Source organism: Ruegeria sp. D7, assembly GCF_056534355.1.
In genome coordinates, this window is the sequence record NZ_JBQFPG010000001.1 from 280,650 (window position 1) to 337,183 (window position 56,534).

Consider the following 56,534-nt stretch of genomic DNA (forward strand, 5'->3'; position numbering starts at 1 on the left):
TGGTATGAAGTGCCGTAGGTGAAGACAAAGCTGGCCGCATCTTCAAACGGCATCACGTCGGGTATCTTGACGGCAGTCGCTGGTTTGAGCTTCAGATGCGTAGCGAACCCTCCGTGCCCTGTGAGCGCCAGAACCCGATCACCAGGCGCGAAGTCTGTGACGCCTTCTCCGACCGAGACAACTTCTCCGGCGATTTCACCACCTGGCGCAAAGGGGCGGGGTGGTTTTATCTGATAGAGGTCCCGGATCATCAGCGTATCAGGGAAGTTCACCCCGGCGGCGCGGATACGCAATACAATTTCATCTGACTCAGGGGTTGGATCGGGCAGGGTGGTCAGTTCCAAACTCTCGGGGCCGCCTGATGTGACGCTGAGTAATGCCTGCATGTTTTTCATTTGCCTCTTGCTTCACCTGTTTTGAAATCGTTGGATTGTCAGCACGTATTGTCAAGAAGACCTCACGCCAGAATCCCAGATCGCCTGAATGGAGTGCACATGACGCCCGAGACTTTGTTTTCGCTCAGTGGAAAGACGGCACTGGTAACGGGGGGTGCCACCGGTATCGGTCGAATGGCGGCCGAGGCGTTGGTACGTGCCGGGGCGCATGTACTGATCGCTTCTCGCAAAGGCGAGGCATGCGAGGAGGTTGCAACAGAGTTGAACGCTCTGGACGCGCCAGGCTCGGCCGAAGGGTTTGCTGGCGACATCAGCAGTGAGGCGGGTATAGATGCGCTGGTAGATGAAGTCAAAAGTCGCACTCAAGCGATTGATATACTGATGAATAATGCAGGTGTGTCTTGGGGCGCGCCGATGGGGCAGTTCCCTCATTTCGCTTGGGACAAAGTCATGTCGGTTAATGTCGCAGGCGTATTTGATCTGACCCAAAAATTGCTGCCACTTCTGATGAAATCCGCAACCGACGAGGATCCTGCGCGGGTCATCAATGTAGGTTCGGTCATGGGTGAGGTCCCGATGGGTGACGGGGCCTACAGCTATTCCGCGTCCAAAGCGGCGGTTATTCACCTGTCCAAAATCATGGCTAAAGAATTGGCACCCTACAGAGTAACGGTGAATGCGCTGGCCCCGGGACCATTCGTATCGCGCATGACGGCCTTTGCCACCGAAGACGAAACCAAGCGCGCGCGCGTCGGCAAAGGTGTTCCACTGGGCCGGGTTGGCCAGGCCGAGGATATCGCTGGTTGCATGTTGTTTCTATGCGGTCGCGGAGGCAGCTATGTCACTGGCGCGGTCATCCCTGTCTCCGGCGGGATAAATGTGCAGACCGGTGGCAATATCTTTGCCGATGCCCTTTAGCCGTGGGTTCATACGCAGGCTGAATATATGACACACACTGAAAACACTTTGGATATCAAGTCCGTCGACGCTTATCTAAACACGCATCTTGTTGGGTATCATGGCCCTCTTGAGGCTACAAAATTCACCGTGGGTCAGTCGAACCCAACCTATCTGCTGCGTACGCCGGCCAAATCCTATGTTCTGAGACGCAAGCCGCCGGGCATATTGCTGAAATCCGCACATGCAGTGGATCGGGAATTTCGCGTACAAGCGGCGCTGGCTGGAAGCAAAGTGCCCGTCCCGCAAGTACATCTGCTTTGTGAAGATGACAGCGTCATAGGCTCGGCCTTTTACGTGATGGGGCATCTGAAAGGACGCACATTTGTCGACCCTGTCATGAAAGGCGAAAACAATGCGACGCGCACGGGTGTGCTGAAAGAGATGAACCGCGTACTGGCCGAACTGCACATGGTCGATATCGATGCGGTGGGTCTTTCGGATTTCGGACCTCCAGGCAACTATTTCGAGCGGCAAATTGCTCGCTGGACCAAACAATATCGCGCCTCTGAGACCGAAAAAATCGCAGAGATGGATCAGCTGATCGCCGATCTTGAGCGCCAGATCCCCGAGGATGACAATCAAAGAACACTGGTTCATGGGGACTACCGAATCGACAATCTGATGTTCGAGGCGCATGGCACCGCCTGCATCGGAGTGCTGGATTGGGAGTTATCGACCATCGGTCACCCATATGCGGACCTGGCAGCCGTCATCATGCAATGGCAGCTGCCCCCGGGCAAGGAGGGTCGGGGGTTGGCTGGCGTAGATCGGTTAAGCCTTGGGCTACCGTCAGATCAGGACTTCATCGCCGAGTATTGCGCGCGCCGCGGCCTAACGGGGATTGAGAATTTTGGCTTCTACCTTGCTTTCAACTTCTTTCGGATGGCCGGCATTCTGCAAGGTGTCTACAAGCGTGCCTTGGATGGAAACGCGTCAGACCCGGCACGCGCTAAGGCTTTCGGTGCCTATGTGCCGGTCTTCGCCCAACACGGATTATCTGCGCTGCAAAAAACGTAGGCAGTATTCTCGGCGCCCTTCAACAAATCCAGCAAAAATCAGCAGAATTCGCTGTTGCCTCGGATCTCACGAAGGCAAGATCGGCCTGATTAAGATGGAGTTGCCTCATGGGATTTGATCCGACCGCGCAGACCGACATCCACAATTGGATGCACCGATATGTGGAGCAGAGGAAATACGCAGGCAGCGCCCTTCTGATCCACCAGAACGGGCAAGAGGCATTCTTTCACGCATGTGGCCGCCGCTGCATTGAAACCGACCTCGCGTTCCAGCGCGATAGCCTGGTTCGGATCTATTCGATGACTAAGCCTGTGACGTCCGTTGCTTTGATGATGTTGGTGGAACAAGGGTTGTTTCATCTAGATGCCCCGGTTTCCGATTTCCTGCCAGAGTTTGCAACGATGCAAGCCTTGGTCCCGGGCGCAACGCAGTTGAACCAGACCGAGGACGCGCCAACACCCAGCTTGCATCAATTGCTGACGCACACCAGCGGGCTGAGCTACCCGTTCAATCCCGGCCTTTTGCCAATGGCCATGGATGAGCTCGATCTGATCTTTTCCCCGAAACAAGGCCCGCTGGCGGATCGGGTTAAAGTGCTGGCAGGGTTGCCGCTGGCTTTTCAGCCAGGCAGTCGCTGGGAGTACTCGGTCGGGATCGACGTGATTGGCCGCGTGATAGAAGTTGTATCAGGCAAACCGCTGGACGTGTTTCTGACAGAACACATCTTTCGACCACTTGGGATGAGTGAAACCGCGTTTTCAGTGCCTGAAGGGGCAGGGGACCGATTTGCCTCGCTCTACACCCCGCTCGAAGGCGATGCCATGGCGCTGAATGCCGCAAAATCGGGTGGCGAAACATTGCGGTTGGTGGATCGGGCCGGAGAGTCCCCGTTTGAGGCGGCAACGACCTTTTCTGGCGGTGGCGGATTGATCAGTACCATCGACGATTACAGCAAGTTCGCCGAGATGTTGCGAAACAAAGGAACCGCAAATGGCGCGCGATTGCTCGGGCCGAAGACTGTAGAATTCATGTTTCGCAACCATTTACCGGACGATATTGCATCCATGGGTCCACGAAGCTTTGCAGAGCAACCCATGGAAGGCACAGGCTTTGGCATCGGAGGCGCGGTGGTACTGAACCCGGCGCGCACCCGAGCCCCAAGCTCGGTTGGCGACTATGGCTGGGGCGGGATGGCCTCCACCTATTTCTGGATCGATCCGGTCAACGCGCTTTCAACAGTGTTTTTTACACAGCTCTCGCCATCCAGCTCTTATCCATCCCGAGCGGAACTGAAGGCGCTTGTTCACGCGGCGCTCGTTGAATGATCGGTGTTTGAGTGATACCGGAAAAGGCCAAGACGCCGGAGAGCCCTGAATGACCGAAGCCGAACGCATATTGCTTGATCTGCTGAATATCGAACCGCTTGAGGTCGATTTGTTTCGCGGAACCGGTTCTGGTGGCGAGACACCAACGCGTATCTTTGGCGGGCAGGTGATCGCGCAAGCGCTTGCCGCAGCGTACAGGACGGTCGAGGATCGTTTATGCCATTCCTTGCACGCCTATTTCATAAGGCCCGGAGATCCGTCAATTCCGGTTATATATCAAGTGGATCGCGCGCGCGATGGAGGTTCTTTTACAACCCGCCGCGTGGTTGCGATCCAGCATGGCAAGCAAATTTTGAACATGTCGGCCTCGTTTCACAAGCAGGATGACGGATGGGAACATCAGCATCCGATTCCGGACGTTCAAGCGCCCGAGCACCATCCATCGCGTGACGAATTGCGCGAAAAATACCTGGATCGCGTTCCCGAAAAGCTGAAAGCTGAATTGCTGCGCGAGCGCCCGATCGAAGTGCGCGAAATCGATCCGCTGGACCTGTTTGCACCCGCCAAGGCAGATGACAAGAACCACGTCTGGTTTCGCATGGGCGCAGCGAACCACGCGGACACCGTTACACAACATCTTCTATTGGCCTATGCCTCGGATATGAGCTTGCTCAGTTCCGGAATGCGGCCCCATGGGCTGAGCTGGTTCACTGGTGAAATTGATGGGGCCAGTCTGGACCATGCCATCTGGTTTCATGCACCCGTGCAGTTTCAAAACTGGCATCTGTATTCGATGGAGTCGCCGTGGACAGGGCAGGGGCGCAGCTTCAATCGGGGTTCGATCTTTTCGCAGGATGGCAAACTGGTTGCGTCCGTCGCGCAGGAAGGCCTACTCAGACGACGGAAGCAACGCTAAGTACTGCCAGCAAACCTTTGATTAAGCTTCATCATTCCACCTAACCATCGGTCGTAGTCTTCTGTTTTTAAACGCATATAGTCAAGCACTTGTGGATGCGGAAGAATCAAGAAACGTTCATCCGCCAGCGCCTCGACACAGGCTTGGGCGACCTCATCAGGTTCAATTATTCCGTCAATCGCGGCGACCGAATCCTCATGTCCACGTATCATCTCGGACCGAACGGCCTGCGGACACAGAACTGAGACCCTGAGACCTTTGTCGCCATAGGTCATCGCAACCCATTCAGCAAAACCCACAGCCGCATGTTTGGTTACGCCATAAGGGGCTGCGCCGGGTTGATTGAGCAATCCAGCCGCTGAAGCTGTGATCATCAAATAACCACCATCACGCGCAACCATCCTTGGGATCAGGTGCCGCGCGGTCCAGACATGAGACATAACGTTGATCTGCCAGATGCGGTCCCATTCAGCATTCGGCACTTCAAATCCACCTAGGGTGAGTATTCCCGCATTGGCAAAGAATAAATCAATCGGAGCGATCGTATCCTCGACAGTCTCAATCAGATTTCGAATATCACTTTCCTTGGACACATCACAGCTGAGTGCATCACCGCCAATTTGCGCCGCCACGGCCTGCGCGCCGGCAAGGTCGATATCGGCGCAGACTACATGCGCACCTTCTTCTGAGAACCGCTTGGCAAGACCTTTACCTATGCCATTTGCAGCGCCAGTGATGACGACGGTCTTCCCAATCAGAACCATTGCATAGCTCGTGTCTTACTTCTCAAACACAGCGTAACATATTGGCAAGCCTCGACCAATGTGTGTTCTATAGTCGTGGCTCGCTTGCGAAGTTTTTTACATAATACCGATTATACGATTAATAGATGCGATCTCAGTAAAATGCCTGTAGCCCGGTTTGCGCCCGCCCCAGGATCAATGCATGAACGTCGTGCGTGCCCTCATAGGTGTTGACTGTCTCAAGATTGATCATGTGACGCACCACCTGGAACTCAAGTGAGATACCGTTGCCGCCGTGCATGTCACGCGACATCCGCGCAATGTCCAATGCCTTGCCGCAATTGTTACGTTTGATGATCGAGATCATCTCAGGCGCAGCTTCAGCCTGATCCATCAGACGACCGACGCGCAAGCTTGCTTGCAGTCCCAAAGAGATTTCGGTTTGCATCTCAGCCAGTTTGCGTTGAAACAACTGGGTCTGCGCAAGTGGTCGATTGAACTGTTTACGATCCAAGCCGTATTGACGCGCTGCGTGCCAGCAGCATTCCGCGGCCCCCATCGCACCCCAGCTGATACCATAGCGTGCGCGGTTCAGGCAGCCGAACGGCCCCTTGAGACCCTGAACATGTGGAAGCAAAGCGCCCTCGTCCACCTCAACGCCATCCATGACAATTTCACCTGTGATCGAAGTACGCAGGCTCAGCTTGTTCTCGATCTTCGGTGCGCTCAGGCACTTGGTGCCTTTATCCAGCACGAACCCACGAATCTTGCCGTCATGTGCATCAGACTTGGCCCAGACCACATAGACATCTGCGATCGGTGCGTTTGAAATCCACATCTTGCTGCCGGTCAGACGATACCCGCCATCAATTTTCTCGGCGCGGGTCTTCATCGCCGCCGGATCCGAACCCGCATCCGGCTCTGTCAGGCCAAAACACCCAATCCATTCGCCGCTTGCCAGTTTCGGCAGATATTTGCGACGCTGTTCTTCGCTGCCATAGGCGAAAATCGGGTACATCACCAACGAGCTTTGCACCGACATCATCGAGCGATAGCCGGAATCCACACGTTCAACTTCCCGCGCCACAAGTCCATAAGATACGTAGCTTGCACCGATCCCACCATATTCTTCGGGGACTGTCGTGCCCAACAGGCCCATTTCACCCATTTCACGAAAGATCTCGGGATCGGTTTCTTCGTTTGCAAAAGCCTTGGTGACACGCGGCTGCAATTTCTCCTGGGCGTAAGCGCGCGCGCTGTCGGCAATCAGGCGTTCATCCTCTTCCAACTGGTCCGACAAGCGAAATGGGTCGTCCCAGTTGAAACGTCCAAGGTCAGGCGCATCTTTTGCGCGCAGGACAGGCTTTGTATCTGGAGCGTTCATTTTGCTTCTCCGAATTGAATAGGTTTGGGCAAGTATAATCTGAGAAATATTCAAAAAATAGCGAGACATTTGCATTGTTTCATGATCAAAACGCATAGATGGACACCAAGCGCCCTATCCTGCCGCCTATATCCGCGCTGCGCGCGCTTGAAGCTTTGGATCGCCTTGGATCAGCCTCGGCAGTCGCGGAAGAAATGGCACTGACGCAGAGCGCGGTCAGTCGGCAACTGCAGACGCTTGAAGCGCATTTGGACGCAGAATTGGTCAGCCGTGATCGCAAGCGATTGTCACTGACAAAGGCTGGACAAGACTATGTACAAGAAATTCGGCCAGCCTTGTCTCAGATCGCGCAGGCGGCGTTGAAACTGCACATTTCCCCTGTCGGTGGGACATTGAATCTGGCGATTCTGCCGACATTCGGAATGCGCTGGCTGGTACCGCGTCTGCCGGATTTCGCCCGCCGCCATCCGGATATCACAATCAACATGACCACGCGGTTGCGACCGTTTAGTTTTGCTTCGGAACCCTTTGATGCGGCTTTACATTTTGGGGAACCTGATTGGCCCGGAACTGATCGCTTGCCATTAAGTGTCGAGCGGGTTTTGCCCGTCTGCGCACCCGAGCTTTTACCCAAAGGCACTCCGACCTCACCCCGCGATCTGCTAAAACTGCCGCTGCTGCATATCCAGACACGACCGCGCGCCTGGCAGGACTGGTTTCAACAGATGGGTGTCACGCACCCGCATCCCCTGCCCGGCACCGTCCACGACCAGTTCAACACGATCAACCAAGCCGCGCTGCACGGCCTGGGTGTTGCCCTGTTGCCAAACTATCTTGTGGAACAAGACCTAGCGACAGGTAGGCTGGTTGCAGCCTTCCCTGACGCGATAGAGACGATGGGGGCATATTATCTGGTTTGGCCGCGCGAAAAATCGGATGACGGATCATTGCGAGAGTTTCGACACTGGCTTGCTTCTCAGGCCCAAACCGAAGAGTCATTGCCGCGTTAGCCGAGCGCATACCCTGCCCCGCGCACCGTTCGCACCGGATCTTCGCCGCCATGTTGGGTCAACGCTTTGCGCAGACGACCGATATGAACATCAACAGTACGCGTGTCGACGTAGATATCGCGGCCCCAGACGCGGTCAAGCAACTGCTCTCGGCTCCAGACCCGGCCGGGCTTTTCCATGAATGTGCTCAGCAACCGGAACTCGGTCGGGCCCAGTTTTAACAGCTTGTTGTCGCGGCTGACCTTGTGGGTCTCAGAGTCCAGTATGATATCGTCAAACTCCAACCGGATGCCCACGGTCGCTGGACGGACTCTGCGCAATTGTGTCCGTACACGTGCCATCAATTCGACAACCGAGTAAGGCTTAACCACATAATCATCGGCACCGGTTTCAAGGCCGCGCACTTTATCAACCTCTTCTGAGCGCGCCGACAGCATGATGATCGGAATTGATCGGGTGTCCGGCCGCGTTTTCAGGCGGCGGCAGACCTCGATACCGCTGAGATTGGGCATCATCCAATCCAGAACGATGATATCCGGGCGGTCTTCTTCGACCAGCAACAAAGCTTCGTCGCCATTAGCGGCACGGATTACCCGGAACCCTTCGGCGTCCAGATTATAGGCCAGTACCTCTCTTTGGGCCAACTCATCCTCAACAACCAGTACCGTCGGTTGATCAGCGGACATGACTTAGATCTCCTAGATCGTTTGCGACGTGTTGTCGGCTTTGGGGCGCGCTTCGCTGGGTCTCTCGCCGGTGACGAGATAGACGACCTGCTCGGCAATGGCGGTGACGTGATCGCCCATGCGTTCGATATTTTTTGCGATGAAATGCAGGTGCATGCACGATGAGATATTGCGCGGATCCTCCGCCATGAAGGTCAGGAACTCGCGAAACAGGCCGTTATACATCTGGTCCACTTCCAGATCCCGTTCGATCACGTCCTGCGCCAGCTCAGCATCACGCTGGATATAGGCATCCAGCGCGTCGCGCAGCATCCGCTCGACCTCGCGCGCCATTCGGCGCAGAGCGGCGGCACTGCCGTTGATTTCGCCGGCATTCACCAGAACGGTCGTTCGCTTGGCGATGTTCTTGGAGTAATCTCCAATCCGTTCAAGGTTGGTCGCAACCTTCAGCACGGACAGCACCAGCCGCAAATCGCTGGCCGTCGGTGCACGCAAGGCAATCAGGCGCGCGGTCTCTTCGTCAATCAGTTCTTCCAGTGCGTCGATGGCCTTGTCGCCTTGACGCACTTCATTTGCCAGTTCTTCGTCGCGGGTCTCCAGCGACCGGGCCGCGCCCATAATGGCGGCTTCGACCAGTCCACCCATCTTCATGATGTGTGCTTGGATGGCCTCAAGGTCGCGGTCGAACGCGGATGCAATATGTTGTTCGCTCATTGCAGTTATCCTGTGCTCAGCCAATCCGGCCGGTGATGTAACTTTCGGTTCGGGGATCTTCGGGGTTGGTGAAGATCTGCCCGGTTTCGCCGAACTCAACCAAGTTCCCCAGATGGAAAAACGCTGTCTTCTGACTGACCCGCGCGGCCTGTTGCATCGAATGGGTTACGATCACCACTGAATAGCGTGAACGCAGTTCGTCAATCAGTTCCTCGACCTGCGCGGTTGCGATTGGGTCGAGCGCCGAACAGGGTTCGTCCATCAATAGCACCTCAGGCTCGGTGGCTACGGCGCGCGCGATGCAAAGACGCTGTTGCTGACCACCAGAAAGGCCGGTACCGGGGGCATCCAGACGGTCCTTGACCTCATCCCAGATCGCACCACGACGCAGAGATTTCTCTACGATTTCATCCAGTTCTGCCTTATTCTTGGCAAGGCCGTGGATACGCGGACCGTAAGCCACGTTGTCATAGATCGATTTGGGGAACGGGTTCGGTTTTTGAAAAACCATGCCGACCTTGGCACGCAACTGTACCGGATCGACGCGCTTGTCGTAAATGTCTTCACCGTCCAGCAGGATATCACCCTGCACCCGGCAAATGTCGATTGTGTCGTTCATCCGGTTCAGACAGCGTAAGAAGGTGGATTTACCGCAGCCAGAGGGACCGATGAAAGCCGTCACAGTCTTGTCTTCGATATCGACGCTCACGTCCTTAATGGCGTGCGTCTCACCGTAGTAGACCTGAACCTGCTTGGCGTTGATCTTGATGTCTTTGGAGTCCACGGTTCTCTCCACTCGTGTCATATCGTTCATTTTAAACCCCTCCTACCAGCGGCGTTCAAAGCGGCGGCGCAGGATGATAGCGATGATATTCATGGTCAGCAGGAACATCAAAAGGATGATGATGCCGCCCCAGGCTTTCTCGTAGAAACCCACATCGGCACGCGCGGCCCATGTGTAGATCTGTGCCGGCATGGCCGAGTTCGGCTCGGTGAAGCCCGCTAAAAAGCCATCGGGATAGCCTCGGGCGACAAAGCCCACCATGCCGATCAACAGCAACGGAGCAGTTTCACCCAGCGCCTGCGCCAGACCAATGATGGTACCAGTCAGGATACCGGGCGCGGCCAACGGCAGCACGTGGTGGAAGACGGCCTGCATCTTCGAGGCCCCTACCCCCAACGCCGCGTCGCGGATAGACGGGGGAACCGCCTTTAGCGAGGCTCGGGTCGAGATGATGATCGTTGGCAACGTCATCAGGGTCAGGACCAGACCACCCACCAACGGCGCCGATTGCGGCAGGTGCATAAATTGGATGAACACGGCCAGACCCAGGATACCGAACACGATAGACGGAACGGCGGCCAGGTTCGAAATATTCACCTCAATCAGGTCGGTAAATTTGTTCTGCGGCGCGAATTCTTCCAGATAGATCGAGGCGGCGACCCCAATGGGCAGCGATAGGCACAGCACCACCAGCATCATGAAGAACGAGCCAACAACTGAGGCACCAATACCCGCGCCACCGGGGTTATCCACGCCCGAGTCCGCACCAGTGATGAACGGCCAGTTGAATGCCTGCTTGATGATCCCTGCCTCTTTCAACGCGTCCACCAGATCCAGATCGCTGAGTTGCAGGAAGCGGCTGTCCTGCAGGGTGTCACGAGACACCCGACCCTTGAAGTAGCCATCCACACGGCTTGAAGCCGCCAAATCGAACATGATCGGCTCACCCAGCTTGCTAGGATTATCGGCATAGAAGGTTCGGATCGTACCGCCGATTTTGCCCAACAGACGCTCGATGGCATCCTGATCGAAATCCACGGTGATGCCACTTTCGGCTAGTTGTTCATTCAGTTCCGCAATGAACATATTGGAGTAGGCCTTTGTCTTGAACATCGTGCCTTCGGCTTCATCGCGCTGCGCTTCGCTCAGCGTGAATTCTAAACTGATCACTGTGCGCTGGAAGGCCGGGATGCCCTGCGACAGGATTGAGGCAAACAGCACAATCAGAAAGAACAGTCCGGTCGCGATAGCGACGATCCCGTAGGCGCGAAAACGCTTTTCGGCAGCCGCGCGTTTTTTGGTCCGGGCATCGGATGCAGTCAGCGAGGTCGAGGTATTTTGCATGCTGGCGTCGGTCATTCGTACTGCTCCCGATACTTGCGCACGATATAAAGGGCGAAAACGTTCAGCCCCAGAGTGAGGATGAACAGCGTCATGCCAAGCGCGAAGGCGACGAGGGCCTCGGGCGAGGCGAAATCGGCGTCGCCCGTCAGCTGGCTGACGATCTTGGCGGTGACGGTGGTCATGGCCTCGAACGGGTTCAGGTCCAGACGCGCGGCGGCCCCTGCCCCCAGAACCACGATCATGGTCTCACCGATGGCGCGCGATGCTGCCAGCAGGATCGCTCCCACGATCCCGGGCAAGGCTGCGGGCAAAACGACCTGCCGGATGGTCTCGGATTGTGTGGCCCCCAGCCCGTAAGAGCCATCACGCATGGCCTGAGGCACCGCGTTGATGATGTCGTCGGAAAGCGACGAAACGAACGGGATTAGCATGATGCCCATGACAAGACCGGCGGTCATCACTGCCGTACCGGCTTTCATCCAGCCCAATCCGTCATCCCCGAACACGCTCAGCAACAGCGGGCCAACGGTCAGCAGAGCGAAAAGGCCGTAAACGATGGTCGGGATACCGGCCAGCACCTCAAGCATCGGTTTGGCGATCGAGCGCACGCGTGAAGAAGCGTACTCACTGAGATAAATCGCAGCGAAAAGACCGATTGGCACGGCCACCAACAACGCCACCAACGAGATATAGAACGTGCCCCACAGCAAAGGGATGATACCCAGATCTGATGCCCCACCACGGCCCGAGAAACTGGGCGCCCAGGTGGTACCGAAAAAGAATTCTGATGCCGGGTAAAGCTTGAAGAACTCCCACGTATTGAAAACCAGCGAAAGGACGATGCCGACCGTTGTCAGGATCGCAATCGACGCAGCCGCCAGCAGCATCACACGAATTCCCTGCTCAACCACATTGCGGGCACGATATTCAGAATGCGTCTGTAACCAACTGAACACAGCCCCGGCCAAGGCGACCAGTATCACAGCGGCGGACATTATCGCGTAACCGGTTGAATTTATCGCCCGATAGGCTTGAGCTGCATGCAAAACCGTCTGCGTGATGTCCGAGGTTACGACTTGACCCGCGTCCTTCAACTTTTGGGTCATCTCGGAAATATCCGCCCGCGCATCCTGTGCGAGCGTTTCGGTGAGATGTCCCTGCGCAACGGCACTGTCCAGACCATTTGCGGTCCGACGCACCTCGGCCATAACAAGACTGCGCGACGATCCTTCCTTGATCGCCGTTTCGGGAACCATCTCCGAGACCTGAGAGTTAACGTAGAGCGGCTGAACCAGCAGCCAGACGATCAACAAACCTAAGGCGGGAACTATGACTTTCAGTGCGACGTTAGCGCCATAAAACGAGGGAAGAGAATGCAGATTGCGGCTGTCCCCTCCGGCACTTTGCAAGGCGCGCATTCGCCCCAAAACATATCCGACTGCCGCGATCGCAAGCACGATCAGAATGAGCCAAAGAATTGGCATGACGCCCCCATAGGTCTTGATCGGGATTAGGGAAAAATTGGGGGCGACAGAAAACGCCGCCCCCAGTCAATTCGATCGGGGTGAGGGATTAGCTGCCCGAACCCAAGGTTACTTCGTTGGCAATCGCGTCCTGCGTTTTTGCCAGTTCAGGATCGGCAACCAGACCGTAGTTGGCCAGCGGGCCCGAGGGACCAGCAATTTCTTCATGAGTGAAGAACTGGGCGTATTCTTTCAGACCGGGGATCACGCCGATATGCGCTTTCTTGACGTAGAAAAACAGCGGACGCGAGACGGGGTATTCACCCGACGCGATGCTCTCGGTCGACGGTGCGATACCACCCATCGTAGCCACTTTCAGCTTGTCGGTGTTGTTCTCGTAGAACGCCAGACCAAACACGCCGATACCATTGGTGTTGGTGTCGATGCGGGCCAGAGTTTCGGTGTAGTCACCGTCGATATCGACCGATTTGCCGTCGGTGCGCACGTCCAGGCATGCATCTTCGGCGTCATCTTCGCTTAGGCCGCCCGCGACCATGGCTTCCATCGCGCCCGTCGCTTCGCAACCTGCCAGCAGAACCTTGTCTTCGAACACTTCGCGGGTACCGTGCTTGGTGCCCGGGATGAACATTGCGATTTCCACATCCGGCAGGTCAGCGTTGAACTCGGCCCAGCTGTTGAAGCTGTTGTCGACCAGCGCGCCATCTTTCATCACTTTCGATCCGATGGCATTGTAAATATCCGCAGGCTCAAACGCCGTGAAGGCAGGACCCGACTGCTGGCTTGCAAATACGATGCCGTCATAACCGATGCGGACTTCCATGATGTCGGTCACACCGTTTTCGGCGCATGCTTTAATCTCTTTTTCACGGATGGCACGCGATGCGTTTGCAACGTCGATCGTGTTTTCACCGACGCCTTCGCAGAAGCGTTTCAGACCAGCGGACGAGCCGCCTGATTCAACAACCGGTGTGGGGAAGTCGGTATTTTCACCGAACAGTTCTGCAACGATTGACGCATAAGGCAGAACGGTGGAAGAGCCAGCAACTTGAACGTTGTCACGCGCAGCAGCAGTGGTTGCCGAGACGGCAGCGATAGCCAGCGCAGAAGCCGACAGTTTTACAAAGGACATTTCAGTCTCCTTGAAAAGGATGGGTACTGATCATCCCCATGATGATCTGAGCGCAGCACTATGACGCCTGCGTAAGCCTTTTGTGACAGGTATGTAACGGTTTCATGACAACTCATGAATTTCTCAGAAATTCTTAACTTGACGAAGCGTCACCCCAGTAAAGCCTGCGTTTGGCACGCCCTCAGCGTGGTAGAATGACCGTAAACGTCGCTCCCTGCCCCGGTTCACTTTCCACACGCAACCTGCCCCGATGGCGATTGACGATATGCTTCACGATCGCAAGCCCCAGTCCGGTTCCGCCCAACTCGCGCGAGCGGTGACTGTCTGCGCGATAGAACCTTTCGGTCAACCTGGGCAGGTGTTTGGCATCAATACCGGGCCCTTGATCAATGATCTTGATCCGTACCGCAGGACCGCGCATCGCCGTATCCCGCTCAGACAGGGTTACGACCACACCGACCTTGCCACCGCTGCCCCCGTATTTGATCGCGTTTTCAACGAGATTGGTTATCACCTGACGAAGCTGATCGCTGTCTCCGACCATCTCGATCGACTCGTTTGGGGCATCCAACGAAACAACAACACTGGCATCATCCGCCAGCGGTCGCAGAGTGTTTAAGGTCGATTGAATCAGGCCTGTCAGTTCCAATGGCTCTTTAGGTCTGACCCGTTCTTCACTTTCCACCCGATTGAGCGACAGCAAATCCCCCACAAGCCGGTTCATCCGATTGGCCTCATCCGCCATGATCTGAAGAAAGCGGTCGCGGGCGGCGGTGTCGTCGCGGGCGGGGCCTCGCAATGTTTCGATAAACCCCATCAAGGCCGTTAGCGGCGTGCGCAATTCATGGCTGACATTGGCCACAAAATCGCGCCGCATCTGACCTGCCTGTTCCAAATGCGTGATATCCTGAAATACCGCCAATACCGCTTCGGTCCCGCCGACGAATCTGCACTGCACTTCAAACGTCGTATCCTGAGCACCATCATTGGACAGATGCCGCGCTTTGCCGGGCTGCTTCGAGCGCAGGCATTGTTCGACGGCATCGATGACCTGAGGCTGGCGCAGGATTGTGGCAAAATGCCTGCCTTCGATTGCGTGCCCCAAAAGCGTCCGCGCCTCGCTATTTGCGGCGACAATACGCTCGGTCTGACCGACCAGCACGGCGGGCATCGGAATGGCTGAAACCAATTCGGCAAGCAGGGTATCCGTCATGCGCGTTTAGACCGGGCGCAATGTTTGGCGAAACTTACGCATATTGTCCTGATAGTGCAGCGCACTCAGCGTTAGTTTCTGGGCCGCCGCCTCATCAAGCTGCCGCACAACTTTGCCCGGCGAGCCCATGACCAACGAATTATCGGGAACCTCTTTGCCTTCGGTGATCAGCGCCCCTGCCCCGATCAGACAGTTCTTTCCGATCTTCGCCCCGTTTAGAACGATAGCCCCCATACCGATCAGCGTATTGTCTCCGATCGTGCAACCATGCAGCATGACCTTGTGACCAATTGTGCAGTTCTTCCCAATGGTCAGCGGATAACCCGCATCGATGTGCATCACGCAGTTTTCCTGCACATTGCTGCCTGCGCCCACACGGATTTCTTCGTGATCGGCCCGGATGGTGCACCCGAACCAGACCGAAGCGCCTTGTTCCAGGACTACTTTGCCGATCAAGTTGGCGTCGGGGGCTACCCAGGTGTCTTCGTGAATTTGCGGCGAGTCATCGCCCAAAGCATAGATGGTCACGACAAGCCCTCGAACTCGGTCTGCAACGAGCGGATGTGGTTCTGCAGGCTGGGCTGTTGGATGCGACGCATGCGTTCTGCGCTGACGATGGTCTTCAGTTTTTCCTCGGTGGTATCCAAATCATCGTTGATCAGGACATAGTCGTAGTAGCCCCAATGGCTGATCTCATCCCAGCTTTTCAACATGCGCTTGGCGATCACATCCTCACTGTCCTGCCCACGCCCTTCCAGCCTGCGCCGAAGCTCGCGGATCGAGGGCGGGAGAATGAAAATCGACAACGCATGCTTGCCCAGATCTGAATTGCGGATCTGCACTTCTCCCTGCCAATCAACATCAAACAGCACATCGCGCCCCTGTGTGATGGACTCGCGGACCGGTCCAGCAGGAGAGCCGTAGAAGTTGCCGAACACATGCGCGTGTTCCAGCATCTGCCCATCCGCCACCTGCTGTTTGAACTCGTCCTCGGATAGGAAGTAATACTCCCGGCCGTGCTCCTCACCCGGGCGCGGAGCACGGGTGGTGGCCGAGATCGAGAATTCCAAACCGACATCCCATTGCATCAAACGGCGGGCCAGAGTGGATTTACCTGCGCCCGAAGGCGAGGACAGTATGATTAATAAACCGCGGCGATCCGCCATGTGATGTTCCCGTCCTTATTCCACGTTCTGCACTTGCTCGCGCATCTGATCGATGACCGCTTTCAGCTCCAACCCAACCGCCGTCAGTTCGGCATTCTGCGATTTCGAGCAGAGCGTATTGGCCTCACGATTGAATTCTTGCATCAGGAAATCCAGCTTACGCCCAACCGGGCCGTCTTGCGTCAAAAGGGAACGCGCCGCAGTGACATGGGCCTTCAACCGGTCAATTTCTTCGGTAATATCGGCCTTGACCGCGATCAGGGCCAGTTCTTGTGCAACGCGATCAGGGTCCGCACCTTGCGTATTGTCGAGAACGCGTGTCAGGTTTTCGCGCATGTTTTGCGCCATTTCCTCGCGGCGACGCTCGGCCAGATCAGCGGCCTGATCCGTCAGCTTTGCGACTTGGTCGAGTTGTCCCGCAAGAATGCCTGACAGAGCTTCACCTTCGGAACCGCGCATCTCAATGAATGAAGCAAGCAAGCCACCGAACTCAGATTTCAGGTGCTCGACAAGTTGGGCTGGATCATCCGCGTCAGCTCCGGCTTCCAACATCCCTTTCAACGCAAGAAGATCACTGGCTTTGGAGGGAGCCAACAATACGCCCCGCGCGCCTGCAAGCGCTTCGGTCTGGGCCAGTGCATCCAGCGCAGCTTCCATCGCTGGGGTATTCAACCGGACATCCGCGGCGGTTTCTTCCCGTCCCATCCGAAGGGACAGCGTGATGTTCCCTCGGTTGACCTGCTTCGACAGATCGCCTCTCAGCGCGGCCTCTAACCCTGTCAACCAATCGGGAAGCCGCAGACGTAAATCCAGCCCCTTGCCATTGACGCTGCGCAATTCCCAAGTCCAGCTATGGGGACCAAACGCCCCCTTGCCCGAGGCGAAACCGGTCATGGATTTGATCATGCCTGCCCTTTCCGTCAAATTCACTGGTCGCACCTAATGCCATTGACCAGCAAGGGGCAAGACCTTGCTCATTCCCCAATCAATGCCAAGAGGTTAACCATTCGTTAAAGAATTGCTCCAAAATTGTATTAACCCGTGTCAATCTGACAGTCAGAAAAGCTGGCGGATCGCAGCTTTGCCCATTAGATGGCATTTTAGGAAAATCGCGAGTGATTGACGGTAGGGTGATGAAATGAAAACCTTTTTCGGGACTGGTTCCGGCTCAGAACTTGGAAAGATCATCGCAATGGACCGATTTGACAGCGGGCGAAGCCTTTCTCCCATCCGTCAGGCCGAAGCCTATTGGACCGCCTTGCTGACAGGTGAAGGCGTTCCGATGCGCTCGCAGATCGATCCGCGCGGCCTGGAGAATATTCTCGAATACACATTCATACTGGAACGCATCGCGCCGGGTTTGGCCCGGTTTCGGCTGGCGGGAAGTCACCTGAACAATCTGGCGGGCATGGAAGTTCGCGGTATGCCTCTAACGGCTTTTTTCGAACCGAGCGCCCGCGATGATGTCAAATCCATTCTGGACCAAGTCCTCACCCGCCCCGCGGTTGCCGAACTGGGCTTGCTTTCGAAAGGCAAGCTGGGACGAACCAGCCTTCAGGCCCGCATGATCCTGCTGCCGCTTAAAAGCGATCTGGGCGACGTCAGCCGCATTCTTGGGGTCATGGTCAGCGACGGAACCATCGGGTCGACACCGCGTCGCTTCATCGTCTCGGATCGCCGCGTCAACACGATCTCTGATTTGCAACAGCCTCCGAGGCCTGTCCAACAGCAAGCAGAGGGGTTCGCTGAAGACCAGACCACGTTCAAAGGGGCACCGCACTTAAGGTTGGTATCATCACGTGACGACTAAATGAAAACGGCGGGCATGAGGCCCGCCGTCTTACTAATTCAGGATGTATTCGAAGTCAGCTTGCAGCGCGCTTGCTGCGGTCACGACGTAGGTTGGTCAGTTCTTCCGCGACAAGGAATGCAAGTTCCAGCGACTGCGAGGCGTTCAGGCGCGGGTCACAAGCTGTGTGATAGCGATCCGAAAGATCCTCTTCGGTCACCGCGCGCACACCTCCGGTGCATTCGGTGACATCCAGCCCTGTCATCTCGAAATGAACACCACCGGGGATCGTGCCTTCAGCCTGATGTACGCCAAAGAAATCGCGTACTTCGCGCAGCACGGAATCAAACGGCCGGGTCTTGTAGCCGGTCGCGGATTTGATCGTGTTGCCATGCATCGGATCGCAGACCCAAGTAACCTGTGCGCCCTCTTCCTTTACGGCTTTGACCAGACGCGGCAGATGCTCACCCGCTTTACCTGCACCAAAGCGCGCGATCAGAGTCAGACGCCCCTCTTCGTTTTCGGGATTCAACTTGGACATCAGAACCTTGAGGTCTTCGGCACTGGTTGTCGGGCCACATTTCAGACCAATCGGGTTCAGAACACCCCGGCAGAACTCGACATGCGCACCGTCGGGCTGACGGGTCCGATCGCCGATCCAGATCATGTGCCCAGAACCGGCCAACCAATTGCCCGAGGTCGAATCCAGACGGGTCAACGCCTCTTCGTACTCAAGCAACAGGCTCTCGTGGCTGGTGTAAAACTCCACCGATGAGAATTCGTGGGTGGTGTCGGCGGTGATGCCAGCAGCCCCCATGAAGTCAATCGAATCCTGAATGCGGTCGGCGATCTCAGAGTATTTCTGAACGTCTTGCCCGTCGGCAAAACCCAGCGTCCACGAATGCACGTGGCTCATATCCGCAAAACCACCGGTCGAGAACGCCCGCAGCAGGTTCAGTGTTGCCGCCGCCTGTGTATAGGCCTGAAGCATCTTGTCGGGATTCGGAATGCGTGCCTCGGGTGTAAAGGCCAGCTCATTGATGATGTCACCGCGGTAGCTGGGCAGCTCCACACCGTCCACAACCTCAGTCGGTGCACTGCGCGGTTTTGCGAACTGGCCCGCCATGCGGCCAACTTTAACCACGGGAACCTTGGCGCCGTAGGTTAGCACCATTGCCATCTGCAGCATAACCTTGAACGTGTCACGGATCGCATCCGCGCTGAACTGCTCAAAGCTTTCAGCGCAATCCCCGCCTTGCAACAGGAACGCTTCGCCACGACCCGCGGCTCCCAGATGCTGCTTCAGCCGTCGCGCTTCACCCGCAAAAACCAGCGGGGGATACTGCGAAAGCTGCGCCTCGACTTTGGCCAGCGCGGCCGCGTCGGTATAGTCTGGCATCTGAACCCGGGGCTTGTTGCGCCAGTTCGTTTTTTGCCATTCAGTCATAGCTTTTATCTCCGCTGAAGTATTTCAGGTGGCCTCTATACAAAATGCATGAATGAGAGGCCATATCCCTTTTGCGCCTCTTGACGCCATAATCAAGCTTTGAGCATGGTGACTGGCATATCCGCCACCGTGGAAATCCCGGTGCGCGCCGAATCAAGGACAGTTCGCCATGCAAGAGCAACGCCAAGTTGTCACTGTGGATCATAGCACAGGCAAGCCGCATAACTTTGTATTTGTGCTTTTGGACAAGTTTTCCCTTCTGTCATTCGCTTCGGCTTTGGACAGTCTGCGGATCGCCAATCGAATGGCCAACCGAGAGCTTTATACCTGGACCTTGACGGGCGAAGGCGGTGAAACAGTGACTTGTTCAGCCGGTACTTCTTTCAATCTTGATTCTGATCTGACCGAATTGCAGCGTGACGACGTCGTCCTGATCTGCGGGGGGGTCGATGTACAAGCGGCAACCACCAAACGCATCCTGAACTGGGTACGCCGCGAAGCGCGTAAAGGGTTGAAAATCGGCGGTCTTTGCACCGCGGCCTATACGCTGGCCAAAGCCGGTTTGCTGGAAGGCAAGCGCGCTACGATCCATTGGGAAAACTCAGACAGTTTTGCCGAAGAATTCGACACTGTAGAGCTGACCAAGTCGGTGTTTTTGGTTGATGGCAACCGAATGACAACTGCAGGCGGCACATCCTCGATTGACCTGATGCTCAAGCTGATTGCCGAAGATTACGGAGAAGATCTGGCCAACGCGGTCGCTGATCAGATGATCTATTCTTCGATACGTACGGATCAGGACACGCAACGTTTGTCGACACCTACACGGATCGGCGTGCGCCACCCCAAGCTCAGTCAGGTTATCCTGATGATGGAAAAGAACATAGAAGAGCCAATCTCGCCTTCTATTCTAGCCAAGGACGTAGGCATGTCGACGCGCCAGCTAGAACGTCTGTTCCGCCGCTATCTCAGCCGCTCGCCCAAGCGCTACTACATGGAGTTGCGCCTACATAAAGCGCGGAACTTGCTGATGCAGACCGATATGAGCGTCATCAATGTGGCGCTGGCTTGCGGCTTTGCCAGCCCGTCGCATTTCTCTAAATGCTACCGGGCGCATTACAACACCACGCCTTATCGCGAACGCGGTGCACAGAGCGGTCGGTTGTCTGTTTAATCCAAAGCCGCAGGGAAACCTTACAAATCTTTCGCAAAGTAGTGCAGGTGCGGCCGTAACATCGGTTGATCCAGATAGGTCGTGGTTTCGATTGGTGAGTCCAGTTCAACAAAACCAAGTTTGGGGTACAGGTCGCGCATTTCGACATTCGGTGTAAGCGTATCGGCGATGAGGCGTTTCAAACCCATATCACGCGCGGCCTGTTCCCGGGCTTCGATCAAGGCACGCCCGGCACCGGTCCCCCGTGCCTCCTCGGTCACAAAAACCCGTTTAAGTTCACCGGTTTGGTGATCAAATCGTTTCAGCATCCCACATCCAATGATGTCTCCGGCATCGTTTCGCGCCACCACAAGACATCCATTCGGGGGTAGGTAATCCTCTGTATGCGCCCAAAACTCCGCCAATGCGCTTTCGGGGGCCGCTGGATCAATCTCAAAGCCCATATCCTGCATTCGTTGCACGATAAGCGCGTAATACTGTGCCAGGATCGTATTCAGTTCGCGCTTTGGCGGCATTGTTTCACAAAGCTCGATTACAAAATCACTCATTCAAATCTCCTGATCACCCTGAAGCCCGGAACAGATACACCGTGACCGAATGGCATAGAAGCAAACGCCCTAACCCCGTTTAAAACCGTCAGAGGGGCGTCATTCGGTAAACCGCGCCTTGCCCGACGGAAATGAACCAGATCGACCCATCTGGTGCTTCGGCGATGTCGCGAACACGTTCGGTCTCGGGGCCTTCGATCTGCTCAACCTCACGCAGTGGATCGCCCGCCAAACGTGCAATGTAGTCGAATTTCAAAGAGCCAACGAATAGATTCCCCTTCCATTCCGGCCAAAGTTTCCCGGAATAGACCATCAAGCCAGAGGGTGCGATGGAAGGATCCCAATAGTGCTCGGGCTGTTCCATTCCTTGCTTCGACGTGCCTTCACCGATCTTCTGACCCGAATAATGAACGCCATATGAAATCACTGGCCAGCCATAATTGGCACCGGGTCTGATCAGATTAACCTCATCCCCGCCTTTTGCCCCGTGTTCCGAAACCCAAAGCCGGCCCTGCAGATCCAAATTGGCACCCTGAGGGTTTCTGTGACCAAACGACCAGATCTCGGGGCGGACACCGGGATTGCCCACAAACGGGTTATCACTGGGAACTGAACCATCACGGTTGATCCGAATGACCGTACCCATGTGGTTCGTTCGATCCTGCGCAGCCGGGCGATCACCTCGGTCACCGATAGTGACGAACAACGTGCCATCATTCGCTTCAACGACGCGAGAACCAAAGTGGCGCCCGCCTGAGCCACCGGGAGAGGCCTCGAATATCACGCGCAGATTGGTCAGACGTTCCCTGTTTTCCGATAAACGAGCGACAGCGACAGCGGTGCCTGCACCGCCTCGTTGCGATTTGGAGAAAGTCAGAAAAAGCTCGCGGGTCTGATTGAAGTCACGCGCGATGGTGACATCTAGCAAACCGCCCTGCCCGTTCGCGACCACTTTTGGCAGACCCTTGATGCGCTTCGCCTCACCTCCGGCAACGTACAAAAGCTCGCCATCTCGCTCAGTGACAACAAAGCTGCCATCCGGAAGAATGCCAATCGCCCAAGGTGTATCAAGGCCTCTGACCACCTGAGTAACCTGAACCGGCCCGCCGGTTGTGTTGATGACATCGGACCAGCCTGCAATCGACCAGCACGACAGAATGAGAATCGCAAAAGTCCTGATCATATCGACCCAATCCCTAGTGGTGTACCGCAACGAACTGACCTAGCCTAACAAAACAGATAGGATTGCTGCATTCAAAAGCACTTTTTTGTTAGGACTTTTCTTTTTCGGACAGCTTGCCTAGGGTCATGCCCAGAACGACGACGTTCAAACGATAAATAGGGAGTAACCTAATGAAAAAGCTGCTTACCGCTACTGCAGCAACCGCTCTGCTGGCGGGTACCGCTATGGCCGAGGACGTGAAGCTGGGCGTGCTGTTCGGCTTTACAGGCCCGATTGAATCGCTGGCCCCGGCCATGGGTTCGGGCGCAGAAATGGCGATGGCCGAGGTCACCGAATCCGGCAAACTGCTGGACGGCGCAAGCGTGACCGGAACCCGCGCCGATACCGGCTGTATCGACAATGGTCTGGCCACATCGAACGGCGAACGTATGATCGCCGATGGCGTCGCCGGTATCATCGGCGGCGACTGCTCGGGCGTCACTGGCGCGATCCTGCAGAACGTCGCGATACCGAACGGCATGGTCATGATCTCGCCGTCGGCCACGTCTCCGGGTCTGTCGACCATGGAAGACAACGGCCTGTTCTTCCGCACCGCCCCGTCGGATGCGCGTGAAGGTCAGGTGATGGCTGACATCCTGAACGATCGTGGCATCAGCTCGATCGCGCTGACCTACACCAACAACGACTATGGCAAGGGTCTGGCGGACGCGATCCAGTCCTCGTTCGAGGCTTCGGGCGGCGAAGTCACCATCGTTGCCGCGCACGAAGACGGCAAGGCCGACTATTCGGCCGAAGTTGGCGCGCTGGCCTCGGCCGGTGGCGATATTCTCGTGGTCGCAGGATATCTGGACCAAGGTGGTTTGGGCATCATCCAGTCGGCTTTGGACAGCGGAGCGTTTGACACGTTCGGTCTGCCGGGCGGCATGATCGGTGACTCGCTGCCGGCAAACGTTGGCCCCGACCTGAACGGCTCGTTCGGTCAGATCGCTGGCTCGGGCGGTGAAGGTGCCGAGAAGTACTTTGCCATGGCTGAAGCTGCGGGCTTTGACGGTTCGTCGCCCTACTCGCCGGAAAGCTATGACGCCGCCGCGCTGTTCATGCTGGCGATGCAGGCCGCAGGTTCGACCAACCCCGCTGAATACGGCGCGAAAATCATGGATGTCGCCAATGCTCCAGGTGAGCAAATCTTCCCCGGAGAACTGGCTAAAGGTCTGGAGCTGTTGGCTGCCGGTCAGGACATCGATTATGTCGGCGCATCGGGCGTTGAGCTGATCGGCCCTGGTGAAAGCGCAGGTTCCTATCGCGAGATCGAGGTGACCGACGGCGAAAACAAGACCGTCAACTTCCGTTGATCCAAGGTTAAAAGTCATAAAAACAAGCAGCCCGGCCCTTGTGTCCGGGCTGTTTCAATGAAAAAAGGCCGCACTCCGGTTAACGGGGATGGTAAAAACGCCGAAAACGGCGGCTAGGGGAAAAGATGATCGTCGTCGATGACGTGCACAAGCATTTCGGCGGGTTTCATGCGGTGGACGGGGCATCGCTGGAAATCCAAAAGGGCTCGATCACCGGTCTGATCGGACCGAACGGGGCCGGAAAAACCACGCTATTCAACGTGATCGCGGGCGTACTTCCACCGACCAGCGGTAAGGTACACATGGACGGTGAGGATATCACTGGCCTGCCCCCACACGAGCTGTTTCATAAGGGCCTGCTGCGCACCTTCCAGATCGCGCATGAGTTTTCGTCGATGAGTTGCCGTGAAAACCTGATGATGGTGCCCGGCGCACAATCCGGGGAATCGCTGTGGAACACATGGTTCGGGCGTAAGCGTATCGCGGATGAGGAACGCGCACTTAGGGCGAAAGCCGATGAGGTGCTGGAGTTCCTGACAATCGAACATCTGGCCGATCACAAGGCCGGTCAGGTCTCGGGCGGTCAGAAGAAGCTGCTGGAACTTGGCCGAACCATGATGGTCGATGCCAAGATCGTGTTTTTGGACGAGGTCGGCGCTGGTGTGAACCGCACCCTGCTGATGACCATCGCCGACACGATCCTGCGCCTGAACAAGGAACGCGGCTATACCTTCGTCGTTATCGAGCACGACATGGATTTCATCGGCAAGATTTGCGACCCGGTCATCTGTATGGCCGAGGGAAAGGTGCTGGCCGAAGGCACTCTGGACGAGATCAAGGCCAATGAACACGTGATCGAAGCCTACCTAGGCACCGGCCTGAAGAACAAAGACAAGCTGGAGGCGGGCGCATGAGCGACAACCCCTACCAGGACGACAAGGGCAACAAGGACGCCTCGATCACCAATACGCATGGCGTCGGCACCATGACACCAGCGCATCGCAAAAGCGGTGAAACGCATCGGGTCGAGGGCGGTCCTTTCCTGATTGGCGACACCATGACTGGTGGCTATGGCAAAGGGCCGGACATCCTGCATGACTGCACCATCGCCGTTGATAAGGGCGAGATCGCGGTGATCGTCGGCCCCAACGGCGCGGGCAAATCCACCGCAATGAAGGCTGTGTTTGGCATGCTGGACGTACGCCAAGGGTCTGTGCGGCTGGATGGCGAAGATATCACCAATCTCAGCCCGCAAGACCGCGTGGTACGCGGCATGGGCTTTGTCCCGCAGACCTCGAACATTTTTACGTCGATGACAGTGGAAGAGAACCTAGAGATGGGTGCTTTCATCCGGCGCGACGACATCAGCCAGACGATGGAACAGGTCTATGACCTCTTCCCCATTCTCCGCGACAAACGCAATCAGGCCGCCGGAGAGCTGTCAGGTGGTCAACGTCAACAGGTCGCCGTGGGCCGTGCGCTAATGACCCAGCCCAAGGTGTTGATGCTGGACGAACCCACCGCCGGTGTCTCACCAATCGTGATGGATGAGCTGTTCGACCGGATCATCGAAGTTTCGCGCACCGGCCTGCCGATCCTGATGGTCGAACAGAATGCCCGTCAGGCGCTGGAGATTGCGGACAAGGGATATGTACTGGTCCAGGGTCGCAATGCCTATACCGGGACAGGCAAGGAGCTGTTGGCCGATCCAGAAGTTCGCAAGAGTTTCTTGGGGGGATGACGCCAGTGACAGCTACTCTCGTGTTTGATCACTCTGAAATCAGGTCGAAAAGACGTACGAACTTGGAAAATGAGGTAACGAACTAATGGACTTCCTCAACGCCCTTGTGGCGCTCTCCAACTTCGTTCTTGTTCCCGCAATCGCCTATGGCAGTCAGTTGGCGCTGGGCGCTTTGGGGGTGACGCTGATCTACGGCATCCTGCGGTTTTCGAACTTTGCCCATGGCGATACGATGGCCTTTGGCGCGATGATCGCGGTGCTGGTCACTTGGGGCCTGCAAGCCGCAGGCGTCAGTTTCGGGCCGTTGCCAACGGCTCTGCTCGCCCTGCCCTTTGCCATTCTGGGCTGTATCGTTCTGGTGCTGATCACCGACCGGTTGGTCTATCGCTTCTATCGGGAACAGAAGGCCAAGCCTGTCATTCTGGTGATCGTCTCGATGGGCGTGATGTTCATCATGAACGGGCTGGTTCGTTTCATCATCGGTCCGGATGACCAGAGGTTCTCGGACGGAGCGCGTTTCATCGTCTCGGCGCGAGATTTCAAGGCGATGACTGGGCTGCGTGAAGGGCTGGCAATCAAGACCTCCCAGGGCATCACGGTGATCGTCGCGGTTGTCGCCGTGGCGCTGTTGTTCTGGTTCCTGAACAAAACGCGCACCGGCAAATCAATGCGGGCCTATTCTGACAATGAGGATCTTGCGTTGCTGTCCGGTATCAACCCCGAGCGCGTGGTGATGATCACATGGATCATCGTTGCCGCGCTGGCGACCACTGCTGGTGTGCTCTACGGCCTCGACAAAAGCTTCAAGCCATTTGTCTATTTCCAGCTTTTGCTGCCGATTTTTGCCTCGGCTATCGTGGGTGGCCTAGGAAACCCTCTGGGCGCTATCGCGGGCGGTTTCATCATCGCGTTTTCTGAGGTGACGATCACCTACGCGTGGAAGAAAGTGCTCACCTATCTGGCACCTGAAAATCTGGAGCCGTCAGGTTTGGTGCAGTTCCTGTCCACCGATTACAAATTCGCTGTCAGCTTTGCCATTTTGCTGATCGTACTTCTGTTTAAGCCAACCGGCTTGTTCAAAGGAAAAGTGATATGAGCGAGCCCGTCAAAAACACGCTGCTTTTTGTGGTCGTCGGCGCACTCATCCTGTTGACCGGATTCACCCAAAGCTGGAACGCCGCAATCCTGATCCTGAACATGGGCTTGATCTCGGCCATCATGTCGATTGGCGTCAACCTGCAATGGGGCTTTGCTGGCCTCTTCAACGTTGGTGTCATGGGCTTTGTCGCGCTGGGCGGGCTCGCGGTTGTGCTGGTTTCGACACCCCCAACCCCCGGCGCCTGGTCTGGTGGAGGATATGGCGTCATCCTGTCGCTTTTAATGGGCGCGGCAACCGTGGTTGCAGCTGTGATGGTGGCCCAAAAAATGCCCAAGGGACGCACACAAACCTTTGCAATCATCGGTATTCTGGTCGTAGGTTTTTTTGTTTACCGCGCAATTTTTGATCCCAACGTAGCTGCGATCGAAGCGATTGATCCTGCTGTCGCTGGTAATATCGGCGGTTTGAACTTTCCTGTCCTATTCGCTTGGCCTGCCGGGGGACTTTTGGCGGCGGGCGCAGCATGGCTGATCGGAAAAACAGCGCTGGGCCTGCGCTCGGACTATTTGGCAATCGCCACACTTGGTATCGCCGAGATCATCATCGCCGTCATGAAAAACGAGGACTGGCTGGCACGTGGGGTCAAGAACGTCTACGGCATTCCACGCCCCTCACCGGTGGTTGGCTACGAAGTTGAATTGCAGCAAGACCCAACTTTCCTTGCAAGGGCCGAGTGGTTCGGGCTGGATCCGGTTACTGCCTCGACGCTTTCCGTCAAGCTGGGCTACTCTTTGCTGTTCCTGATCGTGCTACTGGTGCTGCTGTGGATGGCTCAGATGGCGTTGAAAAGCCCTTGGGGCCGCATGATGCGCGCCATCCGCGACAACGAGGTTGCCGCCGAGGCGATGGGCAAGGATGTCACCCGCCGCCATCTACAGATCTTTGTTCTGGGCTCAGCCATCTGCGGCATCGCCGGTGCGATGATGACCACTTTGGACGGGCAGCTGACGCCGGGCACTTACAACCCGCTCCGCTTTACCTTCCTTGTCTGGGTTATGGTGATCGTCGGCGGGTCGGGCAACAATTTCGGAGCCGTACTGGGAGCGTTCCTGATCTGGTTCCTGTGGGTTCAGGTTGAACCCATGGGCCTGTGGCTGATGAACCTGATAACCTCAGGCATGCCTGACGGCAGCGCACTTAAGACGCATCTGATCGATAGCGCCGCACATATGCGCCTGTTCACCATGGGACTGATTCTTTTGATTGTTCTCAGATTCAGTCCAAGAGGGCTGATCCCCGAGAAATAAGCAAAATTTCCTGCGAAATTCCCCTAACGCACCGTTAATCGGTGCGTTTTATTGTGCGGCGAGTCAGAACGCTCTAAATCGGTGTATCGTGATCCACCACATCGCGCTGTGCCCCATACCATGTTTGTTTGGTGCGGAGTTGTAACGATCTGACAGTTAACCAAGATGAGAGCACCGTAGTCGCAATGATTAAACCACTCAGAGTTTTCGCAATCGGGATCCCGCTGATGGCAACGCTATCAGCGTGTATTCCCTCACCTGAACAATTAGAGACCACCCCGGTCAAGGTCCAGACGCCCAAAGGTGTTGTGACCTGTCAGCTTTACCGCCAGGACCGCGTCACCTGGGACCGCGCAATCGATTTTCCGGCCACCAAAATGTCGGTGCCCGAGGCGGATAATTATTGCAGACAGGAAGGCCTGCGCCGGCTTAATCGATAACAATATGGGCGCGCGACTGGTTCGGCGCGCGCCGCACTCCGGATCCTAGCGATTGCGGAACAAGCCGCCCAGTATGCCCCTGACGATGCGGCGGCCAGTTGTTCCTTTCAGCTCTTTGATCACGGCCTCGCTCATGGCCGTGGCGAAGGTATCCTTTTTGCGCGAAAGACGAGATGACGATCGCCCAACGCGGTTGCCCGAATACCTTCGGGCCGAGGCGTATTCGCGTTCTGCCGGGGTCTGCTGTTCCAGAACTTCGTCGGATTCCGCCTGTTCCGCCGCATTCGCAGCGGCATCCGCGCGCGCCTGCAGAATCTCAAACGCCGATTTGCGGTCGATACGCTTGCCGTATTTTGCATCCATCGGCGAAGCTTTGATCACCGACTGACGCTCAGCTTTGGTAATCGGACCAAGTTGTGAGCCCGGTGGCCGGATCAAAGTGCGCTCGACCACGCCCGGTACACCCTTCTTTTGCAGCATCGACGTCACGGCCTCGCCCACGCCCACCTCTCGGATTGCGGTCTCAGTATCGAAAGCTGGGTTTTCACGATAGGTCTCAGCAGAAAGTCGCAGATTCTTGCGGTCGCGCGCTGTGAAGGCCCGCAGCGCATGTTGGACCCGGTTGCCCAGCTGACCCAAAATATCTTCCGGGATGTCTGCCGGATTCTGCGAGATGAAATAAACGCCAACGCCCTTTGATCGGATCAGGCGCGCCACCTGCTCGACCTTGTCCACCAGCACCTTGGGGGCGTCCTCGAACAGCAAGTGCGCTTCGTCAAAGAAGAACACCAGCTTCGGTTTTTCAGGGTCCCCCACTTCGGGCAGTTCTTCAAACAATTCGCTAAGCAGCCACAACAGGAAAGTCGCGTATAGGCGCGGAGAGCCCATCAGCTTGTCAGAGGCCAGAATGTTCACCATCCCCTGCCCGTTCGCATCTGTCCGCATCAGGTCGGCCAGGTCCAACGCAGGCTCGCCAAACAGATTGGTACCGCCCTGATTTTCCAGAACCAGCAAGCGGCGTTGAATAGCACCGATCGAAGATGTCGAGACATTGCCATAGCGCAGCGATAGTTGGGCGCGATTCTCGCCTATCCAGACCAGCAATGCCTGCAGGTCTTTCAGGTCGAGCAGCGGCATGCCTTCTTCGTCTGCGACCCGAAAGGCGATGTTCAGAATGCCTTCCTGCGCCTCACTCAGTTCCATCAATCGCGATAGCAGCAGTGGGCCCATCTCGGTTACTGTGGTCCGGACCGGATGCCCCTGCTCGCCAAACAGATCCCAGAACGTGACTGGACACGCGGCGTAAGAGAATGTGCCGAACCCGATCTTCGCGGCCCGATCCAAAAAAGCCTGGTGTAATTTGTGGGTTTCGCTTCCAGGCAGCGCCAGCCCCGACAAGTCACCTTTCACATCGGCCAGAAACACTGGAACCCCCGCCTGTGAGAAGCCTTCAGCCAGAATTTGCAGCGTAACCGTTTTGCCCGTACCGGTCGCACCAGCAATCAGGCCATGGCGGTTCGCATATTTCAGCGACAGCCCCTGTGCCACTGAATAGCCGTCGCCACCACCGCCTACGAAGATCTTGTTGTCCATTGAAAATCTGTCCCGAATTCTACCGATCTGCTGCAAGCATACAAAGTTAACCTTTCGCTGCGAGAGTAAATGTTGCTTCTCGTGGCTTGGCTGCGGGGGCAAACTTCCTCCCTGTCGACTGGCCGTGCCTTTGGGCACGGCTTTTTTTAAATTCTACAAAAACCGAAAGACGCAAGAATAGTTTTTTAGGGTTAGGAGTTGACCAACGGGTTCCCCTTTCGTAACGTCTGCGCATAACTAAGTCGGCCAGTCCGACGGGGAGAAAATATTCAGGAAGGGAGCCGCTCCACCGGCTCCCTTTTTCGTTGCAGATCGCGGTGTTTCCCACGCATTTCGGCAAAAAACGATCAATTCCCGGTCTGGAATTCGGATTTACCCTGACACCACTGAATTGCGGTGATAGAGGAAACAAAAAACTGGATCAGTTAGATGAGGCATTCATGATCAGGAAACTTGTCCCTTTTAATGTGGCGGCCGCAGCACTGTTATGCGGAACAGCATTTGCGCAGGAAACCACACAGCAACCTGAAGCCGGTGCTGAAGCCGAAGTTGGCAGCGATCTGGATCTGGGTGAATCCGGTCCCCGTGTTGGCGAGCAATACGTCAAAGAACAAACGGGTGAATGGAATATTTCCTGCATCAAAACCGAAGGCGAAGACGATCCCTGCGCGATGGTTCAGATCCTCAATAACCAACAGGGTGATCCGATTGCCGAAGTTTCGATCGGAAAACTGCCCGAAGGCGGTGCCGCTGTTGCTTGGGCGAATGTTGTTGTACCGCTCGAAACCCTGCTGCAGGCGCAATTGGCTATGTCGATCGATGGGGCACCGCGCAAGCTTTACAATTATCACCACTGCATTCCAGTTGGCTGCGTGGCGCAACTGGGTTTGACACAGGGTGATATCGACGCGATGAAATCAGGCCAAAAGGCAGTGCTGTCGCTGGTTCCTGCGCGCCTGCCAGATCAGGTTCTGAATATGGACATGTCTTTGTCTGGCTTCACAGCAGGCTTTGACGGACTGAACGTTTCCATAAACTAAGCCCCGCAAAAGCATCGAATAAGAAAGCCGCCGTGATAACACGGCGGCTTCTTCATATACGCTTCAACGCAAGAACGGCGTTCAGCCCACCAAAGGCGAAAGCATTGCTAAGGGCGACATTAACTTTCGCCTCACGCGCCTCGTTTGGCACCACATCCAGCGCGCATTCGGGGTCGGGCTCTTCATAGCCAATGGTCGGGGCGATCACCCCGTCGCGCAGGGCCATGATACAGGCTAATAGCTCAACTGCGCCGGTACCGCCGATCAGGTGTCCGTGCATGGACTTTGTTGACGAAATCATCAGATCGTCGGCGTGCGGACCAAACACACCAGCAACGGCTGCACATTCGGTTTTGTCATTTGCAGCCGTGCCGGTCCCATGGGCATTTATGTAACCCACATCGCTTGCATTCAGCCGTGCATCCGATAGCGCCCCGGCCATGGCCCGTGCTGCACCCTGTTTGCTCGGCATAACTATGTCGGCCGCGTCCGAGGACATGGCGAAGCCCACGACCTCGCACATGATATCTGCTCCGCGCGCGCGCGCGTGTTCGTATTCTTCGAACACAAAAACACCCGCACCTTCGCCTTGCACCATCCCGTTTCGGTTTGCGCTAAAGGGCCGACAGGCATCTTTTGACATGACGCGAAGCCCTTCCCATGCCTTGACGCCACCAAAGCACAGCATCGACTCGGACCCACCGGTCACCATTGCGGGCGCTGCCCCGCTGCGCACCATCTGAAATGCCTGCGCCATTGCATGGTTCGAGGACGCACACGCTGTTGATACTGTAAAGCTAGGGCCTTTTAGGTTGTGCTCCATCGAAACGTGGCTGGCCGCCGCGTTGTTCATCAGCTTGGGCACGACAAAAGGATGCACGCGATTTTTGCCATCCTCGTAAACCGAGCGGTAGTTGTCATCCCAGGTGGAGACGCCACCACCGGCCGTTCCCAGCACCACCCCCGACCGCGCGGCTGTGTCACCCGAGAATACGATACCGGATTGATCGATCGCTTCTTTGGCGGCGGTTAACGTGAACTGCGTGAACCGATCATACAGCGTCATCTGTTGGCGGTTGAAACGGCCCTCGGCCTCAAAACCCCGGACTTGACCGCCGATCTTGATCGACAGGCGATCCACATCACGAAACTCAAGCTCGGAGATACCACAACGACCCTCGCGCATGGCTTCCAGAGTGTCGGGGACGGAATGGCCCAACGCGTTAATGGTGCCAGCACCCGTAATGACGACGCGTTTCATACCAGCGGTCAGACCTTTTCAGACACGAGTTTTTCGATACCCGCAATGATCGCTGTCACATTCGAAATGTCGAAATCGCCGGATGTGGGCTCGTTTGCGTTGAAGGGCACGGTGATATCGAACTCTTCCTCGATGGCAAAGATACTCTCAACTAGACCCAGGCTATCGATGCCCAATTCTTCGAGCGTACTGTCGGGCGTCACATCCGAAGGCTCAAGCACGGCCTGTTCGGCAATGATTGCTATGACGCGGTCGCTGATGCTCATCTCGATCCCCTGATTTTCGCCTTGGGGATGATTTAATCACTTGAAGGCTGTTTGAAAACAGCCTTTTTCAACGCCTCGACGTCGCGCGACAATCGGGGCAGACGACGTTGGGCTTTATATATCTCGGTATGGCTTTCCATTTTAATGCCCGGGTAGCCCATGATCACGCGACCAGCAGGAACATTTGACAGAATCTTGGTGCCGCCACCGGCAATCACGCCATCACCTATGAAAATATTATCGACAACACCAGTCTGACCACCCAGTACTACGTTATTACCAATCTCGACCGAACCAGAAACGCCGGTTTGCCCACATAACAAACAATCCTGCCCGACTCGGGTGTTGTGTCCCACGTGGACAAGATTATCCAGTTTCGATCCACTTCCGATTACAGTATTGCGTATGGTCCCGTTGTCTACAGTGCAGTTCGAGCCGACCTCGACGTCATCGCCAATCTCGACCGCACCCAGCGAATGGATGCGCAACCAGCTTTGCGCCTTTGCACCCCCCTGATCACCCAGAGTTTTCCGCGCATTTTCGGCACCCGAGACTTCTGGTGTGACATAGCTGAAACCGTCCCCGCCGATACGGGCACCCGGCTGCGCGATAAAGCGATCACCGATTTGAGCCCGCGCACCGATGCTGACCATTTCGCGCAGCAGAGCGTTTTCACCAAGCGACGCATCCATACCGATCACGCAATGCGCGCCGATAACCGAACCCGCGCCGACGCGCGCGCGCGCACCGATAACAGCAAGCGGGCCGACCGATACGTCGCCCCCGATCTCGGCGGTTTCATCAATGACAGCCGACGGATGAATTCCCGGCGCAATCCCCTGCCCGCGATCCAGCATCGCGGTGATCCCTGCCATCGCCATGCGGGGGCGTTGCACAAAAATGGCGGCCTCAAGCCCCAGTGCTTTCCAGTCCGCGCCATCCCACAAAACCGCGGCCCGTGCTGAACCGGTCTCCAAAGCTTCAGCATATTTTGGCGACATCGCCATGGCCAGATCGGTTGGCCCGGCATCTCCCGGCTCGGCTGCCCGCAAGATGGTCAGGCCAGTCTGGCCTTCTGCGACGACCCCCAGGGAATCGGCGATTTGTTGAACGGTAAACTGCATGTCGGGCGTCCTCGTGGCGGGATTTGCCTCGTGATTACCCTTGAACGTCCGGCAGGACCACCCCTGCCTTTTGCAGCGCTTCCCAGATCTTGCGATCCCGGTCATACACGTCGCGGCGATACTGCACCTCGCCTTTGGGGCCAATATAGGCCGTGCGATAAATCAGATGCACCGGAATTTTTTTATCCAGTTCAACCTTCGTTTCTTTGCCCGTGTTCAGCACGCGGTGGAAAAACGCCTTTGGATCCTCTTCCTGCTTGGCCAGCAGCTTATAGGCAAACTCGAACGGTTGCGCCAAACGGATGCATCCATGCGAGAATGCCCGAACCTCGCGTGCGAACAGAGATTTCTGAGGCGTATCATGCAGATAGATGTTGTACTTATTAGGGAACATGAACTTCACTAGCCCCAGTGCGTTGCTTTTGCTCGGGGGCTGACGCATGGAGAACGGGAAATTACGTGCAGTGAACTGGGTAAAGTCAACCGCTCCACGATTTACCTGACGGCCACGGCGGTCGGTGATCTGGATATGGCCGACAGCATTTGGATTGGCCCGTAATTGCGGCAGATATTCCTTCGTGATGATCGAGCGTGGCACATACCAACTTGGGTTGATCACCATATGCTCCATCTCATCCGAGAACTCTGGGCTACGGCGATCATGTGTGTTTTTGCCGATCACGGCACGAGTCTCAAACGTGACCTGCCCGTCATCGACGATCTTGGCAGAAAAATCGGCCAGATTCACCAGAATATGCCGCTCACCACGGTCTTTGGGTAACCAGCGCTCCCGTTCAAGCGCAACGTAAACAGCTTTCAAGCGGTCTGAAACTGGGCGATTGATCTCGGAAATAGTGCCTTTGCCAGCTACGCCATCCGCCTCAAGACCATGAGCAGCCTGAAAGGATTGCACCGCCGCAAACAGCGCATCATCATAGTTTGGGCTGGCATTAGGCTTCAGATAACCCATCGCGACAAGTCGATTGCGCAGCCTGATGACATTGCTCCCTGTGTCCCCAAGCTCAAGCTTGGAGACAGGAACGGTCTCGCCCCAGCCACCTTGTATCATCAGCGCTTCCAGCGCCTTCTTCTGTTTCAACAGCGCAAGATACTGGCGCGATTGAGGCATCATATCCCTGAAATAGGTATCACCCTGGCTGGAATCGAGCAGTTCAAGATGCTCTGCGGCGCTGCGTCGTTCCACTGCCCGCACTAGGCCGGGATCAATCTGCGAAGGCGTTACAGAACCGGAATGCAAGTCTCTGGCATATTTGACAAAAACCCGAGTCAGCTCGGCCTCGAGCATGCCCAGATCACGGGTGTTGCGCGCGTCCTGCATCTTTGTCACCAAAGTCTGGACGTCGTATTGTGCCCCAGGCAATCCATGCAGGTCGGTCGTCGAAAGCGCTTCGATCAGAGCTTTGCGTCGTGCAGCGTGTTCGGGCGTATCGCCAACCCAAACCGGATCAAACCCGTTTGTGCGATAAAACTCAGCAATTGCCGGGCTGTTGGACACACGTTCCGCAACGGCCAATTGAAACGCTGTGCCATCCGTCCCCGCCTGCGCGACTGAGGCCGAAGCCACAAGGAAAGCGGCGATAAAAACACTTGAACGAGCACGGGTAACAAATGACATAGGATGGCCCTGTTTCTTCAATGACTTGGCACGCCCTATAAGCGGCGTCTGAAAATAATGTTTTGCTGAGCGCCTGATGTCTATTCACAAATTCATCACCAGACCGCTTCTTTGACCCCTGGTGCGCGTTTGCATCGCCGACGCGCGAACTGCGCCAAAAGCAAGCATACTTGCATCAGTTGCGCAAAAAACTGCCGAAATTTCCCCCTTGATTTGACTGCGACCAAAGATTTCTTGGCTGTTGAATCCTACTGTGCCATAAATCCCGCATCTGGGATGGGAAAAAATTAATACGGCGCGCGTAACATCGTGTGCAGGCAGGAACAGTACGGGACGAAACAAAAAATGACCAAGAGCAGTACCTCGGGCCTGACCCGGCGTGCCCTATTGGGCGCATTCGCCGCAACCGCAGTTGTTGCAGCCCCCACATATTCCAACGCAGCAGGTTTCCTTCGCGGCGGAGGTGATATTCGCCGTATCCGCATGTATTCCGGCCGTACCGGTGAACGTATCGATATGGTCTATTGGGTTGATGGCAAATACATCAAAGACGCGGTGAAAGAGGTCAACCACTTCATGCGCGACTGGCGCAGCGATCAAGTCAAGTCCGTGGACCTGAGGACCATCGACATCATGGCTGCCACCCACAATCTTCTGGATGTCAGCGAACCCTACATGCTGCTGTCGGGTTACCGCTCACCGCAAACCAACGCAATGCTGCGCCGCCGCTCGCGGGGTGTTGCGAAGAATTCGCTTCATATGAAGGGTCAGGCTGCTGATCTGCGACTGTCATCACGCTCGGTCTCGCAAATGGGCAAGGCAGCGATGGCCTGTCGTGCCGGTGGCGTTGGACAGTACTATCGTTCGAATTTCGTTCACATGGATTGCGGTGTCATCCGCTCGTGGCGCGGCTAATCGAGCATTTCATCTTTCGCTGTTGCACAACCCCCATCAGATAGTTCTGGCGGGGGTTTTGTTTTGCCTGGAAAAACAGGTTCGTGCACCGTCAGTTCTGCGTAATATGACGACTAGCAAGGGTGAAATGGCGCACCTGAGAGGATTCGAACCTCTGGCCTCTGCCTTCGGAGGGCAGCGCTCTATCCAGCTGAGCTACAGGTGCCTTGGCCGTTAGCTACCCTCGTTCCAATCCGGGTGCAACTGCAAATCCGCAGTACGATCAGGCAAACAGATCGTGGGCAAGCTCCAACGCATCGATCAGAGTGTCGACCTCATCCGTCGTGTTATAGAGCCCAAAGCTGGCACGACAGGTAGCAGTGACCCCCAAATGATCCATCAGCGGCCCGGCGCAGTGGTGGCCTGCGCGCACGGCGACACCCTTTTTGTCCAGAATGGTTGAAACATCATGGGCATGCCCTGCCCCATCCAAAGTAAAGCTGAATATCGCGGCTTTGTTCGCTGTGGTGCCTTGAACCTGCAGCCAGTTCAATCCATTCAACCGTTGCATCGCATAGTCGCGCAAGCCGGCCTCATGCGATGCGATGCTCTCCATGCCAAGGTCCATCATATAGTCAAGCGCCACACCCAACCCGATGGTCTGCACGATGCCGGGGGTTCCGGCCTCGAACTTCATTGGCGGATCGTTGTAGATCACCTGATCTTTTGAAACCTCTTTGATCATGTCACCGCCACCAATAAAGGGGCGCATTTCAGCCATGCGGTCCGATTTGATAAAAATTGCGCCAGAACCGGATGGGCCGTACAGTTTATGACCCGTGATGGCATAGAAGTCACATCCGATGTCATCGACATTGACGGGCATATGAACCGCGCCCTGGCTGCCATCCACCAGAACCGGAACGCCTTTGACGTGGGCGGCTTGCGTGATTGCTTTGACATCAACCACAGAGCCCAGCACGTTCGAGCACTGGGTCACCGCAACCAGCTTTGTCTTGGGGCCAATGGCGTCGATTACCGCCTGAGGGTCAAGATGGCCGGTCGCATCGACGTCGATCCATTTCAGCACCACGCCCTGCCGTTCGCGCAGGAAGTGCCACGGCACGATGTTGGCGTGATGTTCCATCACGCTGAGGACAATCTCGTCCCCCGCCTGCAGGCGTGGCATTGCCCAACCGTAGGCGACCAAATTGATTCCCTCGGTCGTACCCGAATTCAGGACAATCTCATTCTCGTTTGATACGCCCAGAAACCGCGCAACCGTGCCACGGACGGCCTCATATTTCTCGGTCGCGAGATTTGACAGATAGTGAAGCCCTCGATGCACGTTCGAATATTCGTGCGCATAGACCTGCGTGATCGCGTCGATCACTACCTGGGGTTTCTGCGCGGAGGCCCCATTGTCTAGATAAGTCAGCGGCTTTCCGTTGACCTGACGTGACAGGATCGGAAAATCTGCGCGGATTTTTTGTACGTCATACATAGACAGGACTTCCCTATACAGACCCGGCGGGGATCAGCCAAAGAACAAACGGGACGGCCACAAGACCAGAGATCAGGATCACAACAAACGACTTTCCCAACGAATTAAATCGATGCGCCTCGTTGAGAAAATGCAGGGTGATGTATAGGCTAAGACCCAGCATCGCCAGACTGGCCGGTAAGAATAGAAACGGCAGCGCTGCAACCAGCGCTAGAATGATTGCTTGCCCCGCAATTTGCAGGATTTGCAACCAGACAATCAGCGTCATGAAGTCATTGAACGTTCCCGTTCCACCCAGGACGCGGCCCACTAATAGGAACGTCACGACGCTGATCATGATTGCCGCAACGGAAACAAAAAGCGTCCTCGATAGTGGCTCAGCCAGTTGCTGAACATCCGGACTGATAAGCGGCAGGACGAAGCTGGACGCAGACTGGACCAGAGCGTTCAGGATCACCGCAAGAGAAAAGGAGAGCCATAGTACCTCCGTACCCAGCCGCAACGCGAGCAATTGTCTTGCGGCTTCGGCTGGATTGGACAGGGTCAGAACGACCAGGTTGAGCAGTGCGGTGGAATTCATTTAGCAGCCTTTTGCGATTGCTTGAGGCCCGACAACCAGAACCAGAGAAAAACCGCAACCCATAACAGCCCCACAAGTGTTTGCGCTGACCCGGGGCCGATGAAACCGGACACCAGCCCATTCAGCAACACCAAAGGCGCTGACGCGAGAAGCGCCCAGAACAAGGCTAGCCGCGCGCCATAGCTGGTGCCAACGCCCCCCATCATCCGCGCGATGAAATGGGTGAGCCAAGCAAGAAGATAAAAGCACAATGGCAGAATAAAGACCGAGCCCAACAGGGCCCCGCCCATCAGCATGTTCAGCTCTATCCCTTCCAGATGAGCCCTCCGTGCAAGGCCGGGCAACTGTGCGATAAAGCCTATTACACAGAACGCCATCACAAACGCCAATGCGCGATCCTCGCGCGGCCCCATATCAAGCAGTCGACGCACCACACGCCCCGGTCCGCGATACGTGGCCACGATATCAGTTGTGACAGGCATCAGCGGCGGCGTGCCAGCCAATCTTGCAATCGGGACACGATATCAGCTGCCAGATCCTCATCCTCGATTTCATCAACGGCTTCAGCTAGGAAGGCCAGTGTCAACATGTCGGTTGCTTCTGCCGTTGGGACGCCACGGGAGCGCAGGTAGAACAAAGCCGTTTCATCGATGGCGCCCGAGGTCGAACCGTGCGAACACGCAACGTCATCGGCGTAAATCTCAAGCTCGGGTTTGGCGAGGAACTGACTGTCATCGTCCAGAAGCAATGACTGGCTGATCTGGTAACCATCGGTTTTCTGGGCACCTTCCTTCACCAAGATCTTGCCCTGAAAAACACCCGTCGCACCGTTGCGAAGCACCTTCTTGAACACTTGGCGGCTCTCGCAATTCACCGCATCATGGGTGACAAAGACCGTGTCATCATGGAGAAAATCACCGTCTCCAACACACGCACCCGCCACGTGCGCGACCGCATCGTCACCCGTCAGTTCGACGACTTGCTCGTTACGCGTTAAAACTCCGTTCACGGTCAGCGTGAAGGATTTATAGACGGATTCCTTACCAAGCCGCGAGAACATATGAGTCGCCGCACGGCGTTGATGATCCCTGCCCTGCGCACGGATATGATGCAGCGTGCCATTGTGGGCGATATCGATCTCCATGCATTTGTTGAAGCGCGACGCTGCGGGTCCGTTTTCAAGGATCGTGACTTCGGCACCGCTTTCAACCCGAACGACGTGATGCAGGATCGCATCCGACGTTTCAGATTCATGGCGATAAATCAGGTTAATCGGTTTGCTCGGCTTGCCGGATACATGAATGGCAACTCCATCTGACGCATAGGCCGTATTCAACGCCGCCAATGGACGCGGCACCGGTTGTTGGCCTTTTGCTTCAAGAACGCCGTATAACTCTTTGGCCCAATGGATATCTTTGCAACAGATATCTTCCAGCCGATCGATCGTTACACCCTCCAGAGACAGATCATCAGACTCTTCCGGGCTGAATACGCCATCAATGAAAACGATCTTCAGCCGGTCGAGCGCGTGGAACAGAGCCGGTTCATCCGTTTTGAACAAAGCAGCGCTGGGAGCTTCCGCAGAGACCAGAGTGTCTGGACGGGTATATTTCCAGTATTCATCTCGACGACTGGGCAAACCCATCGCGCGTACACGTGCAATTGCGGCTTCGCGCGCTTTGCGTGTGCATCCCGCATCCGGCATGGTCAGCGCTGCCAGCCGTTCCTCGGTCGCCGTTTGTTTCGCTTGGGGCAAAGCCATCAGTTCACCTCGGCCAGAATGTCGGCATAGCCGTTGTTTTCAACTTCCAGCGCCAGTTCGGGACCACCGGATTTCACGATACGACCATCCGCCATGATGTGAACCACGTCAGGTTTGATGTGATCGAGAAGCCGCTGATAGTGCGTGATAACAAGGAACCCGCGCCCCTCATCACGCAACGCGTTTACGCCCTCGGCCACCAGTTTCATCGCGTCCACGTCAAGGCCCGAGTCTGTCTCATCCAGGATGCACATCTTCGGCTCAAGCATCGCCATTTGCAGGATTTCGTTGCGCTTTTTCTCACCACCCGAAAAGCCAACATTGACCGGACGTTTCAACATTTCAGCGTCGATTTTCAGCGCCTTGGCCTTGGCACGAACCTCTTTCAAAAAATCCGTCGCCGACAGCTCTTCCTCGCCACGTGCTTTGCGCTGCGCATTCACGGCGGTGCGCAGGAAGGTCATGTTGCCCACACCGGGAATCTCGACCGGGTACTGGAACGCCAGAAACACACCTGCGGCTGCACGTTCTTCCGGTTCCATCTCAAGCAGATCATCGCCATCAAGCGTCGCGCCGCCCTCGGTCACCTCATAGCCATCACGACCAGACAACACGTAGCTGAGCGTTGATTTGCCCGAGCCATTGGGCCCCATGATCGCATGCACCTTGCCAGGCTCGACCGTCAGGTCGACCCCTTTCAGAATTTGCTTGTCTTCTTCCTCAAGTTTGACGTGCAGGTTATTGATTTCCAGCATTTTCTGTCCTTTAGCATCTCGCAAGGGGCGCATTGCGGCCCCGATAAGTTCTTATCCCAGCACCTTGCGGATCACGCGGGCGATGATCCATCCAAGCAACGCGCCTGCGCCCACTGCCCAAACCGGGTTTATGAAGTCCATGTACTTGGTATTGACGTAAGCAACCCCCAACAGGCCGCCAAGCACCGGCAACGCATAGCCAAGCACGGTCAGGACATCGTCCTTTCGGATTCGCTGTTGGGGTTTTGGTGTCATCAGCCGACTGATCCCTCAAGGCTGATTGCCACAAGCTGTTGCGCTTCCATCGCAAATTCCATCGGCAGCGCCTGCAGAACGTCCTTGCAGAACCCGTTGACGACCAAGGCCACGGCTTCTTCCTCGTCCATGCCACGCTGACGGCAATAGAACAGCTGATCGTCGTCTACCTTCGAGGTAGTCGCCTCGTGCTCGACCCGAGATGAGTTGTTCTTCACCTCGATATACGGAACCGTATGCGCCCCGCATTTGTCGCCAATCAGCAAGCTGTCGCACTGCGTATAGTTGCGGCTGTCCTTGGCCTTTGGATGCATCGACACCAGACCACGATAGGTATTCTGCGCCTTACCGGCACTGATCCCTTTCGATACGATCCGCGACTTGGTGTTCTTGCCCAAATGCACCATCTTGGTGCCGGTGTCGGCTTGCTGCATGTTGTTCGTGATTGCGATCGAGTAGAACTCACCCTGGCTATCGTCGCCACGCAGGATGCAGGACGGGTATTTCCAGGTCACAGCCGAGCCGGTTTCGACCTGCGTCCACATCACCTTGGACCGATCACCTCGACAATCGGCGCGCTTGGTCACAAAGTTGTAGATACCGCCTTTGCCATTCTCATCCCCGGGGAACCAGTTCTGAACGGTCGAGTATTTCACCTCGGCATCTTCTTCGACGATAATCTCGACAACCGCCGCGTGAAGCTGTGCAGTGTCGCGCTGAGGCGCCGTGCAGCCTTCCAAATACGAGACGTAAGAGCCCTTGTCGGCGATGATCAGCGTGCGCTCAAACTGGCCGGTATTTTCTGCATTGATGCGGAAATATGTGCTCAGTTCCATCGGGCAGCGCACGCCCGGAGGGACATAAACAAACGAGCCGTCCGAGAATACAGCTGAGTTCAGCGTGGCATAGAAATTGTCCGAGACCGGTACGACCGTCCCTAAGTATTTCTTGACCAGTTCCGGATGCTCTTTGATCGCCTCGGAAATCGAGCAGAAGATAACGCCGGCTTTCTTCAACTCTTCCTGAAAAGTCGTCCCGACCGAAACCGAGTCAAATACTGCATCAACAGCAACTTTACGGCCTTCTGCCGGTGCATTCTCAGCGCCCTCGACACCTGCCAGGATCATCTGTTCTTTCAGAGGGATACCTAGCTTTTCGTAAGTCGCCAGAAGCTTTGGATCGACCTCATCCAGAGATTTGGGTTTATCTTCCATCGATTTCGGACGGGCATAATAATACTGGTCCTGAAAGTCGATCGGCGGGTAGTGCACCATCGCCCATTTAGGCTCTTCCATCTGCGTCCAGCGCTCGAACGCGGCCAGACGCCATTCGGTCATCCACTCAGGTTCATCATTTTTGTCCGAGATCAGACGAACGATATCGGGATTCACGCCTTTTGGCGCATACTCCATCTCGATATCAGTTTCCCAGCCGTATTTATAAGTGCTGACCTCGCGAACCGCGTCTACGGTTTCCTGATCGACACCCTCTTTCACCTGGGTCTGGTCCAAAGCGGCCATAATTCACCCTCCGTAAGATCACGCGGCCCGCGCGCGATGCTTTTTCTCTTTTTCAAGCCACGTTTCCGCGAAACGCAGCACATCTTCTTCTGCCGTCTCCGGCCCCAGCGATACGCGGATTGCGCTATAGGCCGTCATCTCATCAAATCCCATGGCCGTCAGTACGGCGCTTGCACGAACCTTGCCACTGGAACAGGCCGAGCCAGCACTGATCGCGAAGCCTGACAAATCCATCTGCATGACCTGTGTCTCGCCCTTCCATCCCGGTGTGGCGAAGCACAGAGTGTTGGGGAGTCGCCTTTGGTCTTTCCCGACAAAAATAGTAGCTTTCGTACCAGCCTCAAGAGCGTTTTCTAGAATATTTCTAAGTTCTGCAACGTTTTCCCAAACGCCATTTGCTAAATCACGGGACGCGGCTTCAGCTGCTGCTCCGAACCCCGCAATTCCAGTGACATTTTCTGTACCCGAGCGACGCCCCATCTCCTGCCCGCCGCCCTTGATTTGCGCAGCAAGATCGGTGCCGCGTTTCATCACCAACGCCCCGATCCCTTTTGACCCGCCAAGTTTGTGGGCTGAAATCAGCGCCATCTCAGCCCCCAGCCAGTTGAAGGCTATCGGCAACTTACCAAAAGCCTGAGTCGCGTCGGTGACCGCAAGACCGGCAGGCAAAGTTTGAACAATTCCAGTTTCCGAATTGGCCAGTTGCAGCGTGGATCGGGAAGCGTCCGGCACGTCAACGTAACCGCCTTGGGAGACAGGCAGAACCTCATTAATCCAAGCTCTTACCGCGTCATGTTCAATCGCTGCACCTTGAAGATCGCGCCCCGCCATGGCCAAAGCCGCTGCCTCAGTCGCGCCGGATGTAAACACGATGTCGGCACCATCGGCCCCAAACGCTGTTGCGATTTGAGCCCGCGCTTTCTCGACCACCGCTTTTGCGGCGCGCCCTTCGGCATGGACCGAGGACGGATTGCCCACCAAATCCATCGCCGCGATCATTGCATCGCGGGCCTCGGGCCTCAGAGCGGAGGTTGCGTTATGGTCGAGATAAACCCGTTTCATAGATGTATCTTTTCCAAGATGGGTTTTGACAGAACACAGAAAAACGTCATCAGATCAATCGTCCACGACTGCGAACAAGCTAGGAACAGCGGGACACGGTGCAAGATCATTCCGAATTACATCCGACAGCCGCGTTTGATGCAGGAATACGTAAACATTCGCGCTCAGGCTTTCCCACAACCGATTGGTCAGTGATTGCGCCCGGCTGCCCGAAGACGCGCCCGAGGCACCTGCCCCCTTGTGCATCGCATCCACCGTCTCATCAACCGCGGCCAGTATCTCGACCACACGGATTTCCGAGGCTGGTCGCGCCAGGCGATAGCCCCCACCCGGTCCGCGTACTGAACTGACCAGATCAGCTCGGCGCAGTTTCACGAAAAGCTGCTCCAAATACGGCAGTGAAATATCCTGACGTTCGGAAATCTCGCCCAACGTGACGAGTTTGTCCGAGGACTGAAGGGCGATATCCGCCAGCGCAACCATCGCATAGCGGCCTTTGGTAGACAGCTTCATTTTGTTTCCTTCAGGCAAGAACTGCGCGAAAACATTGACGTCGCCCGAGCCAGTGCGTATCTCCCACTGACAGCGTTTTCACGCGACACAATGTAATTAGAACCGTTCTAAGGTACCTGAGGATTACCGTCAAGATAATCTCGGGGCCGACGCGTCAAAAAACAGGACCAAAGCACACATGCCCGAGGTGATTTTTCCCGGACCCGAAGGCCGCCTGGAAGGCCGCTACCACCCGCAAAAGGAAAAAGACGCACCGATCGCTATCGTGCTTCACCCGCATCCACAATTTGGCGGGACCATGAACAACAAGGTGGTCTATAACCTGCATTACGCCTTTTACAACATGGGCTTCACGGTTCTGCGTTTTAACTTTCGCGGCGTTGGTCGCAGCCAGGGCGAGTATGACCAGGGTGTAGGTGAGCTGAGCGATGCAGCATCAGCGCTGGATTACCTTCAGTCGATGAACAACAACTCCAAGCATTGCTGGGTCGCTGGGTTCTCGTTCGGTGCATGGATCGGAATGCAGCTTCTGATGCGCCGCCCCGAGATCACTGGCTTCATCAGTGTATCGCCGCCCGCAAACATGTACGACTTTTCGTTCCTGGCACCCTGCCCGTCTTCTGGCTTGATCATCAACGGATTGGCGGACCGTGTAGCGCCACCTGCAGACACTGCGTCTCTGGTCGGAAAGCTGCATGAACAAAAGGGTATCACCATCACCCATAATGAGGTGGAAGGTGCCGATCACTTCTTCCAAGACCGCCACATGGACACACTGATGACAGATGTGACGGATTACGTGAAACGTCGCCTGACAGAGAATACGCGCTGATGTCCGATACCATCACTACCCTGGCCGCCAGATTGGCCGAGGACACGATGAAGGTTATGGACGAGACGGGCGAGGATCGATTCTTTGTGGAGGTTGGAGACGTTCTCGGTGCAGCCTCGCAATCTCTGGAAGAAGCGTTCTTGACCGAAATCCGGGTTAGGCTGGCGGAACGCAAGGCGCGGCAATTCGTGGTGAAAAGACTGTCTGAACATCGATCCAAGCTGAAAGCGATCGAAAAGCAGTAAAGATTGCTCAGCGTCTGAAGAAAAGAAAAGGAGCCCGAAAGCTCCTTTTCGAGGATATCGCTCGGTGGGCGCCTAAACCGGAAAACCTGTGAACCGCTCAACATTTTGGGCTGCATCAATGTCGACGGACCCCCCGTCTGCAAGCCACCCCAACGCCACAATCAAAACCGAAACGATAATGACCGATTTTGCAAAAGTCGTCATCTTATCAAACTCATTAAAAACACACTAAAAACAATCGAGTGTTTAGCACGAATGCAAAAGCCCGAATAGTCGGGTTTACCTGACCTTTGGTAAAGTTAGGGTTTTGATCATCTGCATGTGAATCCCCTTGCCCAAATGATCGCAAGTATGCTCAACCTTTCGCGATAATTCAGAGAGGCATCGCTCGTGCCAAAGACCTACCTAATCCTAATGTTGGCTGTTATCGCGGAAACCATCGGCACGACTGCGTTGCAGGCTAGCCATCAGTTTACGCGATTTTGGCCGTCGGCTCTTGTCGTGGTTGGCTATGGGTCGGCCTTTTATCTTATGGCCCTCACGTTAAAGGTCATGCCTGTGGGCATTGTCTATGCAATCTGGTCGGGCCTTGGTATTGCCCTGATCGCACTGATTGGATTTCTGGTTTTTGGCCAAAAACTCGATTGGCCCGCAGTCTTGGGTTTGGGCATGATTTTGAGCGGCATTCTGATCATCCACCTGTTTTCAGCTACAGCGGGCCACTGACCGCCGGTTAGGGCTGGTATATTTTGTCGCGCCGCGTTATGCGCGCGGCAACTTCCCGTTCAAAGGCTGACCTCTCATGGACCTGCGCAACATCGCAATCATCGCTCACGTGGACCACGGCAAGACGACCCTGGTGGATGAGCTGCTTAAACAATCCGGCGCGTTCCGGGAAAACCAGGCCGTGGCAGAACGCGCCATGGACAGCAACGACCTGGAACGCGAACGCGGCATTACCATCCTGGCCAAAGCCACCAGCGTTGAGTGGAAGGATACCCGCATCAACATCGTCGACACCCCCGGCCACGCTGATTTCGGTGGGGAAGTCGAACGTATTCTCAGCATGGTCGACGGCGTTGTACTGCTGGTCGACGCCGCCGAAGGCCCGATGCCGCAAACCAAATTCGTGACCTCAAAGGCGCTGGCTTTGGGCCTGCGCCCGATTGTCGTGCTGAACAAGGTCGACAAACCCGATGCCGAGCCTGATCGCGCTCTGGACGAATGTTTCGACCTTTTCGCCAACTTGGGCGCCGATGACGATCAGCTGGACTTCCCGGCCATGTATGCTTCGGGCCGGTCCGGCTGGGCCGATATGGAGCTTGACGGTCCGCGCAAGGACTTGACCGCCCTGTTCGATCTGATCGTTGATCACGTCCCCGCCCCCAAGCAGATCGAGAAAAAGGACGAACCGTTCAGGATGCTCGCCACCACTTTGGGCAGCGATCCATTCATCGGTCGCATTCTGACCGGTCGCGTGGAAAGTGGAACTCTGAAAGCAGGTGACAGCCTCAAGGCACTCAGCCGAGACGGCACCCAGATTGAAAGCTTCCGCGCGTCGAAAATCCTGGCATTCCGTGGATTAGCTCAACAACCCATCGACGTCGCTGAAGCAGGCGACATTGTCACGATTGCGGGTATGAGCAAAGCCACCGTGGCAGACTCCCTTGTAGCCCCGCAAGTCGAAGAGGCCCTGCCTGCCCAGCCTATCGATCCGCCAACCATCACAGTGACCTTCGGCATAAACGATTCCCCGCTGGCCGGTCGTGACGGCAAAAAGGTTCAGTCTCGGGTCATTCGTGATCGCCTGATGAAAGAAGCCGAATCGAACGTAGCCATCCGCATCAGCGACACGCCAGGCGGCGAAGCCTTCGAGGTTGCTGGTCGCGGCGAATTGCAGATGGGTGTTCTGATCGAAAACATGCGCCGTGAAGGGTTCGAGCTCAGCATCTCGCGCCCACAGGTTTTGTTCCGCGAGGAGGGCGGCCAGCGCCTTGAACCTATCGAAGAAGTCACGATCGATGTGGATGATGAATATTCTGGCGCGGTGATCGAGAAAATCACGGGTGCGCGCAAAGGTGAACTGGCTGAAATGCGCCCTGCAGGGGCAGGCAAAACCCGGATCATCGCCCACGTGCCGTCTCGTGGCCTGATCGGCTATCACGGAGAGTTCCTGACCGATACGCGCGGAACTGGTGTCTTGAACCGTGTCTTCCACGGCTGGGCGGCCCATAAAGGACAGATCCCCGGCCGACGCGCAGGTGTTCTGATCTCGATGGAAAACGGCCAGGCGGTTGCCTATGCGCTTTGGAATTTGGAAGAGCGTGGCCGCATGTTCGTTGGCCCGCAAACTGATGTCTATCAGGGCATGGTGATCGGAGAGCATTCGCGAGACAACGATCTGGAAGTGAATCCGCTGAAAGGGAAGAAGCTGACAAACGTGCGTGCCAGCGGCTCGGACGACGCTGTAAGGCTGACCCCTCATATTCAGTTCTCGCTTGAAGAGGCAATCGCTTATATCGACGACGATGAACTGGTCGAGGTTACGCCCAATGCGATCCGGCTTCGCAAACGTTATCTGGATCCGCATGAGCGTAAACGGATGTCAAAATCAGCCTGATCATTGCTGTGAACTTGTTCACGTTTTGGAAACATTGCCACATTCGTGACATTTTTGCGTCAGGCTAGAAACAACACAGAAAAAGAAGACCTGGTGCAACAGCAGGTCTTCTTTTTGTTTCTTATGGGTTAATCTTCATTTGAGTGAGCCAGCTCACTGTGATCAGATAAATAGCTTGTTTGATAATAGGCGGCAGAAAGTGGGCATTGTCTCAAGAGTGATACGCCGCTCGAGTCTACGGCAGTTTAGTTAATGAGCGTTTGAGCAGTGTCCTATGCGCATTGAATCCAAACTGCTATTAATTGCTTTGCCTTAGCAATCATACACTTCATCTTCGTGAATTCGCTTAGGCAACTGATAAATGCGCCGTGAGAACGACAAAAATCTGTATCGTCGAACACTATTTGTACGTGCGAAATGATTACTGCGGGCATACTCCGTTGCATCCAGAGACGCGCAGATATTAAGTTGACTTTGGAGCGTACCATTCTTGATTGTCCTCAATTTGTGGCAGTCTTGACTGACTTGCCAACTTTGAGCACCGGCTTTGCCAACCTAAGATCAGACGATGGTCCATGGGATGAATCAGAGCGGGAATGTTCATGTTCCGGCCCGAGCCGTATTCCTTCTCCAGACAACGACCCTGGTTTCTTGACGCCGGAAAGCGAGGACAACGGAAAAAACAAAGATCCTGATAACAATCAAACCAAAGACAATAATTTACACAACTTAAAGCTGAAGGAGAAAAGGTCTGAAGACAAAAGGTAGAAAAAAATTCGAATACCAGGGTAAACACTAGTATTTTGTTAACTATTACAAAGATACGGGCGCTGCTAATAGCAGGCGCCCGTATCTTTGTTTCACGATTTTCTAGCTCTTACCGAAAACCCCGACCCAATTTCGTGGCTGCTTTGGGTCTTGCATCCTCAAGAACAGATAGCGCGTCGCTTTCCAAGGCTTGATCTGATTGGTCAAATTATCCAGGACCAGATCGCCGCCGCTCGACCGATAAACCAAAACAGCATGAGAGTTTCTGCGCGTATCCAACACTGTCGCGAGCAGTAGTTTACGAGGGTCGAAACCAGCCTGGATCAAATCTCTTTTCTTTAGAAGCGCAAAATCTTCGCAGTCACCACCGCGCGACGTTGGAAGCGCCCAAAGTTCACTGGTTTTGTATTGCGACTGATCCGTGACCTCTCGCGTGGATCGATTAACGCGGCGGTTGATCTCTTTGACAAGCTTCAATTCTTGGCTGGTAGATAAGGAACCGATACCTTTTTGCGCACATGCCCAGGAATACTTACCGCAAAGCTGACGCGCACCGGAGGGTGGTGGCGAGGCAGCGATACTCGGGATAAACGCGGCATCTTTCGCCGATGCTTCAGTCCCAAACAACAGCGAACCGTTAATCAGGATAGCCAAACCAAACAGCCCGCCAAGCTTGGCAGCGCTCTTTAAGTGGGCATCTATGGTCGTACCAAAGAATTTCATGCTGTCCCTCGAGTCCTATTAATCCCTGCAAACTGCGTGGATCAGAACCCATCTGTATACCGGACCATATCCGCAAACCGTGGTTGTCACGCAATCAAATCCGAGATTGAGCGGAAAAAACGGCGGAAATTCGTCACATTTCGTGACCATTTCCGCGCAAGAAAGTGGCGCGAAGTGCCACAATCGGACAGAGAAATATGTTCAAAATCAACAGGAAGTACGCACAACCCATTGTAATAATGTGTATAAATTCAGAGCGATCGTGAAGAGCCGCCCACGCTAAAATGCATGGCAGGACGCACGGCTCGGGGCCGGGCAGAATTTGCAAATTTCATGCGAAGGTAGATTTAGCCTGATTCTCAGTCGGTAATTTCAACGACCACCAGCTCTCGCTCGCTGGCGCCACGGGCATGACCCAATGCCTGCTGATATGCGGGAGAATTGTAGCACTCTACCGCAGCCTCTACGGTTGGAAAGCGGGCGACCACATTGCGTGGTCGCTCTTTGCCCTCTAACTGCACGTAACGTGCCGCGCGGGCGATGAATTCACCCCCATGCGCCGCAATTGCCGGCCCTGCAAGCTCGGCGTATTTTCCATAAGCATCGGCGTCTGTCACAGTGACGTGTGCGATCCAAAGTGCTGGCATCTTATCCTCCCAAAACCTGTTCAGCGGCCTTGATTGCAGCCTCTGCATTCGAGGCATCCTTGCCCCCCCCCTGTGCCATGTCAGGCCGTCCGCCACCGCCTTTGCCGCCCAGTTCAGCGACCGCCGCCCGGACCAGATCCACCGCAGATACCGTGTCTGTCAGGTCCGAAGTGACACCCGCTGCGACAGCCGCTTTGCCGCCGGTATCAGCAATCAATAATACTGCGCCCGTACCCAGACGGCTTTTGTGCTCATCAATCAACGCAGGCAGATCCTTTCCGGAAACACCCGTGAGCGACTGCGCAAAGAACGCCACACCGTTCACATCGCGCGCTTCAGCGCCACTGCCCTGCCCCGCACCTCCGGCCATCGCCAGATCGCGGCGCAACTGCGCAACTTCGTTCTGCAGCGATTTACGCTCGTCCAACAGAGTCTTCACACGCGCCACAACGTCATCCGGCTGGGCTTTCAACTCAAGCGCAATTGCTGAAAGGCGATGATCCTGTTTCGACAGATACTTAAACGCGTCATCACCGGTCAAAGCCTCGATCCGCCGCACGCCTGCGCTGCTGGCACTATCGCCCAGCACGACGAAGGTTCCGATATCACCGGTCTGGCGCACATGGGTGCCGCCACACAGTTCAATCGACCATGTCTCACCATCCTGGCCTTTGCCGGTGGGTGCTTTGCCCATCGAAACCACGCGCACCTCATCCCCGTATTTCTCACCGAACAGAGCTTGAGCACCCAGTTCACGGGCGTCATCCGGTGTCATAATCCTGGTTTCCACGGTTGAGTTTTGGCGGATGAATGCGTTCACCTCTCGCTCAACTTTCTGCACTTCTTCCAGTGTCAGAGCCTTGGAATGGCTGAAATCGAACCGCAAACGATCTGATGCGTTGAGCGACCCGCGCTGCGCTACGTGGTCACCCAATGTCTCACGCAGGGCTTCATGCAGAAGGTGCGTCGCGGAGTGGTTGGCACGAATGGCCGTGCGGCGCGCGTGATCGACTTCCAGCTCAACTGCGTCACCTTTTGAGATCGCCCCATGATCAATCGTGACCTTGTGAGCATAGACTTTGCCATCAGCAAACTTTCTGGTGTCTTCAACACGGGCGATATCGTCGCGCTCATCCAGCCTGCGAATTTCACCGGTGTCGCCGACCTGGCCGCCGGCCTCGCCATAGAACGGTGTCTGGTTGACTACGACCCAGCCGGTACCACCCTTCTCGATCTTGTCGACCAATGCACCATCGACCACCAACGCAGCGACCTGCCCCTCGGCCTTTTCAGTATCGTAGCCAAGGAAATCGGTCGCACCGGCCGCATCCAGCACATCGAACCAAACCACCTGATCGGCAGATTCGCCAGATCCGGCCCACGCCGCGCGTGCCTTGGCTTTTTGTTCGGCCATCGCCACGTCAAATCCATCGGTGTCGACGGTTCGACCTTTCTCGCGCAGCGCATCCTGCGTCAGATCGAGCGGGAAACCATAGGTATCATACAGTTTGAACGCCGAGTCTCCGGGTAGTGGATCGCCTTCAGGTAAGCCCGAGACTTCCTCATCCAACAGCTTCAGACCGCGATCCAAAGTTTGCTTGAACCGAGTTTCCTCAAGCAGCAGTGTCTCTTCGATCAGTGGCTGCGCCTGACCAAGCTCTGAATATTGCGCACCCATCAATTGCACCAGCGTGGGTACCAGGCGATGCATCACCGGATCTTTGGCCCCCAACAGATGCGCATGGCGCATCGCGCGGCGCATGATACGGCGCAGAACATACCCTCGCCCATCATTTGACGGCATCACACCATCCGCGATCAGGAACGAAGTTGAACGCAAGTGGTCCGCAATCACGCGATGATGCACGTTTTGATCCCCATAAGGATCAACACCGGTCGCATCCGCGGAGGCTTCGATCAGCGTTTTGAACAGATCGGTGTCATAATTGTCGTGGCTGCCTTGCAGCAACGCACCAATGCGTTCCAATCCCATGCCGGTATCGATCGACTGCATATCGAGTTCGACCATCGAGCCGTCTTCGAACTGCTCATTCTGCATAAAAACGATGTTCCAGATTTCGATGAACCTATCGCCATCTTCCTCAGCCGAACCCGGAGGCCCACCCCAGATATGATCACCATGGTCATAGAAAATTTCGGTGCACGGGCCGCAGGGGCCGGTAGGGCCCATTTGCCAGAAATTGTCATTAGTAGCGATGCGGATGATCCGGTCTTCAGGGACACCAACCTTTCTCCAGATTTCAAATGCCTCATCATCGGTGTGATAGACAGTGGCCAACAGACGGTTCTTATCGATACCAAATTCTTTGGTGATCAGTTCCCAAGCGAACGGTATCGCCTCATGCTTAAAGTAATCCCCGAATGAGAAATTCCCCAGCATTTCAAAGAACGTATGGTGGCGAGCGGTATAGCCCACATTGTCCAGATCGTTGTGTTTGCCGCCTGCACGCACGCATTTCTGTGCAGTGGTAGCACGGCTGTAGTCGCGGGTTTCGACGCCAGTAAACAGATTCTTGAACTGAACCATACCCGAGTTGACGAACATCAGTGTCGGATCATTGCGCGGAACCAGCGGGCTAGACGCAACCACTTCGTGCCCCTGCTTGGCAAAGTAGTTCAGGAAGGTAGATCGAATGTCGTTCAGCGTTGGCATAAGGCTCTCTCGGCGCGCAGTCGTTATGGTCAGCAAAGGTTTAGCCCCACCCCCCGAGAGTGTCCACAGCATTGGCCCATCCGAAACGAAACAAGGCGGCCCCTAGGGGCCACCCTGTTCCAGATAGATTCAGCACTACCGGGGTGCCGGGGGATTTCTTTGGTTCCCCCTCAGGCACGCTTTAAGCTTCGAGGATGTCATCCTCTTCCGCCTCGGGTGGCATTTCAAAGTCTAACCCATGGGCGGCACGTATTTTGTCTTCGATCTCGAGCGCCGCACGGGAATTGTCACGTAGATATTGCTTGGCATTCTCACGCCCCTGCCCGATCCGCTCATCACCGTAGCTAAACCACGAACCCGACTTTTCGACCACACCGGCCTTGACGCCCAGATCCAGAAGCTCACCCATTTTGCTGATGCCTTCGCCATACATGATGTCGAATTCCACCTGCTTGAACGGCGGTGCCACCTTGTTCTTGACGACCTTGACGCGGGTCTGGTTGCCCACAACTTCGTCCCGATCCTTGATCGCACCGATACGGCGAATATCCAGACGGACCGAGCTGTAGAATTTCAACGCATTACCACCGGTAGTGGTTTCCGGGCTGCCAAACATCACACCGATCTTCATCCTGATCTGGTTGATGAAGATCACCATGCAGTTCGAGCGATTGATCGAGCCGGTCAGCTTGCGCATCGCCTGGCTCATCAGCCGGGCCTGAACACCCACGCTGCTGTCACCCATGTCGCCTTCCAACTCGGATTTCGGCGTCAGCGCCGCAACCGAGTCGACCACGACCATGTTCACGGCCCCCGACCGCACCAAGGTGTCGGTGATCTCAAGGGCCTGCTCGCCGGTGTCGGGCTGAGAGATCAGCAATTCATCCAGATCCACACCCAGCTTGCGCGCATATTGAGGGTCCAGTGCATGTTCTGCGTCGACGAACGCGCAGACTCCGCCGCGTTTTTGCTGTTCAGCGATGCAGTGCAGCGTCAGCGTGGTCTTACCCGAGCTTTCCGGGCCATAAATCTCGACGATCCGGCCCATCGGCAAGCCGCCGATCCCCAGAGCGATATCCAAGCCCAGCGATCCGGTCGAACTCGCATCGATATCCTGCTTGGAATCTTCGCCCAACTTCATGATCGAGCCTTTGCCGAACTGCCGTTCGATCTGGGCCAATGCGCTGTCGAGCGCCTTTTGCTTGTCTGCGTTTTTCTTGTCGCTCATCGTCAGAAGATCCGCCATTGTCCTGTCGCCTTCTCTTTTGTCACACCCTTGATCGGGCGGCAATCGCTGCTTTGTTCGCCTCTTGTTCCTTATGGGACCAAAAAGAGAACATTTCAACTAAAACTTATGAAAACTACTCTTCAGCAATTGTGTTAAAGAGTCGTTTACGACAATCTGAGACATGAAAGGCATTGAAGAGAAAAGATAAATGCTTGTTTTCTATGAAAAGCGGCTTGCGCTTCTGTCTGTTCCAAAGACCGGCTCCACCGCGTATCAATCAGCTTTACGCGATAGGGCCGATATCGTCGTGTCCGGACCAACAGACCTGAAACATGCGAACATGCGTCGCTATGATCGTTTCTTCCAGACCATGTTTCGCAAGATGTTTGATGCAGAAATGGACGTCATGGCCATTGTGCGCGAACCTGTCGATTGGTTGGGAAGTTGGTATCGATATCGAACGCGCGCCGAATTGGCAGGTCATCCGCATTCCACAAAAGGTTTAAGCTTCGAGGCATTCCTTGACGCCTATATGCAAACCCCCCGCCCGGTCTACGCAGATGTGGGATGCCAAACCGATTTTTTGCAACCCCGCAGTAACGGTAAAGGTGTTGCGCATATCTTCAAATATGACAGCCAGCAAAAGATACTGGATTTCCTTCAGAATCGGCTGGAATGTAAAATCGATCTACCGCGTGAGAACGTCTCGCCCGCTTGCCCGATGGACTTCTCAAAACAAACTGAACTCCGGTTCCAATCATTGAACGCCGCAGAATACGCATTGTATCGTGCTGCCGAATAGCGTTTTCAATTCATTTGCTGAAACACCGCTTCGGTCAGCTGGGTCAACGAAAACGGCTTGGGCAGGAAGGTGGAATTTTCGATCTGAGGACCAGATTCGCCGAACGCCCCTTCAGTATAGCCTGACATGAAGACCACCCGCACGTCAGGCCGTGTTTTCATGGCCTCGCGCACCCAGGTCGGGCCGTCCATTCCGGGCATGACGACATCGGTAACAAAAACATCCACCAGCAAATTGGGGTCGTCCAACAATTGCAGCGCATCTTCGGCTGATTCAGCTTCAAGCACAGTGTAGCCTTTCAAGCGAAGCGCCCGCGTCGCGAAGGCGCGCACCGGGGCTTCGTCTTCGACCAACAAAACCACGCCTTCACCCAATCGGGAACTTTGCACCTCTGACGTATCGGGTACCTCAGGCTCCGATTCTTGGACCCGGGAACTCACAGGCAAGAGCACGGTGAATTCCGTTCCCCGGTCCTGCACACTGTCGACAAATATGAAACCACCAGTCTGTTTTACGATCCCGTAAACAGTCGATAGCCCCAGCCCCGTCCCCTCGCCTGTGCGTTTGGTCGTATAAAATGGCTCAAACACCTTTTGCAGTTTGTCTGCAGGAATCCCGATGCCGCTATCGATGACTTTGACCGTAACATATTCCCCCGGCTGTACCGTAGCCCGATCGCGCGTGATCGATTGATCCAACGTCACTACTTCGGTCTCGATCCGAATCTCCCCACCCTCGGGCATCGCATCACGCGCATTGACGACCAGGTTCATCAAAACCTGCTCTAACTGGCGCTTGTCCGCGCAGACGGATTTGAGCACCGGATCATGACTGAGCGTCAGGCGGACCTTCTCGCCCACAAGACGGTTTAGCAAATGGATAAGGTCTGAAATCGTATCTCGCAGATCCAGCACTTCGGGCCGGAGCGTTTGTTTGCGCGAAAAGGCCAGAAGCTGGCTGACCAACGCTGCAGCACGGTTGGCGTTCTGATTGATCTGTACAAGATCGCCGTAATTCGGGTCATCTTGGTCATGGCGCAACAGCAACAGATCACAATGCCCCGAAATCGCCGTCAGCAAGTTATTGAAATCATGTGCCACCCCGCCCGCCAATTGCCCAACGGCTTGCATCTTCTGGCCTTGAACAAACTGCGCCTCCATCGTTTTCAGTTCGGTGGCATCGTTCAGAACCGCAATAAGACAGACCTGACCATCCCTGAGAATCCGCGACAGCGTAACTTGCACAAATACCTCTTTGTCCTTGCGCACCAAACGCAGGAATTCAGACCGCGGTGCTGCGCCTTGTTCGGCAGCACTCGCCAGCCAGTCCCTGATCGGATAGCCGAGCCCCTGCATCATGCTTTCGATATTCGTCCGCCCCGGTTGGATCTCACCGACCAATTCAACCGCGAGGTGGTTTGCTTCGCTAACATCTCCATCGGGAGACATGCACATGATCGCAACTGGCAAATCTGCAAATGATGTCGTGTGCTGCGGTCCTTCGGCGTGCTGCAGCGGCGTTAAAAGCAACTCACGCACAATACCGCTGTGCCTTAGCGTTGTGACAGCGAATGGTGCTTCAGTTTCCCCGGTTTTAATCTGTATGATGCTACCATCAACTGCACCGCCAGCCTGAACCATCGGCTTGAGGCATGTGGGAATCTGACCAAAAAGCTCGATAGCCGCATCATTGGCATCCAGCACCACGTCATTTCGTCCGACCGTCAGAACCGGCCGCTGCACGCTGCGCCAGATCTGGGGTGCATCTATCCTAAAACGCCAGCAAAACCGATTTTCACCCAGCTTTGAAACAGACACCGGTATTGTTTGTCCGCGCGTGACAACATCTTCTTCCCAAAAACCCCGTTTCAGGGCATGAGA

At 55.6% G+C, this 56,534-nt stretch carries 56 protein-coding genes and 1 tRNA gene (2 of these 57 cut by a window edge); 21 read left to right on the plus strand and 36 right to left on the minus strand.

Features of this window, described 5'->3' with window-relative positions; all coding sequences use genetic code 11:
- Positions 1 to 386: the start of an NADPH:quinone oxidoreductase family protein gene (locus ACRZ9U_RS01420; protein WP_480901235.1), read on the minus strand. The gene continues 616 nt to the left of window position 1, outside the view; the window shows 386 of its 1,002 coding nt (coding positions 1-386); the start codon lies at positions 384 to 386; the stop codon falls past the left edge of the window.
- A 108-nt stretch (positions 387 to 494) separates the two neighbouring features.
- Here ACRZ9U_RS01420 and ACRZ9U_RS01425 point away from each other — a divergent pair, with 108 nt between their 5' ends.
- From ACRZ9U_RS01425 to ACRZ9U_RS01440, 4 genes are all read left to right on the plus strand, one after another.
- Complete coding sequence (locus ACRZ9U_RS01425; protein WP_170405770.1) at positions 495 to 1,313, plus strand: SDR family NAD(P)-dependent oxidoreductase; 819 nt, start codon at positions 495 to 497, stop codon at positions 1,311 to 1,313.
- A gap of 27 nt (positions 1,314 to 1,340) precedes the next feature.
- Entirely contained in the window at positions 1,341 to 2,372 is a 1,032-nt protein-coding gene (locus ACRZ9U_RS01430; RefSeq protein WP_170405773.1) for a phosphotransferase family protein, read from the plus strand.
- Positions 2,373 to 2,479: 107 nt separating this feature from the next.
- Positions 2,480 to 3,697, plus strand: a complete 1,218-nt coding sequence (locus ACRZ9U_RS01435; RefSeq protein ID WP_170405776.1) for a serine hydrolase domain-containing protein — start codon at positions 2,480 to 2,482, stop codon at positions 3,695 to 3,697.
- A gap of 49 nt (positions 3,698 to 3,746) precedes the next feature.
- Complete coding sequence (locus ACRZ9U_RS01440) at positions 3,747 to 4,613, plus strand: acyl-CoA thioesterase (RefSeq protein ID WP_170405779.1); 867 nt, start codon at positions 3,747 to 3,749, stop codon at positions 4,611 to 4,613.
- On the opposite strand, the gene ACRZ9U_RS01445 is transcribed toward ACRZ9U_RS01440, so the two are convergent.
- Positions 4,610 to 5,377, minus strand: a complete 768-nt coding sequence (locus ACRZ9U_RS01445; RefSeq protein WP_170405785.1) for an SDR family oxidoreductase — start codon at positions 5,375 to 5,377, stop codon at positions 4,610 to 4,612. The genes ACRZ9U_RS01440 and ACRZ9U_RS01445 overlap by 4 nt on opposite strands.
- 133 nt (positions 5,378 to 5,510) lie before the next feature.
- Positions 5,511 to 6,740, minus strand: a complete 1,230-nt coding sequence (locus tag ACRZ9U_RS01450) for an acyl-CoA dehydrogenase (protein ID WP_170405786.1) — start codon at positions 6,738 to 6,740, stop codon at positions 5,511 to 5,513.
- 98 nt (positions 6,741 to 6,838) lie between these two features.
- Here ACRZ9U_RS01450 and ACRZ9U_RS01455 point away from each other — a divergent pair, with 98 nt between their 5' ends.
- A complete protein-coding gene (locus ACRZ9U_RS01455) occupies positions 6,839 to 7,750 on the plus strand; it encodes a LysR substrate-binding domain-containing protein (protein ID WP_170405789.1) in 912 nt (303 codons plus the stop codon).
- Here the strand turns inward: ACRZ9U_RS01455 and phoB are convergent.
- The 10 genes from phoB to ACRZ9U_RS01505 form a co-directional block, all read right to left on the minus strand.
- Positions 7,747 to 8,436 (minus strand): phosphate regulon transcriptional regulator PhoB, encoded by a 690-nt coding sequence (gene phoB, locus ACRZ9U_RS01460; protein WP_170393066.1) that lies wholly within the window; start codon positions 8,434 to 8,436, stop codon positions 7,747 to 7,749. The two genes, ACRZ9U_RS01455 and phoB, sit on opposite strands and share 4 nt — an antisense overlap.
- 12 nt (positions 8,437 to 8,448) lie before the next feature.
- Positions 8,449 to 9,150, minus strand: coding sequence for a phosphate signaling complex protein PhoU (gene phoU / locus ACRZ9U_RS01465; RefSeq protein WP_170393065.1), 702 nt, complete (start codon positions 9,148 to 9,150; stop codon positions 8,449 to 8,451).
- Positions 9,151 to 9,166: 16 nt separating this feature from the next.
- Positions 9,167 to 9,964 carry a phosphate ABC transporter ATP-binding protein PstB gene (gene pstB, locus ACRZ9U_RS01470; RefSeq protein WP_170393064.1) on the minus strand — a complete coding sequence of 266 codons (798 nt, stop codon included), beginning with the start codon at positions 9,962 to 9,964 and terminating at the stop codon, positions 9,167 to 9,169.
- A gap of 12 nt (positions 9,965 to 9,976) precedes the next feature.
- Positions 9,977 to 11,293: a phosphate ABC transporter permease PstA gene (gene pstA, locus ACRZ9U_RS01475; protein WP_170405792.1), complete on the minus strand. Its 1,317-nt coding sequence runs from the start codon at positions 11,291 to 11,293 to the stop codon at positions 9,977 to 9,979.
- Positions 11,290 to 12,762: a phosphate ABC transporter permease subunit PstC gene (gene pstC, locus ACRZ9U_RS01480; protein ID WP_170405796.1), complete on the minus strand. Its 1,473-nt coding sequence runs from the start codon at positions 12,760 to 12,762 to the stop codon at positions 11,290 to 11,292. The genes pstA and pstC overlap by 4 nt, the downstream gene beginning before the upstream one ends.
- Positions 12,763 to 12,850: 88 nt before the next feature.
- Positions 12,851 to 13,891, minus strand: coding sequence for a substrate-binding domain-containing protein (locus ACRZ9U_RS01485; protein ID WP_170393061.1), 1,041 nt, complete (start codon positions 13,889 to 13,891; stop codon positions 12,851 to 12,853).
- Positions 13,892 to 14,072: 181 nt separating this feature from the next.
- A complete protein-coding gene (locus ACRZ9U_RS01490; RefSeq protein ID WP_170393060.1) occupies positions 14,073 to 15,104 on the minus strand; it encodes an ATP-binding protein in 1,032 nt (343 codons plus the stop codon).
- Positions 15,105 to 15,110: 6 nt separating this feature from the next.
- Complete coding sequence (locus tag ACRZ9U_RS01495) at positions 15,111 to 15,632, minus strand: gamma carbonic anhydrase family protein (protein WP_170405803.1); 522 nt, start codon at positions 15,630 to 15,632, stop codon at positions 15,111 to 15,113.
- A complete protein-coding gene (gmk, locus tag ACRZ9U_RS01500) occupies positions 15,629 to 16,270 on the minus strand; it encodes a guanylate kinase (protein WP_170393058.1) in 642 nt (213 codons plus the stop codon). The genes ACRZ9U_RS01495 and gmk overlap by 4 nt, the downstream gene beginning before the upstream one ends.
- A gap of 15 nt (positions 16,271 to 16,285) precedes the next feature.
- Positions 16,286 to 17,176 (minus strand): YicC/YloC family endoribonuclease, encoded by an 891-nt coding sequence (locus tag ACRZ9U_RS01505; RefSeq protein WP_170405806.1) that lies wholly within the window; start codon positions 17,174 to 17,176, stop codon positions 16,286 to 16,288.
- Between the two features lie 232 nt (positions 17,177 to 17,408).
- On the opposite strand from ACRZ9U_RS01505, the gene ACRZ9U_RS01510 reads away from it, so the two are divergent.
- On the plus strand, positions 17,409 to 18,080 hold the full coding sequence (locus ACRZ9U_RS01510; RefSeq protein WP_170405809.1) for a PAS domain-containing protein: 672 nt from the start codon (positions 17,409 to 17,411) through the stop codon (positions 18,078 to 18,080).
- A 55-nt stretch (positions 18,081 to 18,135) separates the two neighbouring features.
- Here the strand turns inward: ACRZ9U_RS01510 and ACRZ9U_RS01515 are convergent, their stop codons facing one another.
- Positions 18,136 to 19,506 carry a class II 3-deoxy-7-phosphoheptulonate synthase gene (locus ACRZ9U_RS01515; RefSeq protein WP_170393056.1) on the minus strand — a complete coding sequence of 457 codons (1,371 nt, stop codon included), beginning with the start codon at positions 19,504 to 19,506 and terminating at the stop codon, positions 18,136 to 18,138.
- 169 nt (positions 19,507 to 19,675) lie between these two features.
- Here ACRZ9U_RS01515 and ACRZ9U_RS01520 point away from each other — a divergent pair, with 169 nt between their 5' ends.
- Positions 19,676 to 20,680: a GlxA family transcriptional regulator gene (locus ACRZ9U_RS01520; RefSeq protein WP_170393055.1), complete on the plus strand. Its 1,005-nt coding sequence runs from the start codon at positions 19,676 to 19,678 to the stop codon at positions 20,678 to 20,680.
- A gap of 20 nt (positions 20,681 to 20,700) precedes the next feature.
- Here ACRZ9U_RS01520 and ACRZ9U_RS01525 read toward each other — a convergent pair whose 3' ends face one another.
- Positions 20,701 to 21,228, minus strand: a complete 528-nt coding sequence (locus ACRZ9U_RS01525; RefSeq protein WP_170562711.1) for a GNAT family N-acetyltransferase — start codon at positions 21,226 to 21,228, stop codon at positions 20,701 to 20,703.
- Positions 21,229 to 21,316: 88 nt separating this feature from the next.
- Positions 21,317 to 22,411 carry a PQQ-dependent sugar dehydrogenase gene (locus ACRZ9U_RS01530; RefSeq protein WP_170405812.1) on the minus strand — a complete coding sequence of 365 codons (1,095 nt, stop codon included), beginning with the start codon at positions 22,409 to 22,411 and terminating at the stop codon, positions 21,317 to 21,319.
- Between the two features lie 170 nt (positions 22,412 to 22,581).
- On the opposite strand from ACRZ9U_RS01530, the gene ACRZ9U_RS01535 reads away from it, so the two are divergent.
- The 6 genes from ACRZ9U_RS01535 (at position 22,582) to ACRZ9U_RS01560 (ending at position 28,350) form a co-directional block, all read left to right on the plus strand.
- Positions 22,582 to 23,763, plus strand: coding sequence for an ABC transporter substrate-binding protein (locus ACRZ9U_RS01535; protein WP_170393052.1), 1,182 nt, complete (start codon positions 22,582 to 22,584; stop codon positions 23,761 to 23,763).
- 125 nt (positions 23,764 to 23,888) lie between these two features.
- Positions 23,889 to 24,677, plus strand: a complete 789-nt coding sequence (locus tag ACRZ9U_RS01540; protein WP_170393051.1) for an ABC transporter ATP-binding protein — start codon at positions 23,889 to 23,891, stop codon at positions 24,675 to 24,677.
- A complete protein-coding gene (locus tag ACRZ9U_RS01545; RefSeq protein WP_170393050.1) occupies positions 24,674 to 25,504 on the plus strand; it encodes an ABC transporter ATP-binding protein in 831 nt (276 codons plus the stop codon). Before ACRZ9U_RS01540 ends, ACRZ9U_RS01545 begins: the two co-directional genes overlap by 4 nt.
- Before the next feature lie 85 nt (positions 25,505 to 25,589).
- The gene (locus ACRZ9U_RS01550; protein ID WP_170393049.1) at positions 25,590 to 26,600 is read left to right on the plus strand and encodes a branched-chain amino acid ABC transporter permease; all 1,011 of its coding nucleotides are present in this window, start codon (positions 25,590 to 25,592) and stop codon (positions 26,598 to 26,600) included.
- Positions 26,597 to 27,910, plus strand: a complete 1,314-nt coding sequence (locus tag ACRZ9U_RS01555; protein WP_170405815.1) for a branched-chain amino acid ABC transporter permease — start codon at positions 26,597 to 26,599, stop codon at positions 27,908 to 27,910. Before ACRZ9U_RS01550 ends, ACRZ9U_RS01555 begins: the two co-directional genes overlap by 4 nt.
- Before the next feature lie 227 nt (positions 27,911 to 28,137).
- On the plus strand, positions 28,138 to 28,350 hold the full coding sequence (locus ACRZ9U_RS01560) for a hypothetical protein (RefSeq protein ID WP_480438555.1): 213 nt from the start codon (positions 28,138 to 28,140) through the stop codon (positions 28,348 to 28,350).
- A 45-nt stretch (positions 28,351 to 28,395) separates the two neighbouring features.
- Here ACRZ9U_RS01560 and ACRZ9U_RS01565 read toward each other — a convergent pair whose 3' ends face one another.
- Entirely contained in the window at positions 28,396 to 29,943 is a 1,548-nt protein-coding gene (locus ACRZ9U_RS01565; RefSeq protein ID WP_170405818.1) for a helicase HerA-like domain-containing protein, read from the minus strand.
- Positions 29,944 to 30,383: 440 nt separating this feature from the next.
- Between ACRZ9U_RS01565 and ACRZ9U_RS01570 the strand changes: the two genes are divergently transcribed.
- Positions 30,384 to 30,983 (plus strand): invasion associated locus B family protein, encoded by a 600-nt coding sequence (locus tag ACRZ9U_RS01570; protein WP_170393045.1) that lies wholly within the window; start codon positions 30,384 to 30,386, stop codon positions 30,981 to 30,983.
- Between the two features lie 52 nt (positions 30,984 to 31,035).
- Here the strand turns inward: ACRZ9U_RS01570 and ACRZ9U_RS01575 are convergent, their stop codons facing one another.
- The 4 genes from ACRZ9U_RS01575 to ACRZ9U_RS01590 are packed head-to-tail and all read right to left on the minus strand — an operon-like array spanning position 31,036 to position 35,270.
- Positions 31,036 to 32,244, minus strand: a complete 1,209-nt coding sequence (locus ACRZ9U_RS01575) for a beta-ketoacyl-[acyl-carrier-protein] synthase family protein (RefSeq protein WP_170405821.1) — start codon at positions 32,242 to 32,244, stop codon at positions 31,036 to 31,038.
- An 8-nt stretch (positions 32,245 to 32,252) separates the two neighbouring features.
- Entirely contained in the window at positions 32,253 to 32,510 is a 258-nt protein-coding gene (locus ACRZ9U_RS01580) for an acyl carrier protein (protein WP_170393043.1), read from the minus strand.
- A gap of 32 nt (positions 32,511 to 32,542) precedes the next feature.
- The gene (gene lpxD / locus ACRZ9U_RS01585; protein ID WP_170405824.1) at positions 32,543 to 33,634 is read right to left on the minus strand and encodes a UDP-3-O-(3-hydroxymyristoyl)glucosamine N-acyltransferase; all 1,092 of its coding nucleotides are present in this window, start codon (positions 33,632 to 33,634) and stop codon (positions 32,543 to 32,545) included.
- 34 nt (positions 33,635 to 33,668) lie between these two features.
- Complete coding sequence (locus tag ACRZ9U_RS01590; RefSeq protein WP_480901237.1) at positions 33,669 to 35,270, minus strand: L,D-transpeptidase family protein; 1,602 nt, start codon at positions 35,268 to 35,270, stop codon at positions 33,669 to 33,671.
- Positions 35,271 to 35,615: 345 nt separating this feature from the next.
- Here ACRZ9U_RS01590 and mepK point away from each other — a divergent pair, with 345 nt between their 5' ends.
- Positions 35,616 to 36,185 (plus strand): peptidoglycan L,D-endopeptidase MepK, encoded by a 570-nt coding sequence (gene mepK, locus ACRZ9U_RS01595; protein WP_170393040.1) that lies wholly within the window; start codon positions 35,616 to 35,618, stop codon positions 36,183 to 36,185.
- 128 nt (positions 36,186 to 36,313) lie between these two features.
- On the opposite strand, the gene ACRZ9U_RS01600 is transcribed toward mepK, so the two are convergent.
- The 10 genes from ACRZ9U_RS01600 to iscR form a co-directional block, all read right to left on the minus strand.
- Positions 36,314 to 36,390 (minus strand) — tRNA-Arg (locus ACRZ9U_RS01600).
- A gap of 57 nt (positions 36,391 to 36,447) precedes the next feature.
- Complete coding sequence (locus ACRZ9U_RS01605) at positions 36,448 to 37,668, minus strand: cysteine desulfurase (protein ID WP_170405831.1); 1,221 nt, start codon at positions 37,666 to 37,668, stop codon at positions 36,448 to 36,450.
- 13 nt (positions 37,669 to 37,681) lie between these two features.
- A complete protein-coding gene (locus ACRZ9U_RS01610; protein ID WP_480901239.1) occupies positions 37,682 to 38,248 on the minus strand; it encodes a Yip1 family protein in 567 nt (188 codons plus the stop codon).
- Positions 38,245 to 38,730, minus strand: a complete 486-nt coding sequence (locus tag ACRZ9U_RS01615) for a YIP1 family protein (protein ID WP_170393037.1) — start codon at positions 38,728 to 38,730, stop codon at positions 38,245 to 38,247. The genes ACRZ9U_RS01610 and ACRZ9U_RS01615 overlap by 4 nt, the downstream gene beginning before the upstream one ends.
- A complete protein-coding gene (sufD, locus tag ACRZ9U_RS01620) occupies positions 38,730 to 40,010 on the minus strand; it encodes a Fe-S cluster assembly protein SufD (protein WP_170405837.1) in 1,281 nt (426 codons plus the stop codon). The genes ACRZ9U_RS01615 and sufD overlap by 1 nt, the downstream gene beginning before the upstream one ends.
- Positions 40,010 to 40,765, minus strand: coding sequence for a Fe-S cluster assembly ATPase SufC (sufC, locus tag ACRZ9U_RS01625; protein ID WP_170405839.1), 756 nt, complete (start codon positions 40,763 to 40,765; stop codon positions 40,010 to 40,012). The genes sufD and sufC overlap by 1 nt, the downstream gene beginning before the upstream one ends.
- A gap of 51 nt (positions 40,766 to 40,816) precedes the next feature.
- Positions 40,817 to 41,020 (minus strand): hypothetical protein, encoded by a 204-nt coding sequence (locus ACRZ9U_RS01630; RefSeq protein WP_170405842.1) that lies wholly within the window; start codon positions 41,018 to 41,020, stop codon positions 40,817 to 40,819.
- Positions 41,020 to 42,540 carry a Fe-S cluster assembly protein SufB gene (gene sufB / locus ACRZ9U_RS01635; RefSeq protein WP_170393033.1) on the minus strand — a complete coding sequence of 507 codons (1,521 nt, stop codon included), beginning with the start codon at positions 42,538 to 42,540 and terminating at the stop codon, positions 41,020 to 41,022. Before sufB ends, ACRZ9U_RS01630 begins: the two co-directional genes overlap by 1 nt.
- A gap of 18 nt (positions 42,541 to 42,558) precedes the next feature.
- On the minus strand, positions 42,559 to 43,602 hold the full coding sequence (locus ACRZ9U_RS01640) for an aminotransferase class V-fold PLP-dependent enzyme (RefSeq protein ID WP_170405845.1): 1,044 nt from the start codon (positions 43,600 to 43,602) through the stop codon (positions 42,559 to 42,561).
- Between the two features lie 54 nt (positions 43,603 to 43,656).
- On the minus strand, positions 43,657 to 44,115 hold the full coding sequence (iscR, locus tag ACRZ9U_RS01645) for a Fe-S cluster assembly transcriptional regulator IscR (protein WP_170393031.1): 459 nt from the start codon (positions 44,113 to 44,115) through the stop codon (positions 43,657 to 43,659).
- 178 nt (positions 44,116 to 44,293) lie between these two features.
- Here iscR and ACRZ9U_RS01650 point away from each other — a divergent pair, with 178 nt between their 5' ends.
- From ACRZ9U_RS01650 to ACRZ9U_RS01670, 5 genes are all read left to right on the plus strand, one after another.
- A complete protein-coding gene (locus ACRZ9U_RS01650; protein WP_008758207.1) occupies positions 44,294 to 44,947 on the plus strand; it encodes an alpha/beta hydrolase in 654 nt (217 codons plus the stop codon).
- Positions 44,947 to 45,192, plus strand: coding sequence for a hypothetical protein (locus ACRZ9U_RS01655; protein ID WP_170393030.1), 246 nt, complete (start codon positions 44,947 to 44,949; stop codon positions 45,190 to 45,192). The genes ACRZ9U_RS01650 and ACRZ9U_RS01655 overlap by 1 nt, the downstream gene beginning before the upstream one ends.
- Before the next feature lie 390 nt (positions 45,193 to 45,582).
- Positions 45,583 to 45,918 (plus strand): DMT family transporter, encoded by a 336-nt coding sequence (locus ACRZ9U_RS01660; RefSeq protein ID WP_480453698.1) that lies wholly within the window; start codon positions 45,583 to 45,585, stop codon positions 45,916 to 45,918.
- Positions 45,919 to 45,994: 76 nt separating this feature from the next.
- Positions 45,995 to 47,812 (plus strand): translational GTPase TypA, encoded by a 1,818-nt coding sequence (typA, locus tag ACRZ9U_RS01665; protein ID WP_170405848.1) that lies wholly within the window; start codon positions 45,995 to 45,997, stop codon positions 47,810 to 47,812.
- Between the two features lie 474 nt (positions 47,813 to 48,286).
- Positions 48,287 to 48,580 carry a hypothetical protein gene (locus tag ACRZ9U_RS01670; RefSeq protein WP_170735004.1) on the plus strand — a complete coding sequence of 98 codons (294 nt, stop codon included), beginning with the start codon at positions 48,287 to 48,289 and terminating at the stop codon, positions 48,578 to 48,580.
- 102 nt (positions 48,581 to 48,682) lie between these two features.
- On the opposite strand, the gene ACRZ9U_RS01675 is transcribed toward ACRZ9U_RS01670, so the two are convergent.
- From ACRZ9U_RS01675 to recA, 4 genes are all read right to left on the minus strand, one after another.
- Positions 48,683 to 49,303 carry a transglutaminase-like cysteine peptidase gene (locus tag ACRZ9U_RS01675; protein WP_170405851.1) on the minus strand — a complete coding sequence of 207 codons (621 nt, stop codon included), beginning with the start codon at positions 49,301 to 49,303 and terminating at the stop codon, positions 48,683 to 48,685.
- Between the two features lie 359 nt (positions 49,304 to 49,662).
- Positions 49,663 to 49,950 carry a DUF1330 domain-containing protein gene (locus ACRZ9U_RS01680; RefSeq protein WP_170405854.1) on the minus strand — a complete coding sequence of 96 codons (288 nt, stop codon included), beginning with the start codon at positions 49,948 to 49,950 and terminating at the stop codon, positions 49,663 to 49,665.
- A gap of 1 nt (position 49,951) precedes the next feature.
- Positions 49,952 to 52,624: an alanine--tRNA ligase gene (gene alaS / locus ACRZ9U_RS01685; protein WP_170406448.1), complete on the minus strand. Its 2,673-nt coding sequence runs from the start codon at positions 52,622 to 52,624 to the stop codon at positions 49,952 to 49,954.
- A 181-nt stretch (positions 52,625 to 52,805) separates the two neighbouring features.
- On the minus strand, positions 52,806 to 53,870 hold the full coding sequence (recA, locus tag ACRZ9U_RS01690) for a recombinase RecA (RefSeq protein ID WP_170393025.1): 1,065 nt from the start codon (positions 53,868 to 53,870) through the stop codon (positions 52,806 to 52,808).
- 364 nt (positions 53,871 to 54,234) lie between these two features.
- On the opposite strand from recA, the gene ACRZ9U_RS01695 reads away from it, so the two are divergent.
- Entirely contained in the window at positions 54,235 to 54,654 is a 420-nt protein-coding gene (locus tag ACRZ9U_RS01695; protein WP_480901240.1) for a gamma-glutamyl kinase, read from the plus strand.
- A gap of 5 nt (positions 54,655 to 54,659) precedes the next feature.
- Here the strand turns inward: ACRZ9U_RS01695 and ACRZ9U_RS01700 are convergent, their stop codons facing one another.
- Positions 54,660 to 56,534, minus strand: partial view of an ATP-binding protein gene (locus ACRZ9U_RS01700; protein ID WP_170405860.1) — the 3' portion only. Its footprint extends 417 nt past the window's final position; the window shows 1,875 of its 2,292 coding nt (coding positions 418-2,292); the start codon falls outside the window, past its right edge; the stop codon is at positions 54,660 to 54,662.

Coding starts and splice junctions, on each gene's coding strand:
- ACRZ9U_RS01425 (WP_170405770.1), top strand. CDS start 495: ATGACGCCCGAGACTTTGTTTTCGCTCAGTGGAAAGACGGCACTGGTA.
- ACRZ9U_RS01430 (WP_170405773.1), top strand. CDS start 1,341: ATGACACACACTGAAAACACTTTGGATATCAAGTCCGTCGACGCTTAT.
- ACRZ9U_RS01435 (WP_170405776.1), top strand. CDS start 2,480: ATGGGATTTGATCCGACCGCGCAGACCGACATCCACAATTGGATGCAC.
- ACRZ9U_RS01440 (WP_170405779.1), top strand. CDS start 3,747: ATGACCGAAGCCGAACGCATATTGCTTGATCTGCTGAATATCGAACCG.
- ACRZ9U_RS01445 (WP_170405785.1), bottom strand. CDS start 5,377: ATGGTTCTGATTGGGAAGACCGTCGTCATCACTGGCGCTGCAAATGGC.
- ACRZ9U_RS01450 (WP_170405786.1), bottom strand. CDS start 6,740: ATGAACGCTCCAGATACAAAGCCTGTCCTGCGCGCAAAAGATGCGCCT.
- ACRZ9U_RS01455 (WP_170405789.1), top strand. CDS start 6,839: ATGGACACCAAGCGCCCTATCCTGCCGCCTATATCCGCGCTGCGCGCG.
- phoB (WP_170393066.1), bottom strand. CDS start 8,436: ATGTCCGCTGATCAACCGACGGTACTGGTTGTTGAGGATGAGTTGGCC.
- phoU (WP_170393065.1), bottom strand. CDS start 9,150: ATGAGCGAACAACATATTGCATCCGCGTTCGACCGCGACCTTGAGGCC.
- pstB (WP_170393064.1), bottom strand. CDS start 9,964: ATGAACGATATGACACGAGTGGAGAGAACCGTGGACTCCAAAGACATC.
- pstA (WP_170405792.1), bottom strand. CDS start 11,293: ATGACCGACGCCAGCATGCAAAATACCTCGACCTCGCTGACTGCATCC.
- pstC (WP_170405796.1), bottom strand. CDS start 12,762: ATGCCAATTCTTTGGCTCATTCTGATCGTGCTTGCGATCGCGGCAGTC.
- ACRZ9U_RS01485 (WP_170393061.1), bottom strand. CDS start 13,891: ATGTCCTTTGTAAAACTGTCGGCTTCTGCGCTGGCTATCGCTGCCGTC.
- ACRZ9U_RS01490 (WP_170393060.1), bottom strand. CDS start 15,104: ATGACGGATACCCTGCTTGCCGAATTGGTTTCAGCCATTCCGATGCCC.
- gmk (WP_170393058.1), bottom strand. CDS start 16,270: ATGGCGGATCGCCGCGGTTTATTAATCATACTGTCCTCGCCTTCGGGC.
- ACRZ9U_RS01505 (WP_170405806.1), bottom strand. CDS start 17,176: ATGATCAAATCCATGACCGGTTTCGCCTCGGGCAAGGGGGCGTTTGGT.
- ACRZ9U_RS01510 (WP_170405809.1), top strand. CDS start 17,409: ATGAAAACCTTTTTCGGGACTGGTTCCGGCTCAGAACTTGGAAAGATC.
- ACRZ9U_RS01515 (WP_170393056.1), bottom strand. CDS start 19,506: ATGACTGAATGGCAAAAAACGAACTGGCGCAACAAGCCCCGGGTTCAG.
- ACRZ9U_RS01520 (WP_170393055.1), top strand. CDS start 19,676: ATGCAAGAGCAACGCCAAGTTGTCACTGTGGATCATAGCACAGGCAAG.
- ACRZ9U_RS01525 (WP_170562711.1), bottom strand. CDS start 21,228: ATGAGTGATTTTGTAATCGAGCTTTGTGAAACAATGCCGCCAAAGCGC.
- ACRZ9U_RS01530 (WP_170405812.1), bottom strand. CDS start 22,411: ATGATCAGGACTTTTGCGATTCTCATTCTGTCGTGCTGGTCGATTGCA.
- ACRZ9U_RS01535 (WP_170393052.1), top strand. CDS start 22,582: ATGAAAAAGCTGCTTACCGCTACTGCAGCAACCGCTCTGCTGGCGGGT.
- ACRZ9U_RS01540 (WP_170393051.1), top strand. CDS start 23,889: ATGATCGTCGTCGATGACGTGCACAAGCATTTCGGCGGGTTTCATGCG.
- ACRZ9U_RS01545 (WP_170393050.1), top strand. CDS start 24,674: ATGAGCGACAACCCCTACCAGGACGACAAGGGCAACAAGGACGCCTCG.
- ACRZ9U_RS01550 (WP_170393049.1), top strand. CDS start 25,590: ATGGACTTCCTCAACGCCCTTGTGGCGCTCTCCAACTTCGTTCTTGTT.
- ACRZ9U_RS01555 (WP_170405815.1), top strand. CDS start 26,597: ATGAGCGAGCCCGTCAAAAACACGCTGCTTTTTGTGGTCGTCGGCGCA.
- ACRZ9U_RS01560 (WP_480438555.1), top strand. CDS start 28,138: ATGGCAACGCTATCAGCGTGTATTCCCTCACCTGAACAATTAGAGACC.
- ACRZ9U_RS01565 (WP_170405818.1), bottom strand. CDS start 29,943: ATGGACAACAAGATCTTCGTAGGCGGTGGTGGCGACGGCTATTCAGTG.
- ACRZ9U_RS01570 (WP_170393045.1), top strand. CDS start 30,384: ATGATCAGGAAACTTGTCCCTTTTAATGTGGCGGCCGCAGCACTGTTA.
- ACRZ9U_RS01575 (WP_170405821.1), bottom strand. CDS start 32,244: ATGAAACGCGTCGTCATTACGGGTGCTGGCACCATTAACGCGTTGGGC.
- ACRZ9U_RS01580 (WP_170393043.1), bottom strand. CDS start 32,510: ATGAGCATCAGCGACCGCGTCATAGCAATCATTGCCGAACAGGCCGTG.
- lpxD (WP_170405824.1), bottom strand. CDS start 33,634: ATGCAGTTTACCGTTCAACAAATCGCCGATTCCCTGGGGGTCGTCGCA.
- ACRZ9U_RS01590 (WP_480901237.1), bottom strand. CDS start 35,270: ATGTCATTTGTTACCCGTGCTCGTTCAAGTGTTTTTATCGCCGCTTTC.
- mepK (WP_170393040.1), top strand. CDS start 35,616: ATGACCAAGAGCAGTACCTCGGGCCTGACCCGGCGTGCCCTATTGGGC.
- ACRZ9U_RS01605 (WP_170405831.1), bottom strand. CDS start 37,668: ATGTATGACGTACAAAAAATCCGCGCAGATTTTCCGATCCTGTCACGT.
- ACRZ9U_RS01610 (WP_480901239.1), bottom strand. CDS start 38,248: ATGAATTCCACCGCACTGCTCAACCTGGTCGTTCTGACCCTGTCCAAT.
- ACRZ9U_RS01615 (WP_170393037.1), bottom strand. CDS start 38,730: ATGCCTGTCACAACTGATATCGTGGCCACGTATCGCGGACCGGGGCGT.
- sufD (WP_170405837.1), bottom strand. CDS start 40,010: ATGGCTTTGCCCCAAGCGAAACAAACGGCGACCGAGGAACGGCTGGCA.
- sufC (WP_170405839.1), bottom strand. CDS start 40,765: ATGCTGGAAATCAATAACCTGCACGTCAAACTTGAGGAAGAAGACAAG.
- ACRZ9U_RS01630 (WP_170405842.1), bottom strand. CDS start 41,020: ATGACACCAAAACCCCAACAGCGAATCCGAAAGGACGATGTCCTGACC.
- sufB (WP_170393033.1), bottom strand. CDS start 42,540: ATGGCCGCTTTGGACCAGACCCAGGTGAAAGAGGGTGTCGATCAGGAA.
- ACRZ9U_RS01640 (WP_170405845.1), bottom strand. CDS start 43,602: ATGAAACGGGTTTATCTCGACCATAACGCAACCTCCGCTCTGAGGCCC.
- iscR (WP_170393031.1), bottom strand. CDS start 44,115: ATGAAGCTGTCTACCAAAGGCCGCTATGCGATGGTTGCGCTGGCGGAT.
- ACRZ9U_RS01650 (WP_008758207.1), top strand. CDS start 44,294: ATGCCCGAGGTGATTTTTCCCGGACCCGAAGGCCGCCTGGAAGGCCGC.
- ACRZ9U_RS01655 (WP_170393030.1), top strand. CDS start 44,947: ATGTCCGATACCATCACTACCCTGGCCGCCAGATTGGCCGAGGACACG.
- typA (WP_170405848.1), top strand. CDS start 45,995: ATGGACCTGCGCAACATCGCAATCATCGCTCACGTGGACCACGGCAAG.
- ACRZ9U_RS01675 (WP_170405851.1), bottom strand. CDS start 49,303: ATGAAATTCTTTGGTACGACCATAGATGCCCACTTAAAGAGCGCTGCC.
- ACRZ9U_RS01680 (WP_170405854.1), bottom strand. CDS start 49,950: ATGCCAGCACTTTGGATCGCACACGTCACTGTGACAGACGCCGATGCT.
- alaS (WP_170406448.1), bottom strand. CDS start 52,624: ATGCCAACGCTGAACGACATTCGATCTACCTTCCTGAACTACTTTGCC.
- recA (WP_170393025.1), bottom strand. CDS start 53,870: ATGGCGGATCTTCTGACGATGAGCGACAAGAAAAACGCAGACAAGCAA.
- ACRZ9U_RS01695 (WP_480901240.1), top strand. CDS start 54,235: ATGTTTGATGCAGAAATGGACGTCATGGCCATTGTGCGCGAACCTGTC.